Here is a 56,887-nt window from a genome sequence, read left to right as displayed (position 1 = left end):
CTATCACGGCCGCTCCTCGACCGCCTCGGCGACGCTGCCCTCGGCGCGCTCGGCGAGCACCGCCGTCCACTCGGCGATCCGGCGGGCGACGTCCTGCTCGGTCAGGCCGGCGTCGGCGAGCACCTGGCCGACGCTGCCGTGCTCGAGGAACGCCTGCGGCAGGCCGAGGGCCCGCACCGGGACGTCGATGCCGCGGTCCTGCAGCGCCTGGGTCAGCGTGGTACCGACGCCACCGGCCCGCCCGCCGTCCTCGACGGTGACGACCAGCCGGAAGCCGTCGGCCAGCGCCACGAGCTCGTCGGAGACCGGCAGCACCCAGCGCGGGTCGACGACGGTCACCTCGATGCCGTGGTCGGCGGCGCGCTCGGCGGCGGCCAGGCACATCGGCACCATCGAGCCGACGGCGACCAGCAGCACCTCCGGCCGCTCCCCGCGGCGCAGCACGTCCACCGGTCCGCGCCGCTCCAGCGAGGGGACGTCGACCGGCGGGGTGCCCTTGGGGAACCGGACGACGCTGGGCCCGTCGGTCACCTCGACCGCCTCGCGCAGCGCCTCCCGCAGCGTCGCCTCGTCCCGCGGCGCGGCCAGCCGCAGCCCGGGGACCACGGAGAGGATCGACATGTCCCACATGCCGTTGTGCGAGGCGCCGTCGCTGCCGGTCACCCCGGCCCGGTCCAGGACGACGGTGACCGGCTGGCGGTGCAGCGCGACGTCCATGAGCAGCTGGTCGAAGGCCCGGTTGAGGAAGGTCGAGTAGACCGCGACCACGGGGTGCAGCCCGCCCATCGCCAGGCCGGCGGCGGAGGTGAGCGCGTGCTGCTCGGCGATGCCGACGTCGTAGGTGCGCTCCGGGAAGCGCTCGGCGAAGGCGGCCAGGCCGGTCGGGTGCAGCATCGCCGCGGTGATCGCGACGACGTCGGAGCGCTCGGCGCCGATGCGCACCAGCTCGTCGGAGAAGGCCGTCGTCCAGTCGCGGCCGGCGACGGCGGCGCTGGCCCCGCTGTCGGGGTCGAAGACCCCGGTGGCGTGCCAGGCGTCGATCTGGTCGGTCTCGGCCGGCGGGTAGCCGAAGCCCTTGGTGGTGACCGCGTGCACGATGACCGGCCCGCCGAAGGACCGGGCACGGCGCAGCGCGGACTCCATCGCCCGGATGTCGTGGCCGTCGACCGGGCCGACGTACTTCAGGCCGAGGTCCTCGAACATGCCCTGCGGCGAGAGGACGTCCTTGAGGCCCTTCTTGATCGCGTGCAGCGCGTCGTAGAGCGCCGAGCCGACTACCGGGGCCCGGTGCAGCGACTGGCGCACCTGCAGCAGCGCCTGCTCGTAGCCCGGGCGCAGCCGCAGCGTGGCCAGCGCATCGGCGACCCCGCCGATCGTGGGCGAGTAGGAGCGGCCGTTGTCGTTGACCACGATGACCACCGGGCGGTCCTGGGCGCCGGCGATGTTGTTCAACGCCTCCCAGGCCATGCCGCCGGTGAGCGCGCCGTCGCCGATGACGGCGACCACCGGGCGCGACTCGCCCCGGACGGCGAAGGCCTTGGCCAGCCCGTCGGCGTAGGACAGCGAGGTGGAGGCGTGGCTGTTCTCCACCCAGTCGTGCTCGCTCTCGGCCCGGCTCGGGTAGCCGGAGAGGCCGTCGCGCTGGCGCAGTCGCGTGAAGTCCTCCACCCGGCCGGTGAGCATCTTGTGCACGTAGCTCTGGTGGCCGGTGTCGAAGACGACCGGTTCGCGCGGGGAGTCGAACACCCGGTGCAGGGCGATGGTCAGCTCGACCGCACCGAGGTTGGGCCCGAGGTGCCCGCCGGTCCTGGCGACGCTGGTGACCAGCGCGTCCCGGATCTCGGCGGCCAGCGCCGGCAGCTGTTCGGCCGGGAGCGCCTTCAGGTCGTCAGGGGTGCGGAGCGATCGCAGGAGCGACACGAGGGGGTGCGTCCTCTCCATCGGCGGCAGGAGCGGCGTCGCAACGGCCGCCGACCCACTGTATCCGCGCTTTCCTCCCCCTTCCGGTCGAGCACCGGGGCTGGATGCAGGGCTCACAACCGCGGCACCCACCGCTCGCCCCGCAGCGCACCGGCCACCGCCTCGACCCCGCGGGCGGCGAACGCCAGCCGGGCGCCCTCCCGCTCGTAGGCGGCGATCGCCGCCTCCATCGCGTCGGCCGGCAGCTCGTCGGCGAGCTCCACCCGCACCGTGCGCCACCCCGCCCGCGCCGCCTCCAGCCCGGCGGCGACGTGGTCACGGGCGAAGCGGGCCAGCAGCACCGGGTAGCGGCGCAGCACCTCGTGCGCCCGGTAGTCAGGCGGCACCAGGTCGAACAGCCAGGCCACGGCCGTGTGCTCCCAGTCGGGGGCACCGGGCGGCCGTACGGCGGCGGGCCAGCCCGGCGGCAGCGAAGCGTCCACCGCACCAGTCTGCCGCACCGGTCGAACACGTGTTCGACGTGCCACGCGGCCACGGTGGTGGCGACCCTCGTGCAGGGGCCCGCCGCGAGCTCGCGAGCGGCGGGGGCAGGAGGGGTCCTGTCTTCAGGAGGTGGGGCGCTTGAGCCAGAACTGCTCGAAACCCCAGGTGCCCGCGCCGCTGGAGTGGTAGCTCACCAGCTCCCAGCCCTCGCTGCCGAGCCGGTTGAGCACCGAGCTGGTGTCACCGGCCTGGCGCTCGAGCTGCCCGCCGGGGAGCTTGACGCTCACCCCTGCCCGGTGCGACTCCGCGTCGTTGGCCGTGATGACCGAGGCGTACTCCCAGGTGGTCACGGAGGGAGACGGTAGCCGGTCGCGCGATTCACACCGGGACCGGTCGATCCGTTCCGTCCGGACCCTTCCGTCACGGCACCACCCGGGTTACCGTCACCATGCGCTCCCGACCGAGTGCGCTGAGTGTGCACACCGGGTCGGGACTCCCCGGGCCGCCGTGCCCGACACCTGCCACCAGCCGCACCACCCGCCGAGGGGACCGCCCGCATGTTCCGCCCGTCGAGAAGCCGCACCGAGGGCTCGCGCCCGCCCCGGGTCGCGACCACCGCCCTGGGGATGCTGTCCTTCATCGGCATGGCCGCCGGGCTGGGCGCCGTCGCGGCCGACCGGGGCGGGGTCCCCGGGCCCGGCACCACGGCCGTGCACAGCGCGGTCGACGCGTCGGCCACCGGCGTCGGGGACGCCGTCCGTGCCGGGGAGATCGGGGACGCGGCGCGCGCCGGCGAGGTGGGGGCAGCCGCCCGTGCCGCGGTGCCCGGGGAGCCGGTCCCCGCGCATGCTGTCTCCCCCGCCGCACCGCCCGCCGGCGCCGTCTCGCCGGAAGCGGGGGTCGCGGCTCGCGGTGCCGCCGCGGACGCGCCGGCTCCGGCACCCGCGCCGGCCCCCGTCCCCGCGCCGGCCGCGTCGCCGGCGACCGGCACGGTGACCGCCCGGTCGTCCTCGGCCGCTGCGCCGGCCCCCGCTGCGCCGGCCCCTGCTGCGTCGCCGTCCGCCACCGCGCCGGCTCCGGCCGCGTCGTCCTCCGCCGTGGCGCGGCAGGTCCCCGTGCCGTCCGTGCCGGCGCCGGCCGCCGTGCCCGTCGTCCCCCAGGCCGTGCCCGCGAGCCCTCCGGCGGAGCCGACCACCGCCGTGGCGGGGACGGACGAGCCCGTCCCCGCCGCGGGTGAGGGGAAGAAGGAGCGCAAGCCGAAGAAGCGCGACCGGGACTGACCCCGGCGGTCAGGCGGGTTCGAGCAGCGCGACGCACTCCACGTGCGCGGTCATCGGGAAGGCGTCGAAGCCGCGCAGCCCGGACAGCCGGTAGCCGCCCTCGGCGAAGGCGGCGACGTCGCGCGCCAGTGACGCCGGGTCGCAGGCGACGTAGACGACCGCGCGCGGCCCGGCCGCGGCGAGCACCCGGCTCACCGCGGCCCCGGCACCGGCCCGGGGCGGGTCGAGGACGACGACGTCCGGCACCCCGTCCAGCTCGGCGAGCAGACCGGTGAGCCCCTCGGCGTCCACCTCGCCCTGCCAGACCTCCGCCTGCGGCAGTGCTGCGAGGTTGGCCTCGGCGGCGGCACAGGCGGCCTCGTCGGCCTCCACGCAGACCACCCGGCCCGCGGACCCCACGGCGGGGGCGAGCGCGCCGCCGAACAGCCCGGCCCCGGCGTAGAGGTCGAGCACCGTCTCCCCCGCCCGGACGGCGGCGTACCCGGCCACGGTCCCGGTGAGCGCGTCGGCCGCGGCGGGGTGCACCTGCCAGAAGCCGGTGCCCTCGACCTCCCAGTCGCGCCCGGCGGCCCAGCGCGCGGCCCGGCCGGCCGGCTCGGCCGGGACGTCCTCACCCGCGCGCAGGACGCGCGTCGACTGCGGCCGGCCGCGGCGGTCCAGCCGGGTGGTGGTCACCGTGCCGGCGGAGTCGACGGCGACGTCCACCGCGCCGGCGCCGGACCAGCGGCGGTCGAGGACGGCGCGCGCGGCCGGCTCCGCGGTGATCGGGCAGTCGTCGAGCAGTACCAGGTCGTGCGAGCGGTGCCGGCGCAGCCCCGGGGCCCCGGCGCGGTCGACGGCGAAGCGCGCGCGGGTGCGCCAGCGCAGCGGCCCGCCGGGCAGCGCCTCGACGGTCAGGCCCCGCACGACCGGGTCCTCGGCGGGCAGCCCGGCCAGGCGGGTCAGCTGCTCGCGGACCACCTCGGCCTTGAGCCGCAGCTGCCCCTCGTGCGCGACGTGCTGCCAGTCGCAACCGCCGCAGCGCCCCGGGCCGCTGTACGGACAGGGCCGCGGCACCCGGTCGGCGGCGGCCTCGAGCACCTCGACGGCGTCCGCGCGGCAGAAGCCTGGCTGGCGGTCCTCGGTGACCCGGACGACGACCCGCTCGCCGGGCAGCGCGTGCCGCACGAACACGACCCGGCCCTCGCGCCGGGCCACGCAGTGCCCGCCGTGGGCCACCGGTCCCACGGTGACCTCGAACTCCCGGCCGGCCCAGCCGCCGCCACGGTCCGGCCGAGCCCCTCGGCCTCGCCGCAGGGGTCCGCCGCGGCCCCGTCCCGGGTTCCGCCCGGAGCTCGCGGAGGGTGGGGAGGACGGGGTCCCACGGTGCGGGGCAGCGGGGTCCTCATCCATAGGGGCTCGCCTCCGAGGGGTCGGTGATCCCGCGCCGCAGGTCCCCCGGCGCCGGTCCGGCACCGCGGCCGTCGTCGTCCCGGCCCACGGAGCTCTCCAGCTGCCACGGGACCGTGGTGATCATGACGCCGGGCTGGAACTGCAGCCTGGCGCGCAGCCGCAGCGCGCTCTGGTTGTGCAGCACGTTCTCCCACCAGTGGCCCACCACGTACTGCGGCACGAACACCACGACCAGCTCCCGCGGGCTGGTCCGGCGAATGCCCTTGACGAAGTCGACGACCGGCCGGGTGATCTCGCGGTAGGGGGACTCCAGCACGGTCAACGGCACGGGGATGTCGTAGCGCTCCCACTGGGCCTGCAGCGCCCGCGTCTCGGCGTCGTCGACGTTGACCGTCAGCGCGGTGAGGTGGTCCGGCCGGGTGGCCCGGGCGAAGGCCAGCGCCCGCAGCGTCGGCTTGTGCACCTTGGACACCAGCACGACCGCGTGCACCTTGCTCGGCAGCACCCGCGAGTCGGTGTCGGGGACCAGCTGCTCGGCGACGTGCGAGTAGTGCCGGTTGATCGCCCGCATGAGCAGGAAGAGCACGGGCATCACCAGCAGGACCAGCCAGGCGCCGCGGGTGAACTTCGTGACGATGATGATCAGCAGCACGACGGTGGTCAGGGTGCCGCCGATGGCGTTGATCGTCTGCGAACGCCGGATGCGGGACCGGGCCTGCGGGTCGGTCTCCGAGCGCAGCTCCCGGTTCCAGTGCCGGACCATGCCCCACTGACCGATGGAGAAGCTGGTGAAGACGCCGACGATGTACATCTGGATGAGCCGGTTGACGTCGGCGCCGAAGGCGGCGATGAGCAGCGCGGCGAACCCGGCGAGCAGCAGGATGCCGTTGCTGTAGACCAGCTTGTCGCCGCGGGTGTGCAGCTGCCGGGGCAGGAAGCGGTCCTGGGCGAGCACCGAGCCCAGCAGCGGGAAGCCGTTGAACGCGGTGTTGGCGGCCAGGATGAGGACCAGCGCGGTCGCCGCCTGGATGTAGAAGAAGCCCGGCGAGGTCGGCCCGCCGAACACCGCTGCGGCGACCTGCGCGATGACCGTCCGCTGCGGCTCGGTCTCGCAGTCGGTGAAGCCCACCAGGTCGCAGGGGTGCTCCGCGTACTTCACGTCGGCGGCGAGGGCCAGCGCGGTGACGCCGGAGAACATGGTCGCGGCGATGCCACCCATGAGCGCCAGCGTCGTGGCGGCGTTGCGGCTCTTCGGCGGCTTGAACGCGGGCACGCCGTTGGCGATCGCCTCCACGCCGGTGAGGGCGGTGCACCCGGAGGCGAAGGCGCGCAGCACGAAGAAGACCAGCGCGAGACCGGTCACCTGCTCGAAGCCGGGCTCCGGGGTGATCGAGTAGCCGGCGCTCTCGGCGTCGAGGCCGGCGCCGAAGAAGTGCCGGATGAGCCCGGTGACGACCATCACCAGGATGCCCGAGATGAACAGGTAGGTCGGGACGGCGAACGTCCGTCCCGACTCGCGCAGCCCGCGCAGGTTCGCCGCGGCCAGCAGCGCCACCAGCCCCACGGCGATCGCCACCCGGTGCTCGTCCAGGTCCGGGAACGCCGAGATGATGTTGTCGGTGCCGGCCGCGACCGACACCGCCACGGTGAGCACGTAGTCCACGAGCAGAGCGCTGGCCACGGTCAGCCCGGCGAACTGCCCGTGGTTCTTCATCGCGACCTCGTAGTCGCCGCCGCCGGAGGGGTAGGCCCGCACCACCTGCCGGTAGGAGAGGACGACCGTCACCAGCAGCAGCACGACGGCGATCGCCAGCCAGGGCGCCAGGTAGAGGAACGCGGTCCCGGCCAGCGTCAGGACGATGAGGATCTCCTGCGTGGCGTACGCCACGGAGGACAGCGGGTCGCTCGCGAAGATGGGCAGCGCCAGGCGCTTGGGCAGCAGGGACTCCCCCAGCCGGTCGCTGCGCACGGGGCGACCGAGGACCAGGCGTTTCGGGAGTTGTCCGAGATCGGACAGGGTCGGCACGGCGGCGATGGTACGGACGCGCAGCGCCCTCGCGCCCCCGCCGGGAGAGTGAGTTGCCGCGCTGCGGACCGCGGTCCGGTGGGTGCCCGGGTGTAGCTTCGCGGCCGGACACGCGCGGGCGGCACGACGCCGGCGCACCGCACCAGTGAGCTTGGGAGAACCCCGTGCACGTGGTCGTGATGGGCTGCGGCCGCGTCGGGTCGGCGATCGCCCGCCGGCTCGAGGAGGTCGGCCACAGCGTGGCCGTGATCGACCAGGACCCCGAGGCCTTCCGCCGGCTGGGTCCGGACTTCGCCGGCCGCCAGGTCACCGGCCTGGGCTTCGACCGCCAGACGCTGCTCGACGCCGGCATCGACTCCGCCGGCGCGTTCGCCGCGGTGAGCAGCGGCGACAACTCCAACATCATCAGCACGCGGGTGGCGCGGGAGACCTTCGGCGTCCAGCACGTCGTCGCCCGCATCTACGACTCCAAGCGCGCCGAGATCTACGAGCGGATGGGCATCCCCAGCGTCGCGACCGTCCCGTGGACGGTGAACCGGCTGCTGCGCGAGCTGCTCTCCGTCAAGGTCAGCGAGCTGTGGCGGGAGCCGACCGGGCAGGTGCTGCTCATGCGGGTCACGGTCACCGAGCCGTGGGTCGGCCGGCGGCTGGCCGACCTGGAGACCGCGTCCGGGGCCCGGGCCGCGTGGCTGGTCCGCTACGGCGAGGCCCAGCTGCCCACCGCCGCCACCGTGCTGCAGGACGGCGACCAGCTCGTGGTCGCCTCGACCGACGCGATCACCCAGCGGGTGCACGAGGTGGTCGAGCAGGGCCCCGGGGGAGGGGGACGCTGATGCGGGTCGCCATCGTGGGCGCGGGCGCCGTCGGGCGCTCGATCGCCGGGGAGCTGCTCTCCAACGGGCACGCCGTGATGCTCATCGAGAAGGACGGCCGCAAGGTCCGCACCCGGGCGGTGCCCGGCGCCGAGTGGGTGCAGGCCGACGCGTGCGAGGTCTCCTCCCTGGAGGAGGCGCAGCTGGCCACCTGCGACGTCGTCGTGGCCGCCACCGGTGACGACAAGGCCAACCTCGTCGTCTCGCTGCTGGCCAAGACCGAGTTCGCGGTCAACCGGGTCGTCGCCCGGGTCAAGGACCCGCGCAACGAGTGGCTCTACACCGAGGCCTGGGGCGTCGACGTCGCCGTCTCCACGCCGCGGGTGCTGGCCGCACTCGTCGAGGAGGCGGTGACCGTCGGCGACGTCGTCCGGCTGATGAGCTTCCGCAAGGGGGCGGCCAACCTGGTCGAGATCACCCTCGACGAGGACACCCCCTGGGCGGGCAAACCGCTGCGCGAGGTGCCGCTGCCGCGGGAGACGGTGCTGACCGCCGTCCTGCGCGGCGACCGGGTGATCACCCCGACGCCCGACGAGCCGCTCGAGGTCGGCGACGAGCTGCTGTTCGTCACCCACGCCGACGTCGAGGAGCAGCTGCAGCAGGTGCTCTCCCCCGACCCGTGACGGACCCCGTCCGGGGCGTCGGGACCTCGCTCAGGCGCCCGGCTGCGGACCCGCGCGGTGCCGGTGCAGCCGGGACACCACCCACAGGGTCACCACGACCTCGACGGCGGTGACCGGCAGGCCGAGCAGCAGCGAGGCCGTGCCCAGCAGCTCGACCTCGTCGGCGCGGTAGAGCACCCACTGCACGGCGACGCGCACCAGGAAGACGACGCCCCACACCAGCGTCAGCCAGGAGTAGGCGCGCACCGCGCGCGGGTCGTCACGCCAGTGCCGCTCGGGCGCCGGGTCGGCCGGGCGCCCGCCGGTCGCGGGGTCCGGCGGCGGCCGGTGGTGCAGCGTGGCGTTGGCCCGGTGGATCCGGCGGCGCAGCCCCGGCAGCGTGTGCGACGCCATCGCGCCCAGGTGGCTGGGCGCCAGGAACTCCGCGACCACGCCGACCAGCGGCCAGCGGAAGGCGATCGAGCCGATCAGCACCACGCCGAGGGCGGCGTTGCGGATCAGCCCGGGGACGAAGAAGTCCCGGGCCTGCCCCGAGACGCCGGCGATCGCCACCGCGATCGCGACGCCGAAGAGCCCGCTGAACGCCTGCTGGACGCTCTCCCGGCGCACCAGGCGCAACCCGAAGAGCAGGACGGCGACGCCGAGGGCAGCCCCGATGCCGGCCCGCAGCCCGGCCAGGGAGTTGCCCACGATGAACGCGACGGTGGGCAGCGTGGCGTCGAGCATGCCGCGCCAGCCGCCGAGCTGGTCCAGTACCAGGTGCCGGTCGAAGGCCACGCCGAGCGGCCCGCTCGCGGCGTCGTCCTCGGGCCGTCGGTCCTCGGGCCGTCGGTCCCCGCGGCGCTGGTCCTCGGGGCGTGCCGGACCGGGACGCCCGTCCCCCTCGGGCGCAGCCGTCACCCGGCGCTCAGCTCGTACCGGGGGTTGTAGATGACCTGCCGCCCGTCGAAGGAGGCGAAGCGACCGTGCGCGCTGAGCGTGCGGCCGGGCTCGATGCCGGGGATCCGCCGCCGGCCGAGCCACACGAGGGTGACCGAGCCGGAGCCGTCGAAGAGCTCCGCCTCCAGGGTCGGCACCGTCTCCCGCGGCGTGTAGACGACCGACTTCAGCCGGCCGGTGACGGTGACGACGGCGCCCTTGCGGCAGGCGCTGACCGCCTCGCACCCGGCGCTCGCCGACCCGGCTCGCAGGTTCTCCGCGTCGATGGTCTGGTCGTCAGCGGTCAGCCGCTGCAGCGTCCGCGTGAACCAGCCGCCCTGGCGTGTCTCCGTCACGGAACCAGCGTAGGACCGCCGCGGTCCCCTCCGGTACGCGACCGCAGCCAGTCGCGGACCAGCGCCCACGGCTCCCCTGCCGGGTCGATGAGCACCATGTGGTCCCCCGGCACGAGCCGCACGTCGACGTGCACTCCCTGGGCCGCGGCGGCCTCCGCGTAACGGGTGCTCTGCTCGGCCGGGACGGTCGGGTCGCCGGTGCCGTGCACGCACAGCAGGTCGGCCGCGGGCGGGACCAGCCGCACCGGGTCGGTCGCCGCGTAGCGCTCCGGCGCCTGCTGCGGCTCGCCGCCGAGCAGTTCCTGCACCGCCCCGTCGCCCAGCCGCTGCGCCGCCGCGCGCTCCAGGTCGAGCACCCCCGCCTGCAGCACGGCCGCGGCCACCCGCACCCGAGGGCGTGAGCCCGGCGCGCCCTCGGGGAGCCGGTCGCGGCCGGCGGCCCACGCGGCGAGGTGGCCGCCGGCGGAGTGCCCGACGACCGCGACGTCGGCGAGGTCCAGCCGGCCGCTGCCGGCCAGCTCGGGCAGGCGGTCCAGCGCCGCGGCGACGTCCTCCAGGGTGGCCGGCCAGCCGCCGCCGGAGCCGACCCGGCGGTACTCGACCGCGACGGCGGCGAAGCCCGTGGCGGCCAGGTCGGCCGCGAGCGGCCGGGCCAGCTCGACGCCGTACGCGGCCCGCCAGAAGCCGCCGTGCAGCACGACCACCACCGGCGCCGGGCCGGCACCCGCGGGCAGGGTCAGCTCGACGAACTGGTCGGGGTGCGGCCCGTAGGCGGTGCGGACGGCCCTCACCCGCCGGGCGCGGCGGGGGGCGGGCTCCCCGGCGGGCGGACGGCCTGCTGCGCGGCGAGCTGTGCGGCCGCCTGCGGCGGCAGGGTCAGCGGCAGCGGCTCCCGCACCGGCATCGGCGCGGTCCCGCGGACGACCACGATCTGCCGGAACGCCTGCTCCAGCGCGGCGGCGGCCTCCGGGCGCTCCGCCGCGGGGCCGCTGATCATGCCGCGCAGGAACCAGCGGGGCCCGTCGACGCCGACGAAGCGCGCCGGGCGGCGCACCGGCGCCGGAGCCGGCTGGCCGGGCTGCGCCGGCGGGTTCACCCGCACGGAGCCGGCCAGCTCCGGGCCGAAGGGCCCGTCGACCTCCCGCAGCGACCCGCCCTGGCCGGAGGCGCTGCGGGCGAGGTCGGCGCGGACGTCGTCCCAGATGCCGCCCGCCCGGGGCGCGGCGAACACCGCCACCTGCAGCAGGGAGTCGCCGTAGCGCAGCGTGGCGCCGACGACCTTCTGCTGGGCGTTGACGTCGACCCGCAGCTCCGTGCCCGGCACCGCGGGCAGCCGCAGCGAGCCCAGGTCGATGCGCGCGGTGCCGTCGTCGGGGGCGTCGGCGGCGTCCCACGGCCCCGTGGTCGCCGTCACCTCGCGCACCTTGTGCTGCGGATCCGGCGGCACCCCGCGCTCGCGCAGGCTGCGGTCGATCCGGTTGCGTCGCCGTCCGAACGGCATGTCAGTCGGTTCCCTTCGCCGAGACGGGGGCGTGCCCGCCGGTCGACCCGTGGCCCCCCACCCCGCGCACGCTCTCCGGCAGCTGCTCGACGGGCACGAAGCGGGCGCGCACGACCGGCTGCACCACCAGCTGGGCGACGCGGTCGCCGCGGCGCAGCGTCAGCGGCGTCGCCGGGTCGAGGTTCACCAGGTTGACCTTGATCTCCCCGCGGTAACCGGAGTCGATGGTGCCCGGGGCGTTGACCAGCGACAGCCCCAGCCGGTGGGCGAGGCCCGAGCGCGGGTGGACGAACCCGGCGTAGCCCTCCGGGATCGCGACCGCGACGCCGGTGCCGACCAGTGCCCGCTGCAACGGCGCCAGCTCCAGGTCCTCGGCGATGACCAGGTCGGCCCCGGCGTCGCCGGGCAGGGCGTAGGCGGGAACGGCGTCCTCCGGGGAGGTGAGCCGCACCGGGACCTCCACCTCGGGGACGGCGGAGCGGGAGGGGTCGGGCACGTCCGCGATCCTATGAGGACCCCCTCCTCCCCACCCCTCGCTCCGCTCAGGGGGACCCGGCAGGGGGCCGTTCCAGCCCGGGGAAGGGGCCGTTCCAGCCCCCCCCCCCCACCAGCAGGGGGCCGGTCCCCGCCTCAGGAGCGGGACCGGCGCAGGTCGGCGAGCACCCGGCGGGCCAGCGCCTCGGTGGCCTTCCGGTTGGCCCGGCCGCCGAGCGCCGCACCGACGAGGAAGGGGGCCGCCCCCGGGACGCTGCGGGCCATCCGCCGGGTCATCCGGCGGCTGAGCGTGCGCAGGCCGGCCGAGCCGAGGACGGCGCCCAGGCCCGGGACGACGGAGTCCTCGACCGCCCGCTGCCGCGTCCAGCTGGACAGGTAGGCCAGCGCGCGGTCGCGGGCGTCGCCCGGGGCGGGCCGGCCGTACAGCTCGTGCAGCTCGCCGAGCAGGACGAGCTCGACGGCGGCGGTGAGGACCGTCTCGGCGCCGAGCTCCAGCGGCAGGGCCAGCAGCGAGGGCGGGGCGACCCAGTGGGCCGCCGACAGCCCGCCGGTGGCCGCGCCGATGCCCGCCGTGAGCTTCGCGGCGCGTGCCACGAGCGCGTCGGCGATCTCGTCGTCGGACGCGCCGGGGTGGACCGCGCGCAGTCGCCCGGCGTCGCGGATCGGCAGCCGCGGGGCGGCGGTGGTCAGCAGGTCGCCGAGCAGGGCACCGGGGGTGCGGCTCCCACCGCCGTCGTCCGGACCGGACCGCGGCGTGCCCGGTCCCGCGGCGCCGCGGCCGGCGGACGCGACGGCGGTGATGACGTCGCGCAGCGTCGCCGCGGTCGAGCGGCGGCCGTCCGGCGCGGCCTCCGTCGTGCCGCCCACCAGGCCGGACGCCGCCTCGGCCAGCAGCCGGCCGGCCCGCGCGAGCGGGCCCTCCTCCGCGGGCGGGGCCGTGCGGCCACCGGCTGCGCCGGGCGCGACCGGTCGCGGCGGCGGGACGTCGCGCGCCGGACCGGTGCGCTCTCGGTGGTCCGTCACTGCCTCACTCCTCCGGGTCGACGTGCCCGACTGCGGCCCCTGCCGGGCCCCGCCGCGAGCCCGCGGGGGGACAACGGGTGGCTCCGTTGCTGGGCCCCGCCGCGGGCCTGCGAGCGGCGGGGGCAACGGGGTCCTCGCTCAAGCGGCGCAGTCGCGGCAGAACAGCTGGTCGCCCTTGGTGGCGGCCAGCCGGCTGCGGTGCTGGACCAGGAAGCAGCGCGAGCAGGTGAACTCGTCCTCCTGCTTGGGCAGCACGCGGACGGTCAGCTCCTCGTTGGACAGGTCGGCGCCAGGGAGCTCGAGGTTCTCGTTGAAGTCGGTCTCGTCGACGTCGACCGACGAGGACTGCGCCTCGGCGCGGCGGGCCTTGAGCTCCTCGAGCGAGTCCTCGCCGAGCTCGTCGGCCTCGTTGCGGCGCGGGGCGTCGTAGTCGGTGGCCATGGGAAGTGCCCCTCCTCCGGGGTTCTCGCGGGCGCGGCGCCCGCGTCGTCTGCGGCGGCGCACTGCCGCCGCGGTGGTGTCCGGTCGCCGGGGCGACCGGGGGTCCGGGGACCGGTGACCGCAGGGCGGGCACCGGCCGGTGCTCGTAGGACCGCGCCGCCGACCTCACCGGCGGACGGCGGGGCACGCCGGCACGGTCTGACCGGCGGACCCCCCAACGTCGTGCGGCCCCCGTTTGTGCCCGGCGCGCGAGGGGGTGACCACCTCACTGCCGGGACCGTGTCGGACGGGCCGCGGAGCGCCAGAGGTTACCCTGCGCCCGTGTCGACTCCCGTGGGTGCTGATCCGGCCGTCGTCGGGCCCTACCTGGCCTCCGTGCTCGGCGACGAGCGGTGGTCCGACGCCCGCGTCGACCTCATCGCCGCCGGCATGTCCAACCTCACCTACGTGGTGACCCCGGAGGCCGGGTCGGACGACGACGCGGTCATCCTCCGGCGGCCGCCGACCGGCGCGGTCCTCGCCACCGCGCACGACATGGCGCGCGAGCACCGGGTGGTCTCCGCGCTGGGCCCGACCGCCGTCCCCGTCCCGCGGACGCTGCACCTGTGCACCGACACCGCCGTGCTCGGCGCGCCCTTCTACGTGATGGAGCGGGTCGTCGGCCTGCACGTCGTCGACCGGATCCCGGCCGGCTACGCCGACGAGCCGGCCCAGCGGCGGGCGATCGGCGAGGGGCTGGTCGACGTCCTGGCCGACCTGCACGCCGTCGACCACGAGGCGGTGGGGCTGGGCGACTTCGGGCGGCCGGAGGGCTTCATGGCCCGGCAGGTGCGCCGCTGGACCCAGCAGTGGGAAGCCACCCGCGACCGCGAGCGGCCCGGCCTGGACGCCCTCGCCGCCCGCCTGGCGCAGACCGTGCCCACCACGCAGCGCAACGGGATCGTGCACGGCGACTTCCGGCTGGACAACTGCCTGCTCGACCCGCAGACCCCCGGCCGCATCCGGGCGGTGCTGGACTGGGAGATGTCCACCCTCGGCGACCCGCTGGCCGACCTCGGGATGCTGCACGTCTACTGGCCGCAGGCCGGTGAGGACGCCGTCGCCGGGCAGAGCACGGTGACCGCGCTGGAGGGCTTCCCGACCCGCGCGGAGGTCTCGGCGCGCTACGCCGAGCGCAGCGGCCTGGACCTCTCCGACCTGCCCTGGTACGTCGGCTTCGCCTACTTCAAGTTCGCCGCGATCGTCGCCGGGATCGTCGCCCGGTCCGCCGCCGGCGCCATGGCCGGCAAGGACACCGCCGGGTACGCCGACCGCATCGACCCGTGCGTGGAGCGCGGACGCGCCGCGCTCGACGACGGTGCGATCTAGGCAACCCGAGCCGCCCTACACTCCCGGCCAACGCCAGGAACCGAGGGGACCGAAGCCCGTGAGTGCGCCGCCCACCGACCGATCCGCGGTCCGTCCCTGGAGCGGCCGCCGGCCGATCCTGCCGCTGGTCTTCCTGCTGGTGCTCGCACTGGCCGCGCTGGTCGTCTGGTGGAACGTCTTCGACACCGAGGGTGAGCTCGAGGAGCAGGAGGCCGAGGCGTGCGCCAGCGCCTCGGCGGCACCGCCCTCGCTGGACCCGACCACGGTCACGCTGCGCGTCTTCAACGCCACCGACACCGGCGGCCTGGCCCAGGAGGTCGCCGCGTCGCTGCAGGAGCGGGGCTTCGTCGTCGAGGAGATCGCCAACGACCCCACCGAGCGTGAGGTCACCGGCGTCGGCGAGCTGCGGCACGGGCCGCGCGGCAACGAGGCCGCCGCCTACGTCGCGCTGTTCGTCCCCGGCGCCGGCGCCTTCCCCGACACCCGGGCCACCGCCACGGTCGACTTCGTGATCGGCCCGGAGTTCACCGGCCTCGCGTCACCGGAGGACGTCGACGCCGCGCTCGGCGCCGCCGCCAGCGCGACCGCCGCCTGTTGACGACGGACCACCCTCCCCCCACGTCTCGCACGCTCGACGCGGGGCCCTGGAGGGTGGCCGTTCCAGCCCGTCACCAGGGCCGTCTCATCACGTTGCGACGCGGTGCAGCCGGGTGAGCAGGGCGAGGAACTCGTCGGCCACCGACGGTGCCACGGCGATCCCGAGGGGCTCGGCGAACGGCTGCCCGGCGAGGCCGGTGACGACCACACCGGCCTCGGCCGCGATGAGCGCACCTGCGGCGAAGTCCCACCGGTTGAGGTGCATCTCGTAGTAGGCGTCGACCCGGCCGGCGGCCACGGTGCACAGGTCCAGGGCGGCCGAGCCGTGCCGCCGGATGTCGCGGACCTCCGGCAGCAGCCCGGCGACCACCGCGGCCTGGGCGCGGCGCTGCTCGGCGCGGTAGCCGAAACCGGTCGCGACCAGCGCCCGGTCCAGCGAGGCCGGCCGGCTGCCGGTCAGCCGCACCGGGCCGGCACCCGGGAGGCTCAGGTGCGCGCCACCAGCGGCGGTCGCCGAGAACAGCTCGCCGGTGGCCGCGTTGAGCACCACGCCGGCCACCGCCTGCCCGTCGACCTCCGCGGCGATGGAGACCGCGTACGCGGGCAGGCCGTAGACGAAGTTGGTGGTGCCGTCGATGGGGTCGACGACCCAGCGCACCCCGCTGGTGCCGGTGCGCTCGCCGCCCTCCTCCCCCAGCAGCCCGTCGTCCGGGCGGGCGCCGAGCAGCCGGCTGGTGACCAGCTCCTCGCAGGCGCGGTCCACCGCGGTGACCATGTCGACCGGGCTGGACTTCACGTCGACCTGCTCACCGGCCGAGGCGCGCCCACGCGCGACCAGGTCGGCGGCCTCCCGCGCGGTCGCGACGGCGAGGTCGAGCAGGGCGGCGGGCTCCGGTGCGGAGGTCATGGGTCGATCCTGCACGAGCGGGGGTGCCGCCGACCGGGGCGATCACTACCCTGACCGCGTGCTCGGGTTCGGTGTGGACATCGGTGGCAGCGGCATCAAGGGGTGCCTGGTCGACCTCGACAAGGGTGAACTGCAGGGTGAACGGCTGCGCATCGAGACGCCGCAGCCCTCGCTGCCCGATCCCGTGTACGACGTCGTGGGGCGGATCGTCGAGCACTTCGGCTGGGAGGGCCGCATCGGCGTCACCTTCCCCGGGGTGCTCAAGAGCGGGGTCGTGCACACCGCCGCCAACGTCGACAAGAGCTGGCTGGGCACCCACCTGGCCGAGGGGCTGGCCTCCCGGATCCCCGGCACCGTGCAGACGCTCAACGACGCCGACGCCGCCGGGTTCGCCGAGATGCGCTACGGCGCCGGCCGTGACAAGCGCGGCGTCGTCCTGATGCTGACCTTCGGCACCGGCATCGGCAGTGCGCTGTTCACCGACGGCGTCCTGGTCCCGAACACCGAGTTCGGCCACATCCAGGTCGACGGGCACGACGGTGAGAAGAAGGCCTCGGCCGCCGCGAAGGACCGCGAGGACCTCAGCTACCCGCAGTGGGCCAAGCGGGTCGACCGCTACCTCGACGTCCTGGAGGCGGCCGTCTGGCCCGACCTGATCATCGTCGGCGGCGGGGTCAGCAAGAAGGCGCACAAGTGGGTGCCGCTGCTGTCGACCCGCACCCCCGTCGTCCCGGCGGAGCTGCTCAACGACGCCGGCATCGTCGGCGCAGCCCTGGCCGCCGAGGAGCGCATCGGCCAGTGACCGTCGGCACCCCGCCGCCGGACCGTCACGGAGGGTGAGAAACGCCCCTGGACCTGGTGCGCTCCCCCCAGGTCGGGGGGCGCCGCCTCCCGTGGAGCGGTGGACCGACCGAAACGCGCCGTTACAATGGAAGAGCCCCGCCCCCGTCGCTCCCGAGTCGAGAGGCATCCCCCGCCTGCGCACCGGTCAAACCCGGGCCGCCCGACGGGTCCTCTCCCGCTCCGGACGCCGGCCGAGGCCGCTGCCCGGGGACCAGACGGCCCCCCGGGGAACGCACCCAGCACGGGAAGGAACCTGAGTGCCCGCCGACCAGCCAGCACCGGCCAAGGCCCCCGCTCGCAAGCGGACGGCCAAGAGCGCGGCGAAGCCCACCGCCGCCAAGGGCGCCCGCAAGCCCGCCATCACGCCGTCACCGGGCGGCGGCGAGGGGGCCGTGCTCACCGCCGTTGCCTCCGAGACCGCCACGGTCGCGGTGGTCGACGCCGGCGGCGAGGGCCTGAAGCTCGACGAGACGGTCGTCGCGACCCCCGACGGGGTCGCCGAGGCCCCGACCGACTCCGAGGTGGCTGCCGCACCCGAGGAGGCCGCCGAGGGCGGCGACTTCGAGTGGGACGACGAGGAGGAGTCCGAGGCCCTCCGTCAGGCCCGCAAGGACGCCGAGCTCACCGCCTCGGCCGACTCGGTCCGCGCCTACCTCAAGCAGATCGGCAAGGTCGCGCTGCTCAACGCCGAGGAGGAGGTCGACCTCGCCAAGCGCATCGAGGCCGGCCTGTACGGCGCCGAGCGGCTGCGCCAGGCCGAGGAGGAGGGCCAGAAGCTCTCCCCGCAGATGCGCCGGGACCTCAACTGGATCGTCCGCGACGGCGAGCGCGCCAAGAACCACCTGCTGGAGGCTAACCTCCGCCTCGTGGTCTCCCTGGCCAAGCGCTACACCGGCCGCGGCATGGCGTTCCTGGACCTCATCCAGGAGGGCAACCTCGGCCTGATCCGCGCGGTCGAGAAGTTCGACTACACCAAGGGCTACAAGTTCTCCACGTACGCCACCTGGTGGATCCGGCAGGCGATCACCCGCGCCATGGCCGACCAGGCCCGCACCATCCGCATCCCGGTGCACATGGTCGAGGTCATCAACAAGCTTGGCCGCATCCAGCGCGAACTGCTCCAGGACCTCGGGCGCGAGCCCACCCCGGAGGAGCTGGCCAAGGAGATGGACATCACCCCGGACAAGGTGCTGGAGATCCAGCAGTACGCCCGGGAGCCGATCAGCCTCGACCAGACCATCGGTGACGAGGGCGACAGCCAGCTCGGCGACTTCATCGAGGACTCCGAGGCGGTCGTCGCCGTCGACGCGGTGAGCTTCACGCTCATGCAGGACCAGCTGACCAGCGTCCTGCAGACGCTGTCGGAGCGGGAGGCCGGCGTCGTCCGGCTGCGCTTCGGCCTCACCGACGGCCAGCCGCGCACGCTCGACGAGATCGGCCAGGTCTACGGGGTGACCCGCGAGCGGATCCGCCAGATCGAGAGCAAGACGATGTCGAAGCTGCGCCACCCGAGCCGCTCCCAGGTGCTGCGCGACTACCTGGACTGAGCACCGACCGCCCCCTGACCTGTCGACGCAGGTCAGGGGGCGGATCCGCGGTTGGACCGGCCGGCGGGAGAGCACGCACAGCGCTCCCGGTGCAGATGCCAGGCTGGGGTCGGCGCCGTGACCGTCGACCTCGCGGATCCGCCGGGACCTGCCCGCCTGCACGAGGGCTGCGGCACCCAGGTCACGCACCTCGTCGTCGAACGCGACGCCGACGCACGAGCTCGACCGCACCCCGGTCGCGGAGCCCAGCCGGGCCGCCGCTCCCCTGCCTCTGAGCGCTGACCCGAGCCGCAGCCGGGAACGGTGTCGGGGCACCGCCGGGTCACGGCCCCGTCGATGCGGTGCGACGACCAGGCCGAGCACGCACATGGCTGAAGCACGGGCGTCATGCCCACGTGCTCGGGACGTGGGGCAGCATGGCGGGATGTCTGCACGCACGCACCTGGTCCTCGGCGGCGGTGCTGCGATGGGCGCCTTCCAGGCGGGCGCGCTGCTGGCGCTCTTCGAGGCCGGGCTGCGGGTGGACGTGCTGCACGGCAGCTCCGTCGGTGCGCTGAACGCGGCCTTCCTGGCCGTGCGCCCCGGCCTCGAGCAGGGCCGGGAGCTGGCCCGGTGGTGGGGGGAGCCCTCGATGGTGGGGGTGCTCCGGCCCGGCTGGCTCCCCCGGCTGCGTGGCCTGACGGGCGCCGTGCGACGTGGCGGCGCCCTGGTCGACGCCGGGCCCCTGCGGCGCCTGATCGAGTGTCACGTCCGGGCGGCGGACCTCTCGGAGCTGGCCGTGCCGGTCACTGTGACGACGACGTGCCTGGACTGCGGTGGCGCGCGGCACCACGACGAGGGGAGCCTCGCCGACGTGGTGCTGGCGAGCTGCGCGCTGCCGGGGATCTTCCGGCCGGTCCGGCTCGCCGACGGTCACCTGCACGTCGACGGCGGCATCCTCGACGGCGTCCCGATCAGCGCCGCGCTGCAGACGGCGGCGCCGGAGGACCGCATCCTCGTGCTCGACTGCGGCCTGGCGCCGGTCACCGGGCGGGTGGACGTCTGCGCCGCCGCCTCCGACGTCCTGGCCGGCCAGGCCTGCGGGGTGCCGGTCGAGCCGGGACAGCCGCCCTACGTGCCGCCGGTGGAGAGCAGCATCGGCGCGCTGGACACGGTGCTCCGGGCCTTCACCGTGGCGCGTGCCGCGGCCAACCGCGGCGCCGTGCGGGAGGCGCTCGACGACCCCCGGGTGCACGTGGTCCCGCACGTCGCCGACGCGTGGGCGGCCGGGCTGCTGGAGGTGCTGCCGACCGGGCCGCGCGACGTGAGCCGGTCGGAGGACCTCCTGCGCGCAGGTCGGGCGGTCACGGAGCGGTGGTTGGCGGGGCAGTCCTGGGTCGGGTCAGCGGCGACCGAGCCCCGCTGAGGCGATGGGAGCGCCGATCTCGCGGAGGTGTCCGGCCGCGTAGGGCAGGCCGTGCCGTACCGCCCACCAGCAGCGAGCCTGCGCGAGGAGCCGCGCGGCACGACCACCTCGCCGATGGATGTCACGGGATGACGGCCGGCGTTCCGCAGGGCCTCGACCGCGGCGACGGCCATCCCCCGGTGTCCGGCCGGGCTGGGGTGGATGCGGTCGACCGACCAACCGCCCGGCAGGCCGAGCGCCGGGACCAGGCGGAGGTCGAGCACGCGTACGCCCGGCCAGCGGGCCGCCTCGTCGACGGCGGTGTTCACCTGCTCGATCCTCTGCTGGGTGGCCCGTGCCACCCGTGCAGGCAGAGGCAGCAGCGCCGCCGCGTCGTGCAGACGTCCGAGCAGGACGTCGTCGACCCGGCGGCGCAGCGCGGCCACGGTGTCGAGGAGGTCCGCGCCGACCGTCACCGCGTCGAACCCGGACCGGGCGACGTCGTTCAGCCCGACCAGCACCGTGGCCAGGTCGGCCCCGCCCGGGACCAGCGGGAGCTGGCCGGTCCGGACGTCGGCGACCCGGGCGCCGGGCACGGCCAGCCGCACCAGTCGCCCGGCCGGGAGGGCGCGGGCCAGCAAGGCCACCCAGGTGTTCTCGGGATCGACCCGGACGCCCACCCCCTCACCGCAGGTGAAGCTGTCGCCGAGGGCGACGACGACGCTCATGCCGCGCCCGGCCTTCCGGACTGGTGCACGTGCAGGAAGCCGCGCACGGTGCGCTGCCAGGAGAACTCCTCGGCCAGGGCGCGGGCGGCCGTCCTGCGGGTCACCTCGGGGGTGGCGAGCAGGTCCTGTACCGCGTCGGCGAACGCGGCCCCGTCGCCGGGAGCCGACCGGCCGGCGTGCGGCCCGAGGACGCCGGGAAGCGCGGACCGGGAGTCCGCCACGACCGGTGTCCCGCAGGCCAGTGCCTCGAGCGCGGCCAGGCCGAAGGTCTCGATCGGGCCGGGGGCCAGGGCGACGTCGGCCGCGGCGAGCACGCCCGCCAACCGGGCTCGGTCGGCGACGAAGCCGAGCCACTCGACCGGCAGGTCCCGCGCGGCTGCCTGCATCCGCGGCCGGAGCGGGCCGTCGCCGGCGACGACCAGCCGAGCGGCCACCCCACGCCCGAGCAGGGCGCGGAGGGTGGCGACCGCCACCTCGGGGCGCTTCTCGCGGGAGAGGCGGCTGGCCAGGACCAGCACGACGTCGCGCGGCGACCGGGGCACCTCGGCGCGACGCCCGGTCCTGGCCCGGAAGGCAGCGGTGTCGACGGCGAGGGGGAACACCGCCAGGTTCGGCACGTGCAGCCGCCGGAACTCCTCCGCGGCCCATCCCGTGGTGCACACGACGGTGTCGAAGTCCCCGGCCAGAGCTGCGTTGGAGCGGTCCGCCAGCGCGGTCAGCGGCAGCCGCGCGGGCAGCCACTGACCGAGCCAGCGGTCCAGCCGCTCGTGGCTCACGACGAGGGCCGGGATCCCGCGGGCGCGAGCCCACCGCCCCAGGCCGCGCAGCGTCGTCCGGTCGTGCACCTCCAGCACGTCGGGGCCGACCCGCTCAAGTGCCCGCCGCACACCGCTGCGGTCGAGCAACAGGCGGTACCCGGTGGACCCGAGGGCGGGTGACCGCCGCACGACCTGCCGGCCCCAGGGGGTCTCGACCTCGTCGTCGACGGTGCCCGGTATGACCTGCACCACCTCGTGGCCGTGGTCGGCGTACCCCTCGGCCAGGTGGCGCAGCGTCGTGCGCAGGCCGCCCGACGTCGGGGACACGAAGTTCGCGACCTGGACGATCCTCACGCCACGGCCCGCCGGTGCGGGGTCTGCCGCTCGGCGACGACGTCGCGGTAGTGCTGGACGAGCTCCTGCCCGACGGCCTCCCAGGTGCGACCCTCCACCGACCGCCGGGCCAGCTCCCCCATGCGGCGGCGGAGCGCGGGCTCCCGCTGCAGGGTGCGCACGCACTCGGCCAGCTCCTCTGCGGAACCCGGAGCGAACAGCAGCCCGTTCTCCCCGGGCTGCACCAGGTCGAGCAGGCCGCCGGCGGCGGGTGCCACGACCGGGGTGCCGCTGGCCAGGGCCTCCTGGGCGGCCTGGCAGAACGTCTCGTGCGGGCCGGTGTGGGCGAAGACGTCGAGGGAGGTGAAGGCCGTGGCGAGGCGGTCGCCGGTCAGCACCCCGGTGAACAGGGCCCGATCGAGCTGGCGCTCCAGCTGGCGGCGCTGCGGGCCGTCCCCCACCACGACGAGCCGGACGCCGGGCAGCTCCTGGACGGCGGCGAGCAGGCCCAGGTCCTTCTCGTGCGCCAGCCGTCCCACGTAGCCGACGACCAGCTGCCCGTCGGGCGCCCACGCCTCCCGCAGGGACTCGTCGCGCCGCTCGGGCCGGAAGCGCTCGAGATCGACCCCGCGACCCCAGCGGACGACGCGTTCGATGCCGTGCGCCTGGAGTTGGTGGACCGCGGCCCGGCTGGGGGCCAGGGTCCGCGCTGCGGCCGCGTGCACCCGGACCAGTCGGCGCCACACCATCGGCTCGGCCCGGCCCAGCCGGTAGCGGGTGGCGTAGGCGGCCAGGTCGGTCTGGTAGACCGCCACGCAGGGGATCCGCAGGTCCGCAGCCGCGGTCGCGCCCTGCGCGCCCAGCACGGCCGGGGAGGCGAGGTGCACGACGTCCGGGCCGAACTCGTGCAGGGTCGTGGTCATGACCGGGAACGGCAGCGCCACCCGGAAGTCCCGGTAGCCCGGCACGGGACAGGACGGCGTCCGGACCACCGGCACCCCGCACCACTCGGCCGGGCCGGGGCCGGGGGCGATCACCAGCGCCTCGTGACCGTGCCCGGTGAGCTGCTCGCAGACCCGCAGGACGGAGTTGGTGACGCCGTTGACCTGCGGGAGGAAGGACTCGCTGACGATCGCCACGCGCACGGCAGCAGCGTGCCCACGCCCGGGTGCCCACCCGCCGGACTACGGGCGGCGGTCGGCTGAACCTGTCGCGAAATGGCGGCGACCCGGCGGCCAACGCCGTCCCGGGCGTCTGTCCGCGGCGGTCCGCCCGCCTAGCCGTCGACGGTTCTCCTCCGGAGCCGCTCGGCCGAGGCTCGTTCGACGAGCAGGGGCATGAACTCGCGGATCGGCCTGTCGTCCAACCGCTGCCGCTCGGTCTGCACGATCCCGGACACGACCTCGGCCGGCACTCCCGGGAACCGGGCCGCCAGCCGGTGCAGGACCTCCTCGAGGACCCGTACCTCGTCGTCGGCGTGCCGCATCATGTCTCTCCTTCCGTTCGAGGCGTGTGCAGATCAGAGCTGCCGCGCGTCCGCACGGCCGAGCCGTCCGTGCTGCCGACCGGGCACGCGGCCCGGCTCGCCGTGCGACGTCAGGCGGTGGGCCGGGCGGTGGCCTCGTGGGGGGCGCTCTGCGGCGACTCCGACGGCTGCGGCAGCCGGCCCCCGAGGATGGTGAGCGTGGCCGGTCCGGCGAGGTCGCCCCCAGCACACGTCGGCGTCAGGACGGCGTGCCGTGGACGCGAGGTCGTTGGTCACCGCCTCGACCTCTCCACCTGCAGGGGCAGCCGTGCGCCCTGCTGCCCGGACGGGCTCGGCGGTGTCGGAGACCCGGGGCCGGAGCACCCGTGGTCTCCGTGGCGGACGGTCTGCCGTTCCCGGCGTCCCCGTGGGTTGCGCGCCGACGCCCGGGGCGTCGTCCGGCGTCGCGCCGGTGGTGCTCGCCTCGTCGTTGGTCGAGTCGGCTGCGCCCTGCTCCGGGTCACGGACCCGAAGGGGGGGTCGGGCGGCCGAGCGGACCGCTCCGTCACGCAGCGACCGATCCGCGGTCGTGCTCCCGGTTCGGGACGGCGGGGGTGCGGGGCCCCTCTCCGGTGAGGAGGGCTGGGAAGAGCCGCGGTAGGGCGGCCGACGTGACCGTGGCCGCGGTCGAGCACGCCAGGACGACGGCCCAGGACAGGGGACCGAGCGGCCTGCAGCCGAACAGCCGGCTGGCTCCCGGCAGCTGGATGATGGCCGCCAGGACTCCCGCCGATCCGAGGCCGGTGGCCACGACGAGCGGGTTGCGGCCGCTCAACAGCAGGGTCTGCCCGAGCTCGGCCCCCACCAGGGTGGCCAGGGCGACCGTGCTGGCTCGCCGCCCGGTCCCGATGCGGCGGGCGATGAGCCAGGCCACCAACGCGCCAGCGCTGGTGACGGTGCCGCGGAGCCCGATCTCGCGCAGCAGCGGCGCCCCCAGCGACGGCGGCTCCGAGGAGTGTCGGCTCGCCGTGAGAGCGCCCCTCCCGTCGTCGGGGTGCGCAGGAGCCGGCGGTGGCGTGCACCGGGTGCCGGGATCGGTGCCGCACGCGGGCGAGCCCCTCCTCAGGGCCGCACGCCGACCCGCCGTGCGGCTTCCGCCGGCATGCACGGACGACGGCGGCACACTCAGGGCGTCGCCGACCGTGCGGCCGGCATGCGGGTGCAGTCGCCTCGCTCGACCGGCCGCTGCTGGTGGCAGCCGCCCGGCTGGGCCCGCTGGACTCTCGGTCGCGGGCTCCCCGAGCCAGACGATGAAGCGCACCCGACCGCTCGGTGAGGCGCCGGTGCTCCAGGTAGCCGCACAGGCCGAGAACCCGCCGAGCGTCATGCGCTTGGTTGTGCGAAGGGGTCGCTCCCGGGCGTGTCCCGGTCTTCGTGGCCGGCGGCAGGCCGAGTCGACACTGCCGCCGGCCATGAGGTCTCAGCGCAGCGGGACCAGCTCTCGAGCGCTGCCGCTGATCGTGAGAGCGAGGCGCCGGCCGACCCGCAGTCCCTGGTCGGCGAGGGAGTACGTCGCCTCGATCAGGTCCTCGGGCCGCACCAGTGCCGCTGGGACGACGCTGCGGAGGATCGTGGTGACGCTGTGCACGACGCCGGCCACGGCGTCCTCGCTGTTGCGAGCAGCGTCGGCCAGCTGACGACGCGCCCGCTCCTGCTGCTCACGGAGCAGCTGCTCCTGCAGCTCGGACCGAGCGTCGGTGAGCATCTTCCCGACGCGGGCCTCGTTGCCGCTGTCCGACTCGTTGTCGACGAGCTGTCGTGCGACGTGCAGGCGGACCTCCTGCGTCAGGTCCCCCTGCGCGCGCGCCAGCTCGGCGAGCTCGGCCGGTGCCGCAGCAGCCTGAGTGCCGTTGGGGCTCTCGGCGCGCTCCTGCCCGTTGTCGCGGCGGTTCTTCGCGCCCGAGGTCTGGGCGCTGGACTCGTTGGTGGTGGGACTGGTCATCGGTGTCCTCCAGGGTGGGTCCGTGTGTGGACCGACCCAGCGTCCGTGCGGCAGGTGAACCGGATGCAGGAGGACGGTGCCCTGCGGGCGATCTGCCGCCGAACAGCTGCCGACAGACCATGCTGGGCGGCACCTCATCGCCCACAGAGCGGGGTTGGTGCCTGACCTGGAACCGCAGACCGCCAGGGCGGGGGTGGGGGCCCGCTGGGCCCCGCGACTTCGAGGCCGCAGGTCGAGGTCGAGGTCGAGCAACGTCCGGTGGACGTCACCTCGCCGGTGTGGTGGCCGCCCCGGGCGGCCGGCCGCATCGGTGTGCCCACACGGCAGGAGCTGACCCGTTGAGCGGACTGCACGCCGCCCCGGAACCTCACCACGGTCACTGGCCCTGGGCTCCGGACTCGTCCCCGACAGCCGACGGCGGGACGCGGGCTCGTCGACCAGATGAGGTGCTTCCCGTCGGCCCGCTACGCCCGGGGCCCGCTGGCCGACGCGCTGACCTTCGCCGATCAGACCACCGGCCCCGACGGCGAGGCCATGGACGTCGACGACCGACTCGCCGACGTGCTGCGCCGGCACGTCCCGGACAGTCCGAACGCGAGGGCTCACTCCCAGCGGGCCCCGGCCATCCGCGCCGCGGGCCACCGCACCCGGCGACGCCTCCGCGCGGCGACCTGACCAGCCCATCCGCCTCGGGGCACGACGTCGCGTGGAGCAGCCACGGGACCACCTCGGTGCCTCCGGTGGCGGCACACACGAACGGGTTCACACGGTCGTGGCCGGGCGTCCATGCTCGGTTCATCTTCCCGCGCCGAGGAGGCGACCATGCCGACCGCAGCCCGCCGCACCACCACGGACACCCCCAGGACCCTCAAGACCAACACCGGCACGACCGGCACCGGCACCGACCGACCGACCGGTTCCGCCACCACGAGCACTCCCGGCGAGACCCGCGGTACCGAGCCGGCCACCGGCAAGGCACCGGCACGGAGCGGGGCGGCTGCTCGGACCAGGACCGCAACAAGAGCTCGCCCGACCGGTTCCGCCCTCACCCACGTCGCCGGCGCGCCCGTGGACCCTGAGCGGGCCGGCGGCACGCCGCGGGCGGCACGGAGTACCGCCGCCGCTCGGACCGGCACCGCCACGCCGCAGCGCCCGGCCGCCACCGCCGCCACGAGCGCCCCAGGCGCCACCCCGACCACGGATCAGGCCGCCGAGCTGGCCCAGCAGATGACGCGCGCCGCTGTGGAGAAGGCGGCCGCCCTGGGGTCAGGTGTCGCCCACTCGGTGCGGACGGTCGTCACACTGCCGGTGACCGCGACCGCCGCGGTGGTCGACGACGTCGTCTCCACCGTCCGCCGACCCGATGCCGTGCTGTACGGCGGGGCCCTGGTCGGCCTGGCCGCCTTCGGCCTCCTGGAGTGGCCGGTTGCCGCCGCCGTCGGGGTGGGCGTCGCGGTCGCCGGCGGCGTGCGACGCGCTCGCACCTGACAGCGGCATCGGGACGCGCTGTTGCGGGGAACGGAGGCCGATGTCCTCGACGAGTACCTCGACGAACGGTTCGACAACGTCGACGTACCGGATGGCCTACCTCACCCTGTTCGGGGACGCGTTGCCCCACCCCCAGGGACAGGTCTCGCCGACCCGACCCAACGACGTCGACGTGCCCGGTCTGACCCCCGGGACGCCGACGGGCTGACACCGACCGGCCAAGGGATGGCACGGCCAGCCCTGATCGGGTCCTGGTCACCCAGCACGGACCAACACGGGGAGGACTGCGTGCACCACTCGGCCGATGTCACCGCGGCCACACCGTCGGTCCAGGATGCTCCCCTGCACACGGCTTGTGAGCTGCACGCTCTCCTGCGGGACATGCACAGCGTCAAGGCGTGGCCGGTGCGCGACCACCTCGACTGAACCGACGACCGAGGGCCCGGTCCGCTCCGGCGGGCCGGACCCTCGCGCGTCCGGCGGTCCGCGATGCCGTCTCACCACCACAGCGGCCCGAGCCGCCGCGCCCGTGCCGCCACGACGGACCACGGGGTGGACGCGTCCTTGGCCTGGTCGATGGGGTTGATACCGAGCCGCATCGTGAGATCGGCGCGCAGCATGTGGACCCGGTTCTCGAACAGCATCTTCTCGCTGATCCAGGAGACGGCGTCCACCTCCGGTCGCCACTCCTCGTCGTAGGACGCAGCGGCGGCGACCAGGCCCTCCGGGGTGGTGCCGGCCCGACCGATGGCGAGGTCGAGCACCATCGCCGACTCGAGCGCGGCGTTGACCCCCTGCCCGATCGGGGGGAAGGGGCCGGCCGCGTCGCCGATCAGCACGCACCGTCCGGCGGACAGACTCGAGCAGCTCAACTTCTGGCCGATGTGGTGACACCCTCGCCGGGCGAACGCGGCGACCGCATCGGGGGAGGCCAGGTCCAGGATCCGAGGGCAGTGGCGGCGCAGCCACGCGCGCGCCTCGTCGACCGACCCGAACCGCAGTTCGCGCCGGGTGCCGACGCCGCAGAACCACCGCGGGGCGCCGCCGTCGTCGTCCGCCTTGATCGCCCCCGCCACGCAGAACGGTCGGGTCGCCAGCGCCTGGAGGTAGTGCGGGTCGAGCTGGTCGGAGAGGCGGTCCAGCTCGACCATCGTGAGGTGGTTCGGCAGTTCCGCGCGCTGCACCTCGAAGCCCGGAACCTGCTCCTGCACCGCCCGGCGCACGACCGATCCGGCTCCGTCGGCGCCGACGACGAGGTCGAAGCGCCGGGTCGTCGGCGCCGCCCCGGTCGGGGTCCAGGTCACCGTCCCGGTCGCCACGTCCACGGCTTCCACGAGGCAGCCGTACTCGAGCTGCACCTCGCCCTCGACCGTCCCCGCGAGGGCGTCGGTGAGCGCACGCAGGATGTCGCCCCGAGAACCGGTCCACCCCGGCGCGCGCCACTCCTCGACCACCCGGCCGCCGTGCTGGATGCCGCGGAATACCAGCAGCCGGGCGTCGAAGTACGCCGTCGCGTCGATGTGCTGCAGCGCCCGGTGGCCGTGTCCGGTGATGTCGATCGTGTAGGAGCGCTCGGGGTCGAACCGGGGGCTCGCCTGCGGGGGGTCCTGCCGTTCGAGCACGGTCGTGCGGATGCCGCGACGAGCGAGCGCGATCGCCGCCAGCAGCCCGGCCGGCCCGGCCCCGATGACGGCGATGCCGCCGCGCTCCGGTGGGTCGTGGCGTTGGTCACCCATGGCCTCCCCTGGACCCCTGCCGTCGGATCCTCGCGTCAGGCGAGCGTGCACCCCCGGCACGGGAGTCGCGAGGGCCATGGGCCCCCCACGTGCCAGCGCGGACGCGACCCGGTGGGTCGCTGCGTCGTCCGTGAGGATGACGGCTGGATTGCGGGATGGTCACGATCTCACCCCGACGAGCTGGTCGATCGGTGTACGCCGTCGCGCGCCGGGTAGACGGCGTAGCGTGGGGGTTGTCAAGACAGCAGCGGACCCACCAGCCGGACGACGACCGGCGCACGCGAACGGCGACAACAGCACGACACGACAGACCGGCACGAACCAGTGACGTCCCTGCTGACCCGCACCACCAGCACCACCGGCACCGGCCTCACCGTCCACGGCGAGTCCAGCGTCGGATCGGTCGGAACGGGAACACAGGGGGACATCCTGGCGCTGTGCAGGAGGCCGATCCGCAGCCGCGGGTCCGTGCGGTAGAGAGCGAGTGATGACCCAGATGACCCAGACGCTGACGACGACCCCGCCCGCCGACGACCTCGTCGTTCCCTTCCACTGTGACCGCTGTGGCGCACTGGCCAAGGTGCGGGTGGTCCTCGCCAGCGGTAGCGACCTCGTCTTCTGCGGGCACCACGCCCGCGAGTACGAGGGCAAGCTCCGCGACATCGCCGTCGACATCATCGAGACCGACGGCGAGCAGCGCCTCAGCCACTGACGGAGACGCTATCGTCGCGGACAGCGATGAAGCCCTCACCCGACGCCGCCGCCGGCGTCCCGTTCCCGCCTGACGGGGACAGGGCGCCGGCGGCTCCGTCGTTCCCGGGATCCCCCGGTCGACGACTACCCGGAGATCCCGCGATGCCCCCGCAGACCCCTGCTCCCCACACCCAGCAGCCGCCCACCGGGCAGACGCCGGAGCAGCCGGACCACACCGCCCCGATCGAGGACGTCGAGGGCCTGTCCGACGAGACCCGCCCGGTGCCGCGCGACCGGGGGCCGATCGGCCCCGACGTCCCCGGCCCGGCCACCGCAGCCCCGACGCCCGCCACCCAGGCGCCCGCCACACCGACGGCCGGTGCCGACGGCCCGGCGACGGCCGCGGCCACTCCCGGGCCGGCCGTCGAGGAGGGCCAGACGCAGGACATCCGCCTCGCGCCCGACGAGGCCGCTGAGCAGCCGCCCACCGCGGACGACGACCGCACCGGCGTGCTCCCGCCGGTGCCGCCGGACGGCCCGGCCGAGACCCCCGACGCTCCGCCCGCCTCCGGGTCCGACGGCTCCGGCGGCGACGGCAGCGGTCCGGACGACGGCGCCGGGCAGCCCCGCCGTCCCTGGTGGCGCCGCCCGGCCGTGGTGACCCCCGTCGCGGCAGTGGGCGTCCTGGCCGCCGCCTACGGGGTGGACCTCCTGGCCACCGGCGGCGACGTCCCGCGCAACACGGTCGTGGCCGGCGTCGACCTCGGCGGCCTCTCCCCCGCCGCGGCCACCGAGCGGCTGGACACCGAGCTCGCGCCACGCGTGGTCGCCGACCACGTGGTCGTGGCCGACGACGTGGAGGGCACCCTCTCCCCCGCCACCGCCGGCATCACCCTCGACGTCGAGGGCACCGTCGACGCTGCCACCGAGCAGCCGCTGAACCCCTGGACCCGCCTGGTCACCCTCGCCTCCGACCGCGAGGTCGCCCCGGTCATCACCGGCGAGGACACCGCGCTGGCCGCCCAGATCGACGGGATCGCCGAGCAGGTCGACCGCGCCCCGGTCGACGCCACCATCGCCATCGAGGGGACGACGGCGAGCGTCGTCGAGCCGGTGCCCGGACGCACCCTCGACCGCGAGGGTGCCGCCGAGGCGGTCACCGCCGCGCTGGCCTCCGGCGGCGATCCCAGCACCCCGATCGAGCTGCCCGTCGACGTCACCGAGGTGTCGGTGGACGCCGCGGCGGCGCAGCGGGTCCTGGACGAGACGGTCACCCCGGGGCTGGCGGCTCCGGTCACGGTGTCCAGCCAGGACGGCGCCACCTCCGTCGAGGTGCCCGAGACGGCGATCGCCGCGTCGCTGACCTTCGCGGCGCAGGAGGACGGCGAGCTCGCCGTCGCCGTCGACCCGGCCGCGCTGCAGGAGGCGATGGGCGACGACTTCGCCGAGTTCGGCACCCCGGCCGAGGACGCCCGGTTCGAGCTGTCCGGCGGCAGCGTCTCGATCGTCCCGTCGGTCGACGGCGTCGGCGTCGACCCGGCGGCGCTCGCGCCCCGCCTGCTGGAGGTCCTGCCGCAGCCGGCACCCCGCACGGTCACCGCGGACCTGGGCCCGGTGCCGGCGGAGTTCAGCACCGCCGACGCTGAGGCGCTGGGCATCCGCGAGGAGATCAGCACCTTCACCACGAACTTCACCAGCGCGGCCAGCGGGACCAACATCCGGGTGGCCGCCGCCGAGCTCGACGGCGCGCTGGTGCGGCCCGGGGAGACCTTCAGCCTCAACGACCACACCGGCCCGCGCACCACCGCGCAGGGCTACGTCGAGGCCGGCGTCATCCAGAACGGTGCGTTCGCCACCGCCGTCGGCGGCGGCGTCAGCCAGGTCGCCACCACGATGTTCAACGCCGTCTTCTTCGCCGGCCTCGAGGACGTCTACCACAAGCCGCACAGCTTCTACATCAGCCGCTACCCGGCCGGCCGCGAGGCGACGGTCTACTACGACTCGATCGACCTGCAGTGGCGCAACGACGGCGACACCGGCGTCTACGTCGACACCCAGTGGACGCCGGGCTCGCTGACCGTCACCTTTTACGGGACCAAGCGGTACGACGTCGAGTCGATCAGCAGCGACCGCTACAACCTCCGCCAGCCGGTCGTGCAGGAGAAGCCGGACGACGGCAGCTGCAGTCCCCAGGGCGGTTCCACCGGGTTCGACATCACCGTCACCCGGGTGTTCAAGGACCCGGCCAGCGGCGCGGAGGTCAAGCGCGAGGACTTCCGCACCCGGTACGCCGCCGAGCCGGTGATCCGGTGCGTGCCGGTGGCCCCCCCGGCCGCTCCGCCGGCACCCGACGGCGCCGCCCCGGTCCCGGCTCCGGCCCCGGCCCCCGGCGGCTGAGAAGGGACCCCCCTGGCCCGCCATGGAAGGACCCCGTCCTCCTCACCCCTCGCAGGCTCGGGCGAGCCTCGAGACGGGGCCGGCGGCGGGACCCTGCAGGCGGCCGGTCGGCACGCTGACCTGCGTGCACACTGGGGCGGTGCGCACCGTCCTGCCCGGGGGCCGAGAGGCCGACGCCGGACACCCCGAGGACGGCACCGACGGCGCCCCGACCGGAGCGACCGCCGTCCCCGCTGAGCACGCCCCGCACGAGCGCGGACGGCTGGCCCGCTGGCCGGCTCCGCTGCGGGTACCGCTGCAGGTGCTCGGCCGGACGGTGGCCAAGGCCTGGCACGACCGCATCCTCGGGCTCTCCGCCGAGGCGGCGTTCTGGCAGATCCTCTCGGTCCCGCCGCTGCTGATCGGTCTGCTCGGCACCCTGGGCTACCTGGGCACCTTCATCGGCGACGCCTCGGTCGCCCGCATCGAGGCAGAGCTGGTCCGCGCCTCCACCGAGGTGCTCACGCCGGACGTCGTCGAGGGGCTGGTGCAGCCCACGCTGGACGACATCCTCGGCTCCGGGCGGCTGGACCTGGTGAGCGTCGGCTTCGTGCTCTCGCTGTGGGCGGGCTCCTCGGCCACGGCGACGTTCATGAACACCGTCGTCATCGCCTACGACCAGCGCGACGTCCGCGGCCCGATCCGCACCCGGCTGAAGGCGCTGTGGCTGTTCGTCGTCGGGCTGCTGCTGGCGGTGCTCACGCTGCCGCTGCTGGTGCTCGGCCGGGGGGTGCTGGTCTCCCTGCTGCCGGCCGACTGGCGGGGCACCGCAACCGTGCTGGTCAACGCCGTGTACTGGCCGGTGGTGCTCGTCGGCCTGCTGCTGGCGCTGACCAGCTTCTACCACGTGGTGCTGCCGCGGCGACTGCCCTGGCACCGGCACCTGCCGGGGACCGTGCTGGCCGTCGCCTTCTTCGTCGTCACCGCGCTGGCCACCCGTACCTACGTGGCCGACATCCTCACCACCACGCTGCCCTACGGGGCACTGGCCACCCCGATCGCCGTGCTGCTGTTCTGCTTCTTCTTCGGGATGTCGGTGCTGCTGGGCGCGGAGCTCAACGCGACGATCCAGACCCGCTGGCCCGCTCCGCTGCGCCGGCACCAGCGGCGCAGCCAGGAACGCCGGGCCGCCAAGCTGGAGCGCGCGCGAGCAGCCCGGGGCTGAGCGCGTCGTCGTCCCCGGCCGTGCCCGCGGCCGGGTCCCGTCCCCACCGGCGGCGGGCTCGCCCGGCCGCGCGTCGAGCCCCGCGCACCGGCACCGCGACGATCACGGGCGTGCGGTGGTGGCGCACCGGTTCCGGATGGCGTGTCGCCGCCCGGACCCCGTGATCATCGCGGCACGGGCCCCGTCACGAGCTCGTGCGGCGCGGAGGACGGGGTCCGGCTACTTGCGCAGCTGCTCGTAGACCTCCTTGCAGGCCGGGCACACCGGGCTGCCGGGCTTCGGGCTTTTGGTCACCGGGAAGACCTCGCCGCACAGGGCCTCGACCATCGTGCCCATGACCGCGCTCTCGGCGATCTTGTTCTTGCGCACGTAGTGGAAGACCTCGTTGGCGTTGCCGGTGTCGCCCTCGCGGACGTCGGGCTTCTCGAGGATGTCGGTGCTGCTCACGCGGTGCTCCCTCAGGTCGGGGACGGGGCCGGGAGGCGCCCGCCGGGCGCGACTCCTCCGCCTCCATGATGGCAGGGTGCTGCCCTCCCGCCCCGGTCCGCCCGCCGTCCCGCCCGCCCGGGCGCCCGTGCTGTCCTCCGAGGTCGCCGACGCGCTGACCGCCGGCCGGCCGGTCGTGGCGCTGGAGAGCACGCTGCTGGCCCACGGCCTGCCGCGGCCGGACAACCGCGCCGCGGCCGACCAGGTGGAGGCGGCCGTGCGCGCCGGCGGGGCGGTCCCCGCGACCATCGCCGTCCTCGACGGCGTGCCCCACGTCGGGCTGACGCCGGACCAGCTGGACCGGGTGTGCGCCGACCCCGACCTGGCCAAGCTCGCCGTCCGCGACCTGTCCGTCGCCCTGGCGCTGGGCCGCAGCGGGGCGACGACCGTGTCGAGCACCGCGCTGCTGGCCGCCGCCGCCGGCATCGGCGTGTTCGCCACCGGTGGACTCGGCGGCGTGCACCGCGAGGCGGCCGACACCTTCGACGAGTCCGCCGACCTCACCACGCTGTCGCGCACCCCGCTGCTGGTGGTCTGCGCGGGGGTGAAGTCGATCCTCGACGTGCCTGCGACGCTGGAGCGGATGGAGTCGCTGTCGGTCACCGTGGTCGGCTACCGGACGACGACCTTCCCCGGCTTCTACGTCGCCGACTCCGGCTCGACGCTGGACTGGGCGGTGTCCTCGCCGGAGGAGGCCGCCGCCGTCCTCGCCGCGCGGCGCGGCCTGGCCCCCGGCGGCGTGGTGGTGGCCAACCCGCTGCCGGACGACGAGCAGCTGGACCCCGAGCTGCACGACCGGGTGATCGCCGACGCGCTGGCCGCGGCGGCGCAGGCCGGGGTGCGCGGCAAGGCCGTGACGCCGTTCGTGCTCGAGCACCTGCACCGGGTCAGCCAGGGCGCCACGCTGGCGGTCAACGTCCGGCTGGTGCTGCGCAACGCCGAGCTGGCCGGCCGGATCGCGGCGGCCCTGGCCGCCCTCCCCCGCTGACCGTGCCCGACGTCGTGGTGGTCGGCGACCTGGCCACCGACGTCGTCGTGCTCCTGCACGGTGCCCCGGCGCCCGGGTCGGACCGGCCGGCCGCCATCCGGAGCCACGGCGGAGGCGCCGGGGCGAACGTCGCCGTCCACCTGGCCCGGCTGGGCACGCCGGTCACCTTCGCCGGCTGCGTGGGGGACGACGGCGCCGGCACCGGCCTGGTCGCCGAGCTGGCCGCCGCCGGTGTGACGCCGACCGTCCGCGTCGTCCCGGGCGCGGCCACCGGCACGATCGTCAGCCTGGTCGAGCCGGGTGGGCAGCGCAGCATGCTGGCCGACCGGGGAGCCAACCTCGCGCTCGCGCCGGACGACGTCCCGACGCCACGGCGGCACCTGCACCTGTCCGGCTACACCCTGCTCGCGCCCGGTCCGCGCGCCGCCGGGCTGGCCGCACTGGCCGCCGCCCGCGCGGCCGGGTGCACCGTGTCGGTGGACCCGGCGTCCACCGGGCCACTGGCCGCCTCCGGTGTCGACCGGTGGCTGGCCGACACGGCGGCGGCCACGCTGGTGCTGCCGAACGCGGACGAGGCCCGGCTGCTCACCGGCTGCGCCGACCCGGCGGCGGCCGCGCGGGCGCTCGCGGCCCGCCACGCCGTGGCCGTCGTGACGCTCGGCGCCGACGGCGCGCTGTGGGCCGCGGGCGACGTGCTGGTGCACCGCCCGGCGCACGCGGCGGAGGTGGTCGACACGACCGGGGCCGGCGACGCGTTCACCGCCGGCCTGCTGTCGTCCTGGCTGGCCGACCGGGACGGGGACCCGGTGAGGGCGCTGGAGGCGGGCCTGGCGCAGGCGGCGGTCGTGGTCGCCCGGCCGGGCGCCCGCTGAGGCCCTCTGCTCAGTGGTCGATGACCCGTCCCGGGCGCACCGGGTTCTCCAGGATCCGGTCCGGTCGCGGCGCGGTGTAGCGGTTGACGTCGACCTTCTTCTTCGGTGGCCGGTCGTTGGCCATCATCACCGCGACCCAGGGCAGCACGGTGCCCAGCACGGCGAAGATGAGCGCCAGCCACAGGACCTGGTAGAAGAGCGCCGCCAGCACCAGGCTCACGCCACGGACGAGCATGGTGAGCACGTAGCGCCGCTTCCGGGCGGCGTGCTGCTCGGCCAGGCTCGGTTCGGCCTCCGTGATGAGCACCGGCTCCGGCCGACGGGTTCGCGCGGGCTGCTGGCTCGAGGCCACGGGCTTCCTCCCCTCCGCCGTCCCTGACGGGCCCGGCGGATCCCCTCACGAGCTGCGGTGCCCGGCGTCCCGACGGCGCCCGGATCCCCGTACAGCCCGGGGTCTGCCGCCCATGGTGCCACCGGATCGCGCACGATGCAGGCACCCCGGCGTTGCATCTCAGGAGGTCACAGCCGCCTTCGCCGCCCGCTTGGCCTCCTGCTTGGCCGCCCGCACCTGCGCCAGCGACTCGGGGCCGGTGACGTCGGCGACCGACCGCCGTGACCCCTCCCGGCCGTAGTCGCCGGCGGCTTCCCGCCACCCCGGCGGGGTGACGCCGTACTGCTTGCCGAGCAGCGCGACGAGGATCTTCGACTTCTGCGTGCCGAAGCCGGGCAGCTGCCCGATCCGCTGCAGCAGGGTGGCGCCGTCCGGGACGTCGGCCCACAACCGCTCCGCGCGGCCGTCGTAGCGCTCGACGAGGAGCCGGCACAGGTCCTGGGTGCGGGCCGCCATCGATCCCGGGTAGCGGTGGACCGCCGGCGGGCCCCGGAAGGCCTCCGCCAGCTGCTCGGGGTCGGCCTCGGCCAGGTCGGCGGCGGCGAGGGTGTCGACGCCGAGCCGGTCGGCCAGCAGGCGCGGGCCGGCGAAGGCGCGCTCCATGGGGAACTGCTGGTCCAGCATCATCCCCAGGACGAGCGCGAGCGGGTCGCGGCTCAGCAGCTCGTCGGCGGCGGTGTCCTGGGTGATGCGCAGGGTCGGCACCGGGGGAGTGTGCCGCACGAGGTCGGCGACGACGGCCGGACGGCCGTGCTGCTCACCCTCTTCGCAGCGGCCTCCTCCGCCGGACCACAGCCGGGCGCTCCGCCTGGTGGCGGCGACGCGCCCTCGGGGAGGTCGCGCCGCCGCCACGACCGCCTCAGACCACCGCGCCGTCCGCACGACGCGGCCCGGAGGTCCGCCGCCCGGCGGCGACGGGGGCCTCGGGCACCGGGGGCCAGCGGCGGTCCAGCCCGGGCGGCTGGTGGTGGAGGTCGGCAGCACCCCGGTGGGCCACCACCTCGGCGTGGTGCACCGCGGCCAGCACCAGCGCCACGACCGGCAGGACCGTGGTCCAGGCGACCGGCGAGGAGCGCGTCACGACCGCCACGCCCTCACGCTGACACAGCGCCGTTTCCCGCCGACGGCGGCGGCCACGTGTCGGCGGTGGGCGCCGCAGCGGGAGGGCTGTCCGTTCACGTGCCGGTGTCGCCCAGCCAGTGGGCCAGCCGGCCGCTGCGGTGGACGGCGAGGATGCGGCGCTCGGTGTCGTGCCGCTGGGCGGGCTGCGTGAAGACCAGCAGGACGTCGCCGGTGCGCAGCCGGGTGTGGGGAGCGACCGCGGACGTGGTCCCCTCGCGCGCGAGCAGGCCGGGGGTCGCCCCTTCGGGCAGGCGCAGCTCGTTCATGTAGACGCCGTGCAGGCGGGATCCCGGCAGGACCCGGACCTGCAGGAGGTCGGTGCCCAGCTCGTGCAGGGACGAGGTGCCGACGTCCAGGTCCAGCGGTACGCCGTTGCACCGCCCTGCCGGCTCCGGGTCCCGGGGCAGGAGCCGGCGCGGGATCCCACGGGCCAGCCGCGGGGAGGAGTAGACCGCGATCGGGCCGAGGACGGCGAGGACCAGGACGTACCCGGCGGCGAACGGGCCGAGCCGGGAGTCGAGCCCGGCGGCCAGCGCCAGCGACGCGAGGACCAGCGAGAACTCACCGCGGGTCAGGACGGTGAGTCCGATGTTCGCCGCACCCAGGCGACCGAAGCCGTGCACGCGGGCGGCGACGATGCCGGCGACGACCGCGAGCACGACGGTCGTCCCGGCGGCGACGAGGATCTGCGGGAGCACGGCGAGGACGTCCCCGACGTCGATGGTCAGGCCGAAGTGGAAGAAGAAGATGGCGCCGAAACCGTCCCGTAGCGGGTGGGTCAGCTGCCGCAGCCGGCGAGCGGTGGGCGTGGCGGCCAGGATCAGGCCGATCATGAACGCGCCGATGGCGTCGGAGACGCCCAGGTGCTCCCCGGCGCCGGCCGTGCTGATCGCCAGCCCCAGGGCCAGGACGACGACGATCTCCTCGTCCCTCGTCCTCATCAGCGCGCTGACCCACCGGGTGCCGTGCCGCGCCACGACGGACAGCACCAGCAGGAACGCGAAGGAGATGCCGATGCCGGTGGCGGCCTCGGCCACGCTGGAGGCGCCGCCCAGCACCGGCTGCAGCAGGGCCAGGTAGAGGGCGAGGAACAGGTCCTCGATGACGATGATGCCGAGGATGACGCGGGTCTCGGGGTTGCCGAGCCGCCGGGTCTCGACCAGCAGCTTGGTGACGATGGCCGACGACGAGATGCCGACGATGCCGGCCACCACGAGGGCCTCCGACGTCCCCCAGCCCAGCGAGAAGCCCAGCGCCAGCCCGCCGCCGATGTTCAGGCACAGGTAGACGCCGGCGGCTGCCGCGAGTCGCCGTCCGCCGGAGGTGAGCTGCGCGAGGGAGAACTCCAGGCCCAGGTAGAACAGCAGGAACACCAGGCCGAGACGGGCGACCAGCTCGAGGTCCGCCGGATCGCCGACCAGCACGAACCCGGGGGTGTGCGGCCCCAGCAGCACTCCGGCCAGCATGAAGAGCGGGATCGTGGGGAGCCCGATGGGCACACCGGCGCGGGCGACCAGGCCGCAGACGAGGAAGGCGCCGCCGAGGGCGAGGAGTGCCTCAGCGACGTGGTGCACCCGGCCCTCCTCGTCGACGTCCTCCCCCGCCTGCCGATCGCCGGCCCACCGCGATGCTCACGGGCCGGGTGGCCGGAGCGGTATCCGTGGCAGCACCCATTCCGGAGCGGACCGGACATGGGTGCTGGGCCCCATCTCTCCCGCGCGTCCTTGGCCGGGAGGCTCCCGTGCCCGAGGCTCGACGACGTCGGTGACGGGCAGCGGGGCGGTGGGAGGCGGCAGATGAGACAGGGGGCACGGCTGGAGGCCGGTCGCGGTCTGCCGCTGTTCTGGCGGGTGTGCCTGGTCAACGGCGCCGTCCTCACGGTCGGCACCGCGGTCCTGGCGGCCTCCCCGGCCACCGTCTCCACGCCCGTGCTCGCCCGCGAGGCCCTGGTCCTGGCCGTCGGCCTGACCGTGATCCTGGTCGCCAACGGGTTGCTGCTCCGTGCGCTGCTCGGGCCGCTCGACCGGTTGCGACGCCTCATGGAGGACGTCGACCTGCTCCGCCCCGGCCAGCGCCTCCCGGAGCAGGGCAGTGGACCGGCCGCCGAGCTCATCACGAGCTTCAACGCGATGCTCGAGCGCCTCGAGGCCGAGCGCGCCGCCTCCAGCGGGCAGGCGCTGGCCGCCCAGGAGGCCGAGCGCCGCCGGGTCGCCCAGGAACTGCACGACGAGGTCGGGCAGAGCCTGACCGCCGTCCTGCTGGGCCTGCGGCGGGTGGCCGACCGGGCACCGGCGGACCTCCAGCAGGAGGTGCTCCTGGTCCAGGAGACCGCGCGGGCCAGCCTGGACGAGGTCCGGCAGGTGGTGCGGCGGCTGCGGCCCGGCGTGCTCGACGACCTGGGCCTGGTGAGCGCCCTCACGTCGCTGGTGACCGAGCACGCCCGGCTCACCGGCGCGGACGTGTGCCGTCGGCTGTCCCCCGACCTCCCCCCGCTCGGGCCGGACGCGGAACTGGTCGTCTACCGGGTGGCGCAGGAGGCGCTGACCAACGTCGCCCGGCACGCCGCCGCCGGCCGCGTCTGCGTCGACCTGACGCCCACGTTCGCCGGCGACGCGGTGCAGCTGCGGGTCGTCGACGACGGCCGAGGTCCCGGCGACAGCCACGAGGGAGCGGGGATCCGCGGCATGCGGGAGCGGGCCATGCTCGTCGCCGCGACGCTCACCGTCGGCCCCCACCAGGAGGGCGGTACCGAGCTGCGGCTGCTCGTCCCGGTGCCCCGGACGGAGGAGCGCCGGTGACCCGCCCGCCGAGCACCCGGATCCTGCTCGCCGACGACCACGCCCTCGTCCGTCGCGGCGTCCGGCTGATCCTCGACAACGAACCGGACCTGACCGTCGTCGCGGAGGCGGGCGACGGCGCCGAGGCCCTGGCGCTGGCCCGCGTGCACGCCATCGACCTCGCCGTCCTCGACGTCGCGATGCCCCGGCTGACCGGGCTGCAGGCCGCCCGGGAGCTGTCCCGGCGCTCCCCGGCCACGCGCATCCTGCTGCTGTCGATGTACGACAACGACCAGTACTTCTTCGAGGCCCTGCGCGCCGGCGCCTCCGGGTACGTGCTCAAGTCGGTCGCCGACCGGGATCTCGTCGAGGCCTGCCGGGCGGTCGTGCGGGGGGAACCGTTCATCCACCCCGAGGCGCTGACCGCGCTCATGCGTGAGCACCTCCAGCGGGTCGCCCGTGGCGGACGCCTGCCCGGCAGCATCCTGTCCGCCCGCGAGGAGGAGGTGGTCAAGCTCATCGCCGAGGGGCGGTCCTCGCAGGAGATCGCGGACCTGCTGGTGATCAGCGTGAAGACCGTGGAGCGGCACCGGGCCAACATCCTGGCCAAGCTGGAGATGCGGGACCGCACCCAGCTCACCCGGTACGCGATCCGCGCAGGCCTGGTCGAACCCTAGGACTGTGCGGCCGGTCACCGACCTCCTCCGGATCGATCTCGTCGCAGACCAGCCGGACCGGCTGACCAGGGACCGGCGCACCGGAGGGGCCGCCGGGGCGGTGGCGCGGGACGAGGCTGTCGGTCCCCCCGGGCGAGCACACCGGAGGCCTGGTCCGCGGTGTGCTCGTGCCGCCCCATCAGGAGGTGGCTCGCCTGCCCGATGACAATCCCCGCTGCTCACCGCGGTGCCCGGTCGCGCTCCGTGCCGGCGACAGCCACCGCCCGCGATCGTCAGCCGCCGTGGTCGCCGTGGCGGCGATGGCCTGCAGGCAGCGACGACTCCCCGCCTGCCGCTGGGCAGCAGGCAGCCGCCGACCTCACCGCGGCGGCCGCCGGCGGAGCCCTCGCGTCTCCGTCGCCGACCCGCTGCCGCTGGACGAGATCGCCGCGGCCCACGACCGTCTCGACGCGGGCGGTCACCACCGCGTCCTGCTCGCCGTCCCGTGGTCGTCGGCCCGGGTCCCGGCCGGGCGGCTCGCCGGCCGCGGCGCCCCGGGGCAGGTGGGGGTCCCCCGCCGCCCTCCCCGCCCGGCCGGAGGATGGCCGGGTGCGCGCGGTGTTCAGCAGGGTCGGTACGGCGGCCGTGACCGTGGACGGCGCGGTCGTGGGCGAGATCGGCCGCGGGCTGCTGGCGCTGGTCGGGGTGGGCCGTGAGGACGACGCGGAGCGGGCCCGGACGCTGGCGCGCAAGGTGCACGAGCTGCGGGTGTTCCCCACCGAGGACGGCGCCCGGTCGGTGGGCGACCTCGGCCTGCCGGTGCTCGTCGTCAGCCAGTTCACGCTCTACGCCGACACGCGCCGGGGACGGCGTCCCTCCTGGGCCGACGCGGCCCCCGGCGAGGCAGCGGAGCCGCTGGTCGAGGAGGTGGTCGCCGAGCTGCGCCGCCGCGGCAGCGAGGTCGCCACGGGTGTGTTCGGAGCGCGCATGCTGGTCTCGTCGGTCAACGAGGGGCCGATGACCTTGCTCCTGGAGGTCTGAGGGCCGGTCGAGCCGGGTACCCAGACGTGACACGACACACGTCCTGTGCGTTGGCTGGGGAACGGGCATCCCTGGAACACCTGACCCCATCCGGGCCGTTGGACAGGGCGTACCACACGGACACAGAGCGGGGGCTCACCGGCTGACCAGGCCGGCCGAGCGGCCCCACCCCCGACGCCCGGGTGCACCGTCGCCCATCGACGACCGACGGCGTGCATCCGACCCGAAGGCAAGGACGAAGACAGATCGTGACGCTGCTGCAGTCTTCCACCACTGACACCCTCGAGGTCCGCTCGTCGCGCCGCGAGCCGGACACCAGCGGTCTGGTCTCGACCGACCTCGTCCGGGTCTACCTCAACACCATCGGCAAGACGGCGCTGCTCACCGCCGAGCAGGAGGTCGAGCTCTCCAAGCGCATCGAGGCCGGCCTGTACGCCGAGCGCCTGCTGACCGAGCGGCAGCTGACCCCTGCTCTCCAGCGGGACTACAAGGCACTGGCTGCTGACGGCAAGGCCGCCAAGCGGCACCTGCTGGAGGCCAACCTGCGCCTCGTCGTCTCGGTGGCCAAGCGCTACACCGGCCACGGCATGACGTTCCTGGACCTGATCCAGGAGGGCAACGTCGGCCTGATCCGGGCGGTCGAGAAGTTCGACTACACCAAGGGCTTCAAGTTCTCGACCTACGCGACGTGGTGGATCCGCCAGGCCATCACCCGCGCCATGGCCGACTCCGGCCGCACCATCCGGCTGCCCGTACACCTCGCCGAGCAGGTCAACAAGGTGGTGCGCACCCGGCGCCGGATCCACCAGGAGCTGGAGCGCGAGCCCACCGCTGAGGAGCTGGGCCTCGAGCTCGACATGACCCCGGAGCGGATCACCGAGCTGCTGGAGTACTCCCGCGACCTGGTGTCGCTGGACCAGACCGTCGGTGCCGACGAGGAGTCCCGGCTCGGCGACTTCATCGAGGACGCCGACGCCGCGGTCGCCGAGGACGCCGTGGCCTTCCAGATGATGAAGGGCGACGTGCGCACCGTGCTCTCCACGCTGGAGGAGCGGGAGCGCGACGTGGTCGTGCTGCGCTTCGGCCTGGACGGCGGCCAGCCGCGCACGCTGGAGCAGATCGGCAAGCAGTTCGGTCTCTCCCGCGAGCGGGTCCGCCAGATCGAGCGCGAGACGATGGCCAAGCTGCGCGACCCCCAGCGCGCCGACGCCCTGCGCGACTACCTGGCCTAGTCCCGGACTCGTCGAGAGCCGGTCACCGTGCGGTGACCGGCTCTCGCTGCATCTGCAGGGGGTGACCACTGCCCTCCTCGGCACGTGACCCGCGCTGCGGGCAACGGCGCTGCGGCGCGGGGGCCTCCCGGCGCGGTGCCGTGGACGCGCTGCACGCGGGCCGGGGGCGGCACCTGGCCGCGGTGTCGTCCGGTGGGACGACGGATCTCACGGCTCACATGGGCGCCCGCATCCGGCGGGGGCCGGGGTCGACCCGGGCGGTGGGTGGGCCGATGCGGGCGGTGGCGCCGGCGACGACCAGCGACCGCCCGCCGTGCCAGGGCTCGGGCGGGCCGACGAGGACCGGCTCCAGGGTCAGCTGCAGCACCTCGGGCAGATCGTCGGCCAGCCGGGCGACCCGCAGCAGCAGGTTCTCCAGCGCCGCGACGTCGGCCGGCTCCGAGCCGCGGTAGCCGTTGAGCAGCGGCCACGCACGCGGCGCGCGCACCAGCTCGGCGGCGTCCCGGTCGGTCAGCGGCAGCGGCCGGTAGGCGCGGTCGCCGAGCAGGTCGGTGGCCACACCGCCCAGACCGAAACTGACCAGCGCGCCGAACGACGGGTCGTCGACGATCCCGACGACCGTGGCCACCCCGGGCGCGGCCATCTCCTGCACGATCACCGGGTCGCCCGACGGGATCGCCGCGAAGGCCGCGCGCACCGCGTCGGCGTCGCCGAGGTCCAGCCGCACCCCGCCCAGGTCGGAGCGGTGCTGCAGCCACGGTGCCGTCGACTTGAGCACCACCGGGTAGCCGACCTCCTCGGCCGCGGCGACCGCGGCCTCGGCGTCGGTGACCGTGCGGGTCCCCAGCAGCGGGATGCCGTAGGCGGCCAGCAGCGCGATGAGTTCCTCGTCGGTGAGCGGCCGCCCGCCGGGCGCCGAGGCCAGCGCCGGCAGGACCACGTCCCGTGCGGCCCGCTCGTCGATCTGCTCGAGGTCGGGCACCTCGCCGACCGGGCGGCGTCGCCAGGCGGCGTACTGCGCGACCTTGGCCAGCGCGATCACCCCCCGCTCGGGCGTGGAGAACGACGGCACCGAGCCGCGCGCCGGCGTCCCGTCCTCCCCGGGGACGGCCGTCTCGGCCGGGATGCCCTCGGCGGACAGGAACGTCGCCACGATGGGCTTGTCCGCACCGGCGGCGACCTCGCGCAGGGCTCGGCCGAACTCGGCCGAGCCACGGCTGAGCGGGGGGAGGAAGACCGCCACCACGGCGTCCACCCCGTCGTCGTCCACGGCCTCCTGCAGCGCGGCGCGCCACTCCTCGGCCGAGCCCCCGGCGCCGATGTCGGTCGGCGCGTCGTGCGCCAGCCGCAGCCCGTACTCCAGGACGGAGTCGGAGACCAGCGCCCCCATCGCCGTGGAGTTGCCGACGACCGCGACCCGGTCACCGGACGGCAGCGGCTGGTGGGCCAGCAGCGTGCCGACGTCGAACAGCTGCGCCAGGGTCTCCACCCGGATCACGCCGGCCGAGGCGAACAGCGCCGCCACCGACTCCTCGGGCACCGCCACCGAGGTGCCGGCCAGGCCCTCGGTCATCCGCACGTGCCGGCCGCTCTTGACCGCCACCACCGGCTTGGTGCGGCCGACCTGGCGGGCGAGGCGGGCGAACTTGCGCGGGTTGCCGAAGCTCTCCAGGTGCAGCAGCACGACCTCGGTGCCGGGGTCGGTCGCCCAGTACTGCAGCAGGTCGTTGCCGCTGACGTCGGCGCGGTTGCCGGCCGACACGAAGGTGGACAGGCCGAGGTTGCGGGTGCGCGCCTGCTCCAGCAGCGCCGATCCCAGTGCACCGGACTGCGCGAAGAAGCCCACCCGCCCGCGGCCGGGGACCCGGGGCGCCAGGCTGGCGTTGAGCCGCACCGCCGGGTCGGTGTTCACGATGCCCAGGCAGTTGGGGCCGACGACCCGCATCCCCGAGGCGCGGGCGGCGGCGACGAGCGCGCGCTCGCGGGCCCGCCCCTCGGCTCCGGACTCGCCGAACCCGCCGGTGATCACCACCAGGCCGCGCACCTTCTTGCGCCGCGCGGCCTCGACCACCGCGGCGACCTCCTCGGCGGGCACCGCGACGATCGCGAGGTCGACGTCGTCCGGGACCTCCTCGATGCCGGCGTAGGCCGGCACCCCGCGCACGTGCCGGCTGCCGGGGTTGACCGGGTAGATCGGGCCCTGAAAGCCGTAGTCGAGCAGGTGCCGCAGGGCGGCGTGGCCGAGCTTGCCCTCGTCGTTGCTCGCCCCCACCACGGCGACCGACGACGGGGTGAGCAGCCGCGCGATCGATCGCGACTCGCTGCGCTGTTCCCGCTCGTAGGCGACCTGCAGGGCACTCTCGGTCTGCGCGATGGGGAACGTCAGGTGGACGACGCCCTCCTCGTAGGACCGGGTCGGGGTGTACCCGGCGTCGAGGAAGACCCGCACCATCCGGTTGTTCTGCGCCAGCACCTCGGCGACGAAGCGCTGGATGCCCCGCTCCCGCGCGGCGGCGGCCAGGTGCTCGAGGAGCACCGAGCCCAGTCCGCGGCCCTGGTGGGCGTCCTCGACGAGGAAGGCGATCTCGGCGTCGTCGGTGCCGGGATACCGGTCGAAGCGGCCCACGGCGATGACCTGGTCACCCAGCAGCACCACGAACGCGACCCGGTCGACGTGGTCGACGTGGGTGAAGCGGTGCAGGTCCTTGTCCGACAGCCGCTTCATCGGCCCGAAGAAGCGGTAGTAGCGGGTCTGGTCGGAGCTGCGGTCCATCAGCCCGACGAGGCCCTCGGCGTCCTCGGGGCAGATCGGGCGCAGGTGCACCGTGCCGCCGTCGGCGGCGATGATGTCGGCCTCCCAGTGCGCGGGCGGCTGCGGCGGGGCCTCCTCCGCCGGCGGGGTCTCGGTGCGCTGCTCAGTCACGGGGGTCGTCCGGGTCCAGGCCGAAGTAGGGGAACGTGGCGTTGCGGGTGCGGCCGATGGCCCGGTCGACGCGGGACTCGGTGAACGGGTCCCAGTGCGCGAAGCCGGTGTAGCCGCCCTCGGTCATGTGCGTCGGTGGCCGGGCGCGCAGCCCGCGGCGGACGACGTCCTCCCGCCAGGACTCGGGGATCTCGGTGGCCGGGTCCAGCCGGGCGCCGGCCGCCTCGGCGATCAGGTGCGTCCACGCCCGCGGCACGCAGCGCACCAGGCCGTAGCCGCCGCCGCCGAGGGCGATCCAGCGGCCGTCGCAGATCTCGTGGGCGAGGTCGTGGACCGCGCGGTAGCTGGCGCGCTGCCCGTCGATGGTCAGCGCGAGGTCGGCCAGCGGGTCCTCGTGGTGGGCGTCGCAGCCGCACTGGGTCACCAGGATCTCCGGCTGGAACGCCTTGAGGACGCTGGGCACGACGGCGTGGAAGGCCCGCAGCCAGCCGGAGTCGTCGGTGCCGTTGGGCAGGGCGAGGTTGACCGCGCTGCCCAGCGCCTCGTCCGGGTCGCCGGTCTCCTCGGGGAACCCGGTGCCGGGGAAGAGCGTCAGCGGCGTCTGGTGGATGCTCACGGTCAGGACCCTCGGGTCGTCGTAGAAGACGGCCTGGACGCCGTCGCCGTGGTGGACGTCGAGGTCGACGTAGGCGATGCGCTGGTGGCCCTGGTCCAGCAGCCACTTGATCGCCACCGCCGCGTCGTTGAACACGCAGAAGCCCGACGCGCGGTCCCGCATCGCGTGGTGCAGCCCGCCGGAGATGTTGACCGCGTGCTGCGCCCGGCCGTTGTGCACCTCCTGGGCGGCGAGCACGCTGCCGCCGGTGATCAGTGCCGCGGCGTCGTACATGCCGTCGAAGACGGGGTTGTCCGCCGTCCCGAGACCGTGGCCGACGCCGGGGTCGGCCGGGGCGCGCTTGACCGCGTCGAGGTAGGCCGGGTCGTGCACCCGGGTGAGCAGGTCGACGTCGGCCGGCGTGGGCCGCAGCACCTGCAGCCGGTCGGTGGACAGGACGCCGAGGCCGTCGGCCAGCCGCATCGTGAGGTCCAGCCGGACCGGGTGCAGCGGGTGGTCCCCGCCCATCGTGTAGCCGAGCAGCGCGTCGTCCCAGACGACTGCGACCGAGTCACTCACGGGACCCTCCCCGACGTCGACGGCGGTGTCGCGGGCGACGCTACCGTCGGTACACCCGCGGCGTGCCGCGAACGGTGCCGTCGCGCGAGCGGGCGGGCGCGCTCTCCCCCCGTACCATCAGGGACGACACGGAGGAGACCTGTGAACGACCTCATCGACACCACCGAGATGTACCTCCGGACGATCTTCGAGCTGGAGGAGGAGGGGATCGTCCCCCTCCGAGCCCGCATCGCCGAGCGGCTGCACCAGAGCGGTCCGACGGTGAGCCAGACGGTCGCCCGGATGGAGCGCGACGGCCTGCTGACCGTCGAGGGCGACCGGCACCTGCAGCTGTCCGAGTCCGGGCGGCAGCTGGCCACCGCGGTGATGCGCAAGCACCGGCTCGCGGAGTGCCTGCTGGTCGACGTCATCGGCCTGGACTACGCCGACGTCCACGAGGAGGCGTGCCGCTGGGAGCACGTGATGAGCGAAGCCGTGGAGCGCAAGCTGCTGACCCTCCTCGGCAACCCGACGGTGTCACCCTTCGGCAACCCGATCCCCGGCCTCGACGCCCTGGGCGGCGAGACCTCCGCGGTCCTCGACTCGCTGACCCTGCTGTCCACCACCGCGACCCCCGAGGGACGCCGCGTGGAGATCAAGCGGATCAGCGAGCAGCTGCAGGAGGACACCCAGCTCATGCGGCAGCTGGCCGCCCAGGGCCTGCGGCCGGGCATGACCGCCGTCGCCCAGCTGACCGCCGGTTCGGTCAGCCTCGACGGCAACGCGCTGCCGATGGGCGTGGCCCAGCACGTCTTCGTCAGCGCCCTCGACGAGGAGCTCACCCCGGCCGAGGCGGCTCCTCGCCTCTGAAGGAGGACCCCGTCCTCCCCGCTCGTAGAAGGACCCCTGCCCTCCACCGCTCGTAGGAGGCCCCCCTCCTCCTCAGCGCTCGCAGGCTCGCGGCGAGCCTCTGGACGGGTCGCGGCCCGGGACGGGGCCGGGGACCCTGCAGGGGGTCGCGCTCCCCCGGCTCCTACGGTGGGCCGGGTGAGCGAGCCCTCCGACGCCCCCACCACCGCCTCCCCCTCCGGTTCCCCCTTCGCCGACCTGGCGGCCTTCGCCGCCCTGCCGCGGGTCGGCGGCCTGGCCCTGTCGGCGGACGGCCGGCGGCTGGCGATCGCGGTGCAGACGCTGGACCACGAGAAGACCGCGTGGCAGTCGGCCCTGTGGGAGGTCGACCTCGAGGGACGGCGGCCGGCCCGCCGGCTGACCCGCAGCGCGCCGGGCGAGTCCTCGCCGGTGTGGGCGCCCGACGGCTCACTGCTGTTCACCTCCGCCCGCCCCGACCCGGGAGCCGGCGAGGCAGCGGAGGACCCGAAGCCGGCGCTGTGGAGCCTGCCCGCCGACGGGGGTGAGGCGCGGCCGGTGCTGACCCACCCGGGCGGGATCTCCCGAGTCGCCCTCGCCGCGGACTCCGGCGAGGTGGTCGTCACCGCGTCGGCCATGCCGGGAGCGGGTGACGCCGAGGCCGACGCGGAGCGCCGGAAGCGGCGCAAGGAGGCCGGGGTCACCGCGATCCTCCACGAGGCCTACCCGGTGCGGTACTGGGACAGCGACCTCGGCCCGGCGACCCCGCACCTGTTCTGGGTCGGCGAACTCCCCGCCGAGCCGGACGCGGGTGCCGAGCGCCCGCCGGTCGAGCTGCGCGACCTCACCCCCGACGCCGTTCCGCCCTCCGGCGCCGGTGGCGACCTGACCCTCTCCCCCGACGGCCGGCTCCTCGTGCGCGTGGAGTCCGTGCCCGACGGCCCGGCGGGCCGGCGGGACCGGCTGGTCCTCCTCGAGACCGCGACCGGGGAGGCCCGGGCTCTGGTCGACGACCCGCTCGCCGACCTGGGCGCACCGCGCTTCTCCCCGGACGGCAGCGCCGTCGTCTGCGTGCGGGAGTCGATGTCGACCCACGACGAGCCGCCGGACTACACGCTGCTGCACGTCGACGTCGCCACCGGCGCGGCGCGGGAGCTCACCCCCGGCTTCGACCGCTGGCCGTCCGCGCCGCAGTTCAGCGCCGACGGGACGGCGGTGTACTTCCTGGCCGACGACGACGGACGGCACGCGCTGTTCCGGGTGCCGGCGGACGGCGGGGAGCCGGTGCGCATGACCACCGACGGCGCCTACAGCGACCTGCAGGTGGCCCGGGACGGCAGCGCCCTCTACGCGTTGCGCTCGGCCTACGACGAGCCGCCGGGGCCGGTGCGGCTGGACCCGGAGGCGACCGGCCAGCACCCCGACCCGCTGCCGAACCCGGGCACCCTCGCCGGCTTGCCCGGCACCCTGCAGGAGGTCGAGGCCACCGCCGCCGACGGGACGCCGGTGCACTGCTGGCTGGTGCTGCCCGAGGAGGCGTCGGCGGAGCGCCCGGCGCCGCTGGTGCTGTGGGTCCACGGCGGTCCGTTGATGAGCTGGAACTCGTGGTCCTGGCGCTGGTGCCCGTGGGTGCTCGCCGCCCGCGGCTACGCCGTCCTGCTGCCCGACCCGGCGCTGTCGCAGGGGTACGGGCAGGACTTCGTCCGCCGCGGCTGGGGCGCGTGGGGCGAGGCGCCCTACACCGACCTGATGGCGGCGGTCGACGCCGTGGAGCAGCGACCGGAGATCGACGAGTCGCGCACCGCCGCGATGGGTGGCTCGTTCGGTGGCTACATGGCCAACTGGATCGCCACCCAGACCGACCGGTTCCGGGCGATCGTCACCCACGCCAGCCTGTGGGACGTGGACTCCTTCATCGGCACCACCGATGCGGCCTACTACTGGGAGAAGGAGTGGGGCGACCCGCTGCGCCAGCCCAAGCGCTACGAGCAGAACTCGCCGCACCGCTACGCCGACGCCATCCGCACCCCGGTGCTGGTGATCCACGGCGACCGCGACTACCGGGTGCCGATCGGCGAGGCGCTGCGGCTCTGGTACGACCTGCAGAAGCGCGGCGTCCCCTCCCGGTTCCTCTACTTCCCGAACGAGAACCACTGGGTGCTCACCCCCGGGAACGCGCAGGTCTGGTACGAGACGGTGCTGTCCTTCCTGGCCGAGCACGTCCACGGCCAGGACTGGCAGCGCCCCGAGCTGCTCTGAGGAAGGCCTCCACCTCACCCCACCGCTCGCGACGGGACCCTGCGGAGGGCGCCGGAGCGGGGTCACCCGTCGTCCGGCCGCCGCGACCGAGCTCACCCCGCGACCCAGACCTCGTCGGTGTCGGCGGTTCCGGTGACGAGCACGGCCCGCAGCTCGGCCGGGGGCAGGCAGGCGGCGAGCCCGTCGGCCAGCAGCCTCGCCAGCGTGTAGGTGGGGCGGCTGTCGAGCGCCCGCTGCAGCGCGACGTTCGCCATCGCGCCGTCCCCGCGCAGCCACGCGCTGACCGCCAGCAGCGTGGCCGGGGCGGCGTCCATGGGCGCCGGGGCGCGGCGGGTGCACTCGGTCCACAGCACCTCGGCCGCCGCGGCGTCGCCCCCCAGCGCCAGGGTGAGCGCGCGGTCGCGCACCCGGACGTCGACCAGCGCCCACAGCACGCCGGCCACCTCGCGGTCGGGGAGCCGGCCGACCGCGCGCGGCCGGCAGCGCCGCACGGCGCGCAGCACCGCGTCCCACGAGCGGCGTGCCTCCGCGTCCGGGTCCTCGCGCGCCGGCCGGGCACGGCGGTCCACCAGCCGCCAGGTGACCTCCTCCATCACGGCCCGGGCCGGGCCGTCGAGCGGCGCGATCCGCGCCTCCAGGACAGCGCGGTCGCGGGCGACGACCTGCCCGGCGGCCGCCGAGGCGGCCGCCAGCACGGACACGTCGCCGGGGAGCGGCTCGCCGGCCCCAGGGGCGCAGCAGGCCTCGGTGCAGTCGTAGGACCACCACCGGCCGCCGCGCACGAGCAGGGTGTCCCGCACCGGGATGTCCAGCGCGGCCAGCGCGACGACGGCGTCGTGCACCACGTCGCGGTGCGGCAGGCCCGGGAGGTCGTCACCGCCGGGCAGTCGCCCGCGGTCGTCGGGCGCCTCGGACACCACTGCGACGACGGCACCGGCCGGCTCGTCGGTCGCGACGCTGCGCGCCAGCGCCGTGGCGACCGCGGCGGAGGCTGCCCGGGCCGGCAGGTCGGCGCGCGCGGTGAGGCCCACCCGGTTGCCGGTCGGCCCGCCGAGCGCCACCAGGACGACCGACTCGTGCGGGTGGAACCCGACGAGGTGGGGCAGCGCGGCGGCGATGGCGGCGGAGTCGGTGAGGGACACCAGGGGGCGTGTGAGGTCGTCCATGCCGGCGACCCTCGCCGCCGCACCCGGCCGGACGGGCCGCGCGGGGACATCTGTGGACCGCGCGGACGGCTGTGGACTCCCGGGCCCGTCCAGGGCACCTGACCCTCCCCCGGCGTGCCCCGAGCTCACGGAGGGCCCGGGAGAGGGGTCCTCCTCTCACCGCGGGAGGTGGAGAGGGGCGGGGTTCCTCCTCAGTCCGCAGCGGCCTGCGTGTCGTACGCCTCCTCGAGCAGCGCGGTGAACGCCGCGCGATCGGGCTCGGCCCCCTCGCGGTCGGCGGTGGCCAGCGCGACCACCCGATCGCCGTCGCGCACCAGCCCGACCAGGCCGGAGGCCTCCCGCTGGGCGCCCCCGGGCTCGGTGACCGCGACCTCCACCGACACCCCCACCGAGGCGTCGCCCAGGTCGGGCACGTCGAACGTCGCCAGGTCGACCGTGGCGCTGCCGCGCTCCGGCGAGCTGACCGCCACCTGCGGGCACTGGGCGACCAGCCCGGGCACCCGGCCGACGAGCTCGGCCGCGGGTCCGGCCACGGCCAGCAGCTCCGCGGTGTACGTCGTCCCCTGGACGGCGACCTGCGCGGCGAGGTCCTCGGCGGCCGGCGGCTGGTGCAACGGCAGCGCCTGGAGGGCCGCCGTGCACGACCCGGGCGTCACCTCGACGTCGGCCGGCGAGCCCATGCCGCCCAGCGCACCCCGGGACAGCTGCTCGCCCGACACCGGGACCACCCGGGCCCCGGGGCCGAACGCCTCGGCGGGCAGCAGCCCGGCGGCCAGGTCGGCAGCGGCGGACGGCGCCGCGGCCTGGGCGGACGGCGGGGGCGCTGCGGTGGACGCCGCCTCCCGGACGTCGGCGCCCGACGCGCAGCCGGTCAGTACCGCGCCGGCGACCAGGCCCGTGGCGAGCAGGGCGGTGCGGCGGACGCGCCGGCCCTCCTGCCGGGTCCCCGGCCCCGTCCAGGGCCTCGACCCGAGCTCGCGAGGGGTGGGGAGGACGGGGTCCTGTGCCATGACGCCGACGGTAACCCCGCCGGGGGCCTGCGAGCGGTGAGGAGGACGGGGTCCTCCCCCGAGGCGTGGGGGAAGGGGGTCCTCCCCCGAGGCGTGGGGGAAGGGGGTCCTCCCCCCTCCCTCAGACCTCGTACTGGACGGCGCTGCGCGCGGCGAGGATCGGCTTGACGTGGTCGGCGATCACCTGCAGGTGCACCGGGTGGTCGGCGTAGCGCCGCCAGGCCTCGACGTCGGGGAAGTCGGCGACCAGCGCGGTGTGCGCGTTGCCCTCGCGCAGCCCGGCGTCGGGGCCGACGGCGAAGGAGGTCATTCCGCCCACCTCCTCGGGCAGCCGGCGCAGGGCGGCGAGGGTCTGCTCCCGGCGCTCCTCGTCGGCGTCGTCGGACCAGGTGAACAGGACGACGTGGCGCAGCACGGACGCGATCCTGTCAGGCGCTGCGGGGACGCGCAGACCGGGCACCGGCGAACAGGCGGGTGACGAGGGCTGGCTAGAGTCGCCGACCATGGGACGGCCGTTGCGCATCGCACTGCTGTCCTACCGCAGCAAGCCGCACAGCGGCGGCCAGGGCGTCTACGTCCGGGCACTCTCCCGCGAGCTCACCGCCCTCGGTCACGGGGTCACCGTGGTCAGTGGCCAGCCCTACCCGGAGCTCGACGACGGCGTGCCGCTCACCCGGGTGCCGAGCCTGGACCTGTACCGGGAGCCCGACCCCTTTCGCACCCCGCGGCCCTCGGAGTTCCGCGACCGGATCGACGTCCTCGAGTACGCCACGATGTGCACGGCCGGCTTCCCCGAGCCGCTGACGTTCAGCCTGCGGGCGGCCCGGCTGCTGCTGCCCCGGGCTCCCCTCTTCGACCTCGTGCACGACAACCAGAGCCTGGGCTCGGGCCTGCTGCAGCTGACCCGTGCCGGGGTGCCGACCGTGGCCACCGTGCACCACCCGATCGCCATCGACCGCGACCTGGAGCTCGCCGCCGCCCCCTCGCTGCGCCGCCGGCTGACGCTGCGCCGCTGGTACGGCTTCACCCGCATGCAGGCCCGCGTGGCCCCGCAGCTGGACGGCGTCACCACCGTCTCGGAGAACTCCCGCCGCGACATCGAGACCCACCTCGGCGTCCCGGCGGACGCCGTCCGGGTGATCCCGGTGGGCATCGACCCCGACGTCTTCGCCCCGCCGCCGGGCGACCGCCCCCGCGACCCGGACTCGATCGTGGTCACCACCAGCGCCGACGTCCCGCTCAAGGGGCTGGTGCACCTGCTCGAGGCGGTCGCGAAGCTGCGCACCGAGCGGCCGGTGCGGCTGACCGTCGTCGGCACCGCGCGCCCGGGCGGCCCGGCGGAGGCCGCCCTCGACCGGCTGGCGCTGCGCGACGCCGTCCGCTTCACCGGCCCGCTTCCCGAGGCCGACCTGGTGCGGCTGCTGCAGGGAGCCGCCGTCGTCGCCATCCCGTCGCTGTACGAGGGCTTCTCGCTGCCGGCGATCGAGGCGATGGCCTGCGGCACCGCGCTGGTCACGACCGACGCCGGGGCGCTGCCGGAGGTCGTGGGCAGCAAGGCCGGCCTGCGGGTGCGCGCCGGGGACGTCGGGGAGCTCACCGCGGCGCTGCAGCTGGTCCTGGACTCGCCCTCCTTCGCCGACCAGCTCGGCCGGGCCGGCCGGCGCCGGGTGCTGGCCTCCTACACCTGGCGGTCGACCGCCGAGCGGACGGCGGAGTGGTACCGCGAGGTGCTGGACCGGAAGGGCGTCCCGTGCTGACCGTCGACTACGACCGCCTGGACCTGCGGCCGGGGATGATCGTCCTGGACCTGGGCTGCGGCGAGGGCCGGCACGCGTTCGAGGCCTACCGGCGCGGCGCGCGGGTGGTCGCCGTCGACCGGGGCGTGTCCGAGGTCGGGACGACGAAGCGCTGGCTGGGTGCGATCGCGGAGGCGGGCGAGGCCCCGGCGGGGGCGGCCTACGAGGTGGTGCGCGCCGACCTGCTGGCGCTGCCCTTCCCCGACGAGAGCGTCGACCGGGTGATCGCCTCGGAGGTGCTCGAGCACATCCCCGACGACGGGACCGCGATGGCCGAGATCGCCCGGGTGCTCAGGCCCGGCGGCACGGTCGCCGTGACCGTGCCGCGGTACGGACCGGAGCGGGTCTGCTGGGCGCTCTCGGACGCCTACCACGCCAACGAGGGCGGCCACGTCCGCATCTACCGCGGCGACCTGCTGCGCGCCCGCCTCGCCGCTGCGGGACTGGTGCCGGGCGAGCAGCACCACGCGCACGGGCTGCACGCGCCGTTCTGGTGGCTCAAGTGCGCCGTGGGCGTGGAGCGGGACCCCGCGGTCGTGCGCGCCTACCACCGGCTGCTGGTGTGGGACCTGACTGAGCGGCCGTGGCTCACCCGCACCGCCGAGCGGCTGCTCGACCCGGTGATCGGCAAGAGCCTGGTCGTCTACGCGGAGAGACCGGCGGGAGCGGCCACGGCCGGCGAGACCGAGCTGGAGCGGACCGCTGTCTGAGCTGCTCCCCGAGCTGCCCGGTGTGCTGAGCGGGGAGCAGGTGCGCGCCACGGTGGCCGCGATCGCCGTCGAGCAGGAGCCCGACGGCGCGCTGCCCTGGTTCCGCGGGAGCCGGCTGGACCCCTGGGACATGGTCGAGGCGGCGATGGCCCTCGACGTCGGCGGCGAGCACGCCCGTGCGCGGGCGGCCTACCGCTGGCTGGCCCGCCGGCAGCGCCCGGACGGGTCGTGGGCCGCGGAGTACCGGGACGGCGCCGAGGTCTCCCCCGCGGCGGAGAGCAACCACGCCGGCTACCTGGCGGTCGGCGTCTGGCACAGCTGGCTGCTCACCCGCGACGAGTCGCTGGTCGCCGGGCTGTGGCCGGCCGTGCGCCGCGGCCTGGACCTGGTGACCCGCATGCAGCTGCCCGGCGGCGCGGTCGGCTGGGCGCTGCGGCCCGACGGCACCGCCGACGGCACCGCGCTGCTCACCGGCAACGCCAGCCTGTTCCAGGCGCTGCGCTGCGGCGTCGCCCTGGCCGCCCTGACCGGGCGGCCGCAGCCGGACTGGGAGCTCGCCGTCGCCGACCTGGGCACCGCGCTGCGCACCCGGCCGGACGCCTTCGCGGACCGGTCGCGCTACTCGATGGACTGGTACTACCCGGTGCTGGGCGGCGCGGTCACCGGCGAGGCGGCAGACACCCGGCTGGCCGGCGGCTGGGACCGCTTCGTCGTCCCGGGACTGGGCACGCGCTGCGTCGCCGACCGGCCCTGGGTCACCGGTGCGGAGACCTGCGAGCTGGCGCTCGCGCTGGCCGCCGCCGGCCGGCCGGACGCCGCGCTGGAGCAGGTGGCCGCCATGCAGCACCTGCGTGCGGACGACGGGTCGTACTGGACCGGTTACGTCTACCCCGACGACGCCCGCTGGCCGGTCGAGCGGACGACGTGGACCTCGGCCGCCGTCGTCCTCGCCGCCGACGCCCTCTCGGGGGCGACCGCGGCGTCGGGGCTGTTCACCGACCCGGGCGCGCTGCCCCCGGCCGGGACGGACGGCTCACAGGCGACCGCCGGTTGGCTGCCCGGCGGCGCGGGCAGGGTGGTGCCGTGAGCAGCCCTCCCCGACCCGGCGACGTGGCCGTCGTCGTCATGAGCCAGAACCGCCGCGGGGACCTCCTCGCCACCCTGCCGCGACACGAGGCGCCGGTCGTGCTGGTCGACAACGCCTCCACCGACGGCACGGTCGACGCGGTGCGGGAGGCCCTGCCCGAGGTCACCGTCGTCCCGCTGGCGCGCAACGTCGGGTCCCACGCGCGCACCCTCGGCGTCGAGCGCGCCGGCACGGAGTTCGTGGCCTTCGCCGACGACGACTCGTGGTGGGCGCCCGGCGACCTGGCCCGCGCCGTCGAGGTCATGCGTGCGCACCCCCGCCTGGCGGTGCTCAACGCGCGGATCCTCGTCGGCCCCGAGCAGCGGCTCGACTCGTTCTGCACCGAGCTGGCGCGCAGCCCGCTGGGGACCCCCGACGACCTGCCCGGCCCGGCGCTGCTGGGCTTCATCGCCTGCGGCGCGATGGTGCGCACCGAGGCGTTCCTCGCCGTCGGCGGGTTCGACCCCGTCGTCCGCTTCCCAGGCGAGGAGGAGCGGCTGTCGCTGGACCTGGCCGCGGCCGGTTGGGGCATCGCCTACGTCGACGGGGTCACCGTGCACCACCACCCCTCGACGCGGCGGTCGGCGCCGGAGGGCCGGCGGACGGCGATCTGGCGCAGCCGGCTGCTCACCGCGGTGATGCGCCGGCCGTGGCCGGAGGTGGGCCGGCTGGCGCTGCAGGCGCTGCGCACGGGGGCGCCGGAGCGTCGCGGGCTGCTGCGCGCGCTGCCGGAGGTGCCGGCCGCGCTGCGCCGGCGCCGGGTGGTCCCGGAGCACGTCCGCGCCGACCTGCGCGTGCTGGCCGAGGCCGCGGCGTGAGAGAGGACCCTCCTGCCCCCCACCACGCGCCGACCGGCCGGCCGCGTCCAGCGGCTCGGCCCGAGCGTGCGAGGCGTGCGGAGGACGCGGTCCTCTTCCTGCAGGGGGGCCGCCGCGACCCGCGGGTGTCCGTCGTCGTCATCACCCACCAGCGCCGCGACGAGGTGCTGCTGGCGCTGTCCCGGCTGGTCGCGCTGCCCGAGCGACCGCACGTCGTCGTCGTCGACAACGGCTCCACCGACGGGACGGCGGAGGCGATCACCGAGCGCTTCGCGCAGGTGGAGCTGGTCGCGAGCCCGGAGAACCTGGGCGCGATCGGCCGCAACGTCGGCGTGTCCCGGGTGGACACCCCCTATGTCGCGTTCTGCGACGACGACACCTGGTGGGACCCGGGGTCGCTGCGCACCGCGGCCGACGTCCTCGACGCGCACCCGCGGCTGGCGGTGGTGACCGCGCGGATCCTGGTCGAGCCCGGCGGCCGGGAGGACCCGATCGTCCCCGAGCTGCGCGACTCCCCCGTCCGGGGTGCCGACTGGCTGCCCGGACCGGCGCTGGGCTCCTTCCTCGCGGGCGCCTCGGTGGTGCGGCGGGAGTCCTTCACCGAGGTCGGCGGCTTCTCCGAGCGGCTGTGGCTGGGCGGGGAGGAGGAGCTGATGGCCGGCGACCTGGCCGCCGCCGGGTGGGAGCTGTGCTACCTGCCCGCGCTGACCGTCC

General features: G+C 75.6%; 56 protein-coding genes and 1 pseudogene (2 of these 57 running past the window's edge). 26 read left to right on the top strand and 31 right to left on the bottom strand.

From position 1 onward, the window contains the following. From BMW27_RS09395 to BMW27_RS09380, 4 genes are all read right to left on the bottom strand, one after another. Positions 1-7, bottom strand: the start of a protein-coding gene (locus BMW27_RS09395; RefSeq protein WP_091442749.1) for a thiamine-binding protein. Its footprint begins 272 nt before the window's first position; 7 of the gene's 279 nt are visible here — the first part of the coding sequence; its start codon is at positions 5-7; the stop codon falls past the left edge of the window. Further along, positions 4-1,920 carry a 1-deoxy-D-xylulose-5-phosphate synthase gene (gene dxs / locus BMW27_RS09390; protein ID WP_091442745.1) on the bottom strand — a complete coding sequence of 639 codons (1,917 nt, stop codon included), beginning with the start codon at positions 1,918-1,920 and terminating at the stop codon, positions 4-6. Before dxs ends, BMW27_RS09395 begins: the two co-directional genes overlap by 4 nt. A 113-nt stretch (positions 1,921-2,033) precedes the next feature. Continuing rightward, positions 2,034-2,402 carry a hypothetical protein gene (locus BMW27_RS09385; RefSeq protein ID WP_091442741.1) on the bottom strand — a complete coding sequence of 123 codons (369 nt, stop codon included), beginning with the start codon at positions 2,400-2,402 and terminating at the stop codon, positions 2,034-2,036. Positions 2,403-2,525: 123 nt separating this feature from the next. After that, positions 2,526-2,753 (bottom strand): DUF4177 domain-containing protein, encoded by a 228-nt coding sequence (locus BMW27_RS09380; protein ID WP_091442738.1) that lies wholly within the window; start codon positions 2,751-2,753, stop codon positions 2,526-2,528. 207 nt (positions 2,754-2,960) lie between these two features. Between BMW27_RS09380 and BMW27_RS23340 the strand changes: the two genes are divergently transcribed. Then, positions 2,961-3,683 (top strand): hypothetical protein, encoded by a 723-nt coding sequence (locus BMW27_RS23340; protein ID WP_091442734.1) that lies wholly within the window; start codon positions 2,961-2,963, stop codon positions 3,681-3,683. 9 nt (positions 3,684-3,692) lie between these two features. Here BMW27_RS23340 and BMW27_RS09370 read toward each other — a convergent pair whose 3' ends face one another. Further along, positions 3,693-4,979 carry a class I SAM-dependent RNA methyltransferase gene (locus tag BMW27_RS09370; protein WP_091443163.1) on the bottom strand — a complete coding sequence of 429 codons (1,287 nt, stop codon included), beginning with the start codon at positions 4,977-4,979 and terminating at the stop codon, positions 3,693-3,695. A gap of 88 nt (positions 4,980-5,067) precedes the next feature. Beyond that, positions 5,068-7,101: an APC family permease gene (locus BMW27_RS09365; protein ID WP_091442730.1), complete on the bottom strand. Its 2,034-nt coding sequence runs from the start codon at positions 7,099-7,101 to the stop codon at positions 5,068-5,070. A 164-nt stretch (positions 7,102-7,265) separates the two neighbouring features. Here BMW27_RS09365 and BMW27_RS09360 point away from each other — a divergent pair, with 164 nt between their 5' ends. Then, a complete protein-coding gene (locus BMW27_RS09360) occupies positions 7,266-7,934 on the top strand; it encodes a potassium channel family protein (RefSeq protein ID WP_091442727.1) in 669 nt (222 codons plus the stop codon). Beyond that, positions 7,934-8,596: a potassium channel family protein gene (locus tag BMW27_RS09355; protein ID WP_091442725.1), complete on the top strand. Its 663-nt coding sequence runs from the start codon at positions 7,934-7,936 to the stop codon at positions 8,594-8,596. Before BMW27_RS09360 ends, BMW27_RS09355 begins: the two co-directional genes overlap by 1 nt. Positions 8,597-8,626: 30 nt before the next feature. Here BMW27_RS09355 and BMW27_RS09350 read toward each other — a convergent pair whose 3' ends face one another. The 7 genes from BMW27_RS09350 to BMW27_RS09320 form a co-directional block, all read right to left on the bottom strand. Continuing rightward, a complete protein-coding gene (locus tag BMW27_RS09350) occupies positions 8,627-9,496 on the bottom strand; it encodes a DUF3159 domain-containing protein (RefSeq protein WP_091442722.1) in 870 nt (289 codons plus the stop codon). Then, the gene (locus tag BMW27_RS09345; protein ID WP_091442719.1) at positions 9,493-9,870 is read right to left on the bottom strand and encodes an OB-fold nucleic acid binding domain-containing protein; all 378 of its coding nucleotides are present in this window, start codon (positions 9,868-9,870) and stop codon (positions 9,493-9,495) included. The genes BMW27_RS09350 and BMW27_RS09345 overlap by 4 nt, the downstream gene beginning before the upstream one ends. Beyond that, on the bottom strand, positions 9,867-10,661 hold the full coding sequence (locus BMW27_RS09340; RefSeq protein ID WP_091442715.1) for an alpha/beta hydrolase family protein: 795 nt from the start codon (positions 10,659-10,661) through the stop codon (positions 9,867-9,869). Before BMW27_RS09340 ends, BMW27_RS09345 begins: the two co-directional genes overlap by 4 nt. Beyond that, a complete protein-coding gene (locus tag BMW27_RS09335; RefSeq protein WP_091442713.1) occupies positions 10,658-11,371 on the bottom strand; it encodes a DUF3710 domain-containing protein in 714 nt (237 codons plus the stop codon). Before BMW27_RS09335 ends, BMW27_RS09340 begins: the two co-directional genes overlap by 4 nt. 1 nt (position 11,372) lies before the next feature. Next, positions 11,373-11,867, bottom strand: coding sequence for a dUTP diphosphatase (gene dut / locus BMW27_RS09330; RefSeq protein WP_175486446.1), 495 nt, complete (start codon positions 11,865-11,867; stop codon positions 11,373-11,375). Between the two features lie 134 nt (positions 11,868-12,001). Then, entirely contained in the window at positions 12,002-12,889 is an 888-nt protein-coding gene (locus BMW27_RS09325; RefSeq protein ID WP_091442710.1) for a hypothetical protein, read from the bottom strand. Between the two features lie 138 nt (positions 12,890-13,027). Next, a complete protein-coding gene (locus tag BMW27_RS09320; protein ID WP_012948011.1) occupies positions 13,028-13,330 on the bottom strand; it encodes a DUF4193 domain-containing protein in 303 nt (100 codons plus the stop codon). Positions 13,331-13,651: 321 nt separating this feature from the next. Here BMW27_RS09320 and BMW27_RS09315 point away from each other — a divergent pair, with 321 nt between their 5' ends. Together BMW27_RS09315 and BMW27_RS09310 are read left to right on the top strand one after the other, a co-directional pair. Next, positions 13,652-14,698, top strand: a complete 1,047-nt coding sequence (locus BMW27_RS09315; protein WP_175486445.1) for a phosphotransferase family protein — start codon at positions 13,652-13,654, stop codon at positions 14,696-14,698. 58 nt (positions 14,699-14,756) lie between these two features. Further along, positions 14,757-15,296 carry a LytR C-terminal domain-containing protein gene (locus tag BMW27_RS09310; RefSeq protein ID WP_091442704.1) on the top strand — a complete coding sequence of 180 codons (540 nt, stop codon included), beginning with the start codon at positions 14,757-14,759 and terminating at the stop codon, positions 15,294-15,296. Positions 15,297-15,383: 87 nt separating this feature from the next. Here the strand turns inward: BMW27_RS09310 and BMW27_RS09305 are convergent, their stop codons facing one another. Next, positions 15,384-16,202 (bottom strand): inositol monophosphatase family protein, encoded by an 819-nt coding sequence (locus BMW27_RS09305; protein ID WP_091442701.1) that lies wholly within the window; start codon positions 16,200-16,202, stop codon positions 15,384-15,386. Between the two features lie 58 nt (positions 16,203-16,260). On the opposite strand from BMW27_RS09305, the gene ppgK reads away from it, so the two are divergent. The 3 genes from ppgK to BMW27_RS23955 all read left to right on the top strand — a co-directional run bounded on the left by ppgK (position 16,261) and on the right by BMW27_RS23955 (position 19,997). Further along, positions 16,261-17,004: a polyphosphate--glucose phosphotransferase gene (ppgK, locus tag BMW27_RS09300; RefSeq protein WP_091442697.1), complete on the top strand. Its 744-nt coding sequence runs from the start codon at positions 16,261-16,263 to the stop codon at positions 17,002-17,004. Between the two features lie 298 nt (positions 17,005-17,302). Further along, positions 17,303-18,592 carry an RNA polymerase sigma factor gene (locus tag BMW27_RS09295; protein WP_091442694.1) on the top strand — a complete coding sequence of 430 codons (1,290 nt, stop codon included), beginning with the start codon at positions 17,303-17,305 and terminating at the stop codon, positions 18,590-18,592. Positions 18,593-19,016: 424 nt separating this feature from the next. Next, positions 19,017-19,997, top strand: a complete 981-nt coding sequence (locus BMW27_RS23955; RefSeq protein WP_245743426.1) for a patatin-like phospholipase family protein — start codon at positions 19,017-19,019, stop codon at positions 19,995-19,997. A gap of 179 nt (positions 19,998-20,176) precedes the next feature. Here BMW27_RS23955 and BMW27_RS24560 read toward each other — a convergent pair. The 6 genes and pseudogenes from BMW27_RS24560 to BMW27_RS09260 all read right to left on the bottom strand — a co-directional run. Beyond that, positions 20,177-20,704, bottom strand: a pseudogene (locus tag BMW27_RS24560) (SGNH/GDSL hydrolase family protein); the annotation flags it as partial. Beyond that, the gene (locus BMW27_RS09280) at positions 20,701-21,816 is read right to left on the bottom strand and encodes a glycosyltransferase (RefSeq protein ID WP_217638097.1); all 1,116 of its coding nucleotides are present in this window, start codon (positions 21,814-21,816) and stop codon (positions 20,701-20,703) included. The gene BMW27_RS09280 and the pseudogene BMW27_RS24560, both read right to left, overlap by 4 nt. Continuing rightward, a complete protein-coding gene (locus BMW27_RS09275; protein ID WP_217638096.1) occupies positions 21,813-22,940 on the bottom strand; it encodes a glycosyltransferase family 4 protein in 1,128 nt (375 codons plus the stop codon). Before BMW27_RS09275 ends, BMW27_RS09280 begins: the two co-directional genes overlap by 4 nt. A 131-nt stretch (positions 22,941-23,071) precedes the next feature. After that, complete coding sequence (locus tag BMW27_RS09270) at positions 23,072-23,284, bottom strand: three-helix bundle dimerization domain-containing protein (RefSeq protein ID WP_091442685.1); 213 nt, start codon at positions 23,282-23,284, stop codon at positions 23,072-23,074. A 541-nt stretch (positions 23,285-23,825) separates the two neighbouring features. After that, positions 23,826-24,647, bottom strand: coding sequence for a cation transporting ATPase C-terminal domain-containing protein (locus BMW27_RS09265; protein ID WP_245743424.1), 822 nt, complete (start codon positions 24,645-24,647; stop codon positions 23,826-23,828). Positions 24,648-24,740: 93 nt separating this feature from the next. Further along, a complete protein-coding gene (locus tag BMW27_RS09260; protein WP_091442679.1) occupies positions 24,741-25,262 on the bottom strand; it encodes a hypothetical protein in 522 nt (173 codons plus the stop codon). A 441-nt stretch (positions 25,263-25,703) separates the two neighbouring features. Between BMW27_RS09260 and BMW27_RS09255 the strand changes: the two genes are divergently transcribed. After that, positions 25,704-25,937: a hypothetical protein gene (locus BMW27_RS09255; RefSeq protein ID WP_091442675.1), complete on the top strand. Its 234-nt coding sequence runs from the start codon at positions 25,704-25,706 to the stop codon at positions 25,935-25,937. Positions 25,938-26,084: 147 nt separating this feature from the next. Then, positions 26,085-26,750 (top strand): hypothetical protein, encoded by a 666-nt coding sequence (locus BMW27_RS09250; protein ID WP_091442672.1) that lies wholly within the window; start codon positions 26,085-26,087, stop codon positions 26,748-26,750. A gap of 497 nt (positions 26,751-27,247) precedes the next feature. Here BMW27_RS09250 and BMW27_RS09245 read toward each other — a convergent pair whose 3' ends face one another. Beyond that, positions 27,248-28,486, bottom strand: a complete 1,239-nt coding sequence (locus BMW27_RS09245; RefSeq protein ID WP_175486444.1) for an FAD-dependent oxidoreductase — start codon at positions 28,484-28,486, stop codon at positions 27,248-27,250. Between the two features lie 487 nt (positions 28,487-28,973). On the opposite strand from BMW27_RS09245, the gene BMW27_RS09240 reads away from it, so the two are divergent. The 3 genes from BMW27_RS09240 (at position 28,974) to BMW27_RS09230 (ending at position 32,780) form a co-directional block, all read left to right on the top strand. After that, on the top strand, positions 28,974-29,198 hold the full coding sequence (locus tag BMW27_RS09240; RefSeq protein WP_012949566.1) for a DUF7455 domain-containing protein: 225 nt from the start codon (positions 28,974-28,976) through the stop codon (positions 29,196-29,198). Between the two features lie 143 nt (positions 29,199-29,341). Next, positions 29,342-31,576: a VanW family protein gene (locus BMW27_RS09235; protein WP_091442667.1), complete on the top strand. Its 2,235-nt coding sequence runs from the start codon at positions 29,342-29,344 to the stop codon at positions 31,574-31,576. A gap of 124 nt (positions 31,577-31,700) precedes the next feature. Beyond that, complete coding sequence (locus BMW27_RS09230; RefSeq protein ID WP_245743422.1) at positions 31,701-32,780, top strand: YihY/virulence factor BrkB family protein; 1,080 nt, start codon at positions 31,701-31,703, stop codon at positions 32,778-32,780. 219 nt (positions 32,781-32,999) lie between these two features. Here BMW27_RS09230 and BMW27_RS09225 read toward each other — a convergent pair whose 3' ends face one another. Then, positions 33,000-33,227 (bottom strand): DUF3039 domain-containing protein, encoded by a 228-nt coding sequence (locus BMW27_RS09225; protein WP_012949569.1) that lies wholly within the window; start codon positions 33,225-33,227, stop codon positions 33,000-33,002. A gap of 76 nt (positions 33,228-33,303) precedes the next feature. On the opposite strand from BMW27_RS09225, the gene BMW27_RS09220 reads away from it, so the two are divergent. Continuing rightward, positions 33,304-34,254, top strand: coding sequence for a pseudouridine-5'-phosphate glycosidase (locus tag BMW27_RS09220; RefSeq protein WP_091442662.1), 951 nt, complete (start codon positions 33,304-33,306; stop codon positions 34,252-34,254). Between the two features lie 2 nt (positions 34,255-34,256). Then, positions 34,257-35,126, top strand: a complete 870-nt coding sequence (locus tag BMW27_RS09215; protein WP_217638094.1) for a carbohydrate kinase family protein — start codon at positions 34,257-34,259, stop codon at positions 35,124-35,126. A gap of 10 nt (positions 35,127-35,136) precedes the next feature. Here the strand turns inward: BMW27_RS09215 and BMW27_RS09210 are convergent, their stop codons facing one another. From BMW27_RS09210 to BMW27_RS09195, 4 genes are all read right to left on the bottom strand, one after another. Continuing rightward, positions 35,137-35,433 (bottom strand): DUF3099 domain-containing protein, encoded by a 297-nt coding sequence (locus tag BMW27_RS09210; protein ID WP_245743421.1) that lies wholly within the window; start codon positions 35,431-35,433, stop codon positions 35,137-35,139. A 204-nt stretch (positions 35,434-35,637) separates the two neighbouring features. Continuing rightward, positions 35,638-36,222, bottom strand: a complete 585-nt coding sequence (locus BMW27_RS09205) for an HhH-GPD-type base excision DNA repair protein (protein WP_091442653.1) — start codon at positions 36,220-36,222, stop codon at positions 35,638-35,640. 154 nt (positions 36,223-36,376) lie between these two features. Beyond that, positions 36,377-36,607, bottom strand: coding sequence for a hypothetical protein (locus BMW27_RS09200; RefSeq protein ID WP_091442649.1), 231 nt, complete (start codon positions 36,605-36,607; stop codon positions 36,377-36,379). 85 nt (positions 36,608-36,692) lie between these two features. Continuing rightward, positions 36,693-38,213 (bottom strand): cation:proton antiporter, encoded by a 1,521-nt coding sequence (locus BMW27_RS09195; protein ID WP_091442645.1) that lies wholly within the window; start codon positions 38,211-38,213, stop codon positions 36,693-36,695. Between the two features lie 222 nt (positions 38,214-38,435). Between BMW27_RS09195 and BMW27_RS09190 the strand changes: the two genes are divergently transcribed. From BMW27_RS09190 to sigB, 4 genes are all read left to right on the top strand, one after another. Then, a complete protein-coding gene (locus tag BMW27_RS09190) occupies positions 38,436-39,437 on the top strand; it encodes a sensor histidine kinase (RefSeq protein WP_217638093.1) in 1,002 nt (333 codons plus the stop codon). Continuing rightward, entirely contained in the window at positions 39,434-40,093 is a 660-nt protein-coding gene (locus tag BMW27_RS09185; RefSeq protein WP_091442640.1) for a response regulator, read from the top strand. The genes BMW27_RS09190 and BMW27_RS09185 overlap by 4 nt, the downstream gene beginning before the upstream one ends. A 588-nt stretch (positions 40,094-40,681) precedes the next feature. Further along, the gene (gene dtd / locus BMW27_RS09180; protein WP_091442637.1) at positions 40,682-41,113 is read left to right on the top strand and encodes a D-aminoacyl-tRNA deacylase; all 432 of its coding nucleotides are present in this window, start codon (positions 40,682-40,684) and stop codon (positions 41,111-41,113) included. Positions 41,114-41,361: 248 nt separating this feature from the next. Beyond that, on the top strand, positions 41,362-42,345 hold the full coding sequence (gene sigB, locus BMW27_RS09175) for an RNA polymerase sigma factor SigB (protein ID WP_091442632.1): 984 nt from the start codon (positions 41,362-41,364) through the stop codon (positions 42,343-42,345). 214 nt (positions 42,346-42,559) lie between these two features. Here sigB and BMW27_RS09170 read toward each other — a convergent pair whose 3' ends face one another. Both BMW27_RS09170 and BMW27_RS09165 read right to left on the bottom strand, forming a co-directional pair. After that, complete coding sequence (locus BMW27_RS09170; protein ID WP_091442629.1) at positions 42,560-45,268, bottom strand: bifunctional acetate--CoA ligase family protein/GNAT family N-acetyltransferase; 2,709 nt, start codon at positions 45,266-45,268, stop codon at positions 42,560-42,562. After that, on the bottom strand, positions 45,261-46,442 hold the full coding sequence (locus tag BMW27_RS09165) for an acetoin utilization protein AcuC (RefSeq protein ID WP_091442625.1): 1,182 nt from the start codon (positions 46,440-46,442) through the stop codon (positions 45,261-45,263). The genes BMW27_RS09170 and BMW27_RS09165 overlap by 8 nt, the downstream gene beginning before the upstream one ends. 141 nt (positions 46,443-46,583) lie before the next feature. Between BMW27_RS09165 and BMW27_RS09160 the strand changes: the two genes are divergently transcribed. Together BMW27_RS09160 and BMW27_RS09155 are read left to right on the top strand one after the other, a co-directional pair. Further along, positions 46,584-47,291: an iron-dependent transcriptional repressor DtxR gene (locus BMW27_RS09160; protein WP_091442621.1), complete on the top strand. Its 708-nt coding sequence runs from the start codon at positions 46,584-46,586 to the stop codon at positions 47,289-47,291. Between the two features lie 177 nt (positions 47,292-47,468). Further along, positions 47,469-49,547, top strand: coding sequence for a S9 family peptidase (locus BMW27_RS09155; protein WP_245743419.1), 2,079 nt, complete (start codon positions 47,469-47,471; stop codon positions 49,545-49,547). A 92-nt stretch (positions 49,548-49,639) separates the two neighbouring features. On the opposite strand, the gene BMW27_RS09150 is transcribed toward BMW27_RS09155, so the two are convergent. From BMW27_RS09150 to BMW27_RS09140, 3 genes are all read right to left on the bottom strand, one after another. After that, on the bottom strand, positions 49,640-50,713 hold the full coding sequence (locus tag BMW27_RS09150) for a DUF4192 domain-containing protein (RefSeq protein ID WP_091442617.1): 1,074 nt from the start codon (positions 50,711-50,713) through the stop codon (positions 49,640-49,642). Between the two features lie 191 nt (positions 50,714-50,904). Beyond that, entirely contained in the window at positions 50,905-51,723 is an 819-nt protein-coding gene (locus BMW27_RS09145; protein ID WP_091442613.1) for a hypothetical protein, read from the bottom strand. 121 nt (positions 51,724-51,844) lie between these two features. After that, positions 51,845-52,138 carry a Dabb family protein gene (locus tag BMW27_RS09140; RefSeq protein WP_012949601.1) on the bottom strand — a complete coding sequence of 98 codons (294 nt, stop codon included), beginning with the start codon at positions 52,136-52,138 and terminating at the stop codon, positions 51,845-51,847. A gap of 88 nt (positions 52,139-52,226) precedes the next feature. On the opposite strand from BMW27_RS09140, the gene BMW27_RS09135 reads away from it, so the two are divergent. From BMW27_RS09135 to BMW27_RS09115, 5 genes are all read left to right on the top strand, one after another. Beyond that, entirely contained in the window at positions 52,227-53,480 is a 1,254-nt protein-coding gene (locus tag BMW27_RS09135; protein WP_091442609.1) for a glycosyltransferase family 4 protein, read from the top strand. Next, complete coding sequence (locus tag BMW27_RS09130) at positions 53,474-54,229, top strand: class I SAM-dependent methyltransferase (protein ID WP_091442605.1); 756 nt, start codon at positions 53,474-53,476, stop codon at positions 54,227-54,229. Before BMW27_RS09135 ends, BMW27_RS09130 begins: the two co-directional genes overlap by 7 nt. Before the next feature lie 22 nt (positions 54,230-54,251). Then, positions 54,252-55,316 carry a prenyltransferase/squalene oxidase repeat-containing protein gene (locus BMW27_RS09125; protein ID WP_245743418.1) on the top strand — a complete coding sequence of 355 codons (1,065 nt, stop codon included), beginning with the start codon at positions 54,252-54,254 and terminating at the stop codon, positions 55,314-55,316. Then, positions 55,313-56,173, top strand: coding sequence for a glycosyltransferase family 2 protein (locus BMW27_RS09120; protein WP_245743416.1), 861 nt, complete (start codon positions 55,313-55,315; stop codon positions 56,171-56,173). The genes BMW27_RS09125 and BMW27_RS09120 overlap by 4 nt, the downstream gene beginning before the upstream one ends. 125 nt (positions 56,174-56,298) lie before the next feature. After that, positions 56,299-56,887, top strand: partial view of a glycosyltransferase family 2 protein gene (locus tag BMW27_RS09115; protein ID WP_245743414.1) — the 5' portion only. 293 nt of this gene lie beyond the right edge of the window; only the first 589 of its 882 coding nucleotides appear in the window; the start codon lies at positions 56,299-56,301; the stop codon falls past the right edge of the window.

Origin of the sequence: Geodermatophilus poikilotrophus (assembly GCF_900111455.1) — a bacterium.
Classification (GTDB): Bacteria; Actinomycetota; Actinomycetes; order Mycobacteriales; family Geodermatophilaceae; genus Geodermatophilus; species Geodermatophilus poikilotrophus.
This window is presented reverse-complemented; position numbering and strand designations above follow the sequence as displayed.

Excerpts from the sequence above, each read along its gene's own strand:
- BMW27_RS09245 (WP_175486444.1), bottom strand. The coding sequence starts at position 28,486 with ATGGGTGACCAACGCCACGACCCACCGGAGCGCGGCGGCATCGCCGTC.
- BMW27_RS09250 (WP_091442672.1), top strand. The coding sequence starts at position 26,085 with ATGCCGACCGCAGCCCGCCGCACCACCACGGACACCCCCAGGACCCTC.
- BMW27_RS09265 (WP_245743424.1), bottom strand. The coding sequence starts at position 24,647 with ATGACGCTCGGCGGGTTCTCGGCCTGTGCGGCTACCTGGAGCACCGGC.
- BMW27_RS09240 (WP_012949566.1), top strand. The coding sequence starts at position 28,974 with ATGACCCAGATGACCCAGACGCTGACGACGACCCCGCCCGCCGACGAC.
- BMW27_RS09260 (WP_091442679.1), bottom strand. The coding sequence starts at position 25,262 with ATGACCAGTCCCACCACCAACGAGTCCAGCGCCCAGACCTCGGGCGCG.
- BMW27_RS09335 (WP_091442713.1), bottom strand. The coding sequence starts at position 11,371 with ATGCCGTTCGGACGGCGACGCAACCGGATCGACCGCAGCCTGCGCGAG.
- BMW27_RS09235 (WP_091442667.1), top strand. The coding sequence starts at position 29,342 with ATGCCCCCGCAGACCCCTGCTCCCCACACCCAGCAGCCGCCCACCGGG.
- BMW27_RS09135 (WP_091442609.1), top strand. The coding sequence starts at position 52,227 with ATGGGACGGCCGTTGCGCATCGCACTGCTGTCCTACCGCAGCAAGCCG.
- BMW27_RS09190 (WP_217638093.1), top strand. The coding sequence starts at position 38,436 with ATGAGACAGGGGGCACGGCTGGAGGCCGGTCGCGGTCTGCCGCTGTTC.
- BMW27_RS09255 (WP_091442675.1), top strand. The coding sequence starts at position 25,704 with ATGAGGTGCTTCCCGTCGGCCCGCTACGCCCGGGGCCCGCTGGCCGAC.
- BMW27_RS09320 (WP_012948011.1), bottom strand. The coding sequence starts at position 13,330 with ATGGCCACCGACTACGACGCCCCGCGCCGCAACGAGGCCGACGAGCTC.
- BMW27_RS09150 (WP_091442617.1), bottom strand. The coding sequence starts at position 50,713 with ATGGACGACCTCACACGCCCCCTGGTGTCCCTCACCGACTCCGCCGCC.
- BMW27_RS09270 (WP_091442685.1), bottom strand. The coding sequence starts at position 23,284 with ATGATGCGGCACGCCGACGACGAGGTACGGGTCCTCGAGGAGGTCCTG.
- BMW27_RS23340 (WP_091442734.1), top strand. The coding sequence starts at position 2,961 with ATGTTCCGCCCGTCGAGAAGCCGCACCGAGGGCTCGCGCCCGCCCCGG.
- BMW27_RS09145 (WP_091442613.1), bottom strand. The coding sequence starts at position 51,723 with ATGGCACAGGACCCCGTCCTCCCCACCCCTCGCGAGCTCGGGTCGAGG.
- BMW27_RS23955 (WP_245743426.1), top strand. The coding sequence starts at position 19,017 with ATGTCTGCACGCACGCACCTGGTCCTCGGCGGCGGTGCTGCGATGGGC.
- BMW27_RS09305 (WP_091442701.1), bottom strand. The coding sequence starts at position 16,202 with ATGACCTCCGCACCGGAGCCCGCCGCCCTGCTCGACCTCGCCGTCGCG.
- BMW27_RS09355 (WP_091442725.1), top strand. The coding sequence starts at position 7,934 with ATGCGGGTCGCCATCGTGGGCGCGGGCGCCGTCGGGCGCTCGATCGCC.